This window comes from Thalassospira sp. CH_XMU1458 (assembly GCF_037027205.1).
Classification (GTDB): Bacteria; Pseudomonadota; Alphaproteobacteria; order Rhodospirillales; family Thalassospiraceae; genus Thalassospira; species Thalassospira tepidiphila.
On record NZ_JAYMDW010000001.1, the window covers coordinates 1,436,524 to 1,494,194 of the forward strand.

Sequence of the window (57,671 nt, forward strand, 5' to 3'; positions counted from 1 at the left end):
GCGGTGTCACCGTTGCCGGACGTGTCGATCTTTCAACGGATAATCCCGGTTTCGACGGCGAGATTGATGGCAATTTCGATGACCTGCGCGAAGCCGCCCTTCGGATTGCCGGCGACGATGCCGACATTCCCGATATAGCGGCCAAGCCGTTTGATCTTGGCGGGCACATCACGGCCAATGCCAAATCGGTAACGCTCAATGATCTTTCGATCCGGTTTGGTGAAACCCGCGGATCTGGCGCGATTGCCATCGATCAGGAACCGAGCCTCAATGCCGATGTTGCGCTTCGCTTCAATCAGCTTGATCTTGATAGCATCCTTGTTCTGGCCGATATGGGCAATACAGGCGCATCGCCTGCGTCCAGTGACGCCAACAGCGCGCCGGAAGCATCAAGCGACGCGGCAGGTGGCGCACAATCGATCCCGTCGCAAAGCTCGGTCAAGAAAAACGGTGCTGCCAATGCACCGGCGATCCCGGCGGATTTGAAGGCGTCGATCGATTTTGAAGTCGAAACCCTGATCTACAACCAGACGCCGGTCCATAATGCGCGGATCAACGCCGCAATTGCCAATAGCAAGATCACGCTGAACGAAGTCTCTGCCGGTCTTCCCGGCGGGACAGATGTATCTGTCTTTGGCAGCATTTCCGGTAATACGCCGGACTTGAGTGCCGCACTTAGCTATGAAGTGGCATCCGAAAACATTCGTGCGGTCATGCGTTGGCTGGGTGTTGATGTCGACGGCATTCGTGCCGACCGTCTGCGCCGGTTCTCCTTGACCGGCGGGATCAAGGGCACATCCGAACAACTCAATATTTCCGATCTTGATCTTCGCGTCGATGACACCGCCATTCGCGGGGCTGTTGTTGCCAATCTCGGCGGATCGGGCCTGCCTGCCTTGGGCATTGGTCTGAAGCTCGACCGGATCAACCTTGATCAGTATATCGCGGCTGCGCCGGATGCCGAAGTTTCCGTCTCTACGACTTCTGAGGCGGGCGGCAATGCATCGACCGGTGCGGCATCATCTTCATCGGATGCGGGCAATGCGTCTGCTGCCAAGCAGGATATGGTCAAGATCATCAAGGATGCGCTGGCACCCCTTGAAGGCATGGCCGCCAATTACCGATTGGCCGCTGATGAGATCATCTCTTCTGGTGTGTCGGTGCGTGGCATTTCAATTGATGGCAGCCTTAATGGTCCGAATATTACCCTGACCAATTTTGCGGTTGCCGATGCAGCTGGTCTTGCCGCCAGTGCAAAGGGCGCATTCAACGGTTCGGCCGATGTGCCGGCATTTGATAATTTGTCCGTGCGTATCACGGCCAAAACGCTGGAGCCGCTGGCGAAGCTGACGGGTATTACCCTCCCGGCACCGGCAAGCAGTTACAAGAGTGTTCAGGCAAATCTGGACCTGAATGGCCCGGTCACCGGGCCGACGGTTGCACTTGATGTGTCCAACCCGCTTTTGCAGGTTGCTCTTGATGGCGTTGTCTCGGAAATGCTCGGCAGCAATCCCGGCATTGATGGCAAGCTTGCCGTTCAGGCATCCAGCCTGAACCGTGCGCTGGAGCTTTTGGCACCAACCTACACGCCATCGGGCAATCTCGGCCGACTGGCAGTTTCCGGCACTGTGAAGGGCAATGCGCAGAATGTCGCGGTCGATGGGCTGAAGCTTATCCTCGGCGCATTTGAAACGTCGGGCAACGTGCGCTTTGATGCTTCACAGGCACAGCCCAAGCTTTCTGTCGCACTTTCCGGTGGCAAGCTTGTGGTGGATCCGTTCCTGCCAGCAGAAAAGCGTGCAAGCCTGATGCCCGGTATGGGCAGCGGCCCGCGCAAGGCAGCGTTCAATCTGCCGAAAACCACGATGGTTACGCGCGTTGATGCCCGCGACGGCACGCCGTGGGATGACACCGTGATTGATGTCTCGGCCCTTCGTTCGATTGATGCTGATATTGCGGTTGCCCTGGATCAGCTTGATTTCGATACCTACAGCCTGATCAATCCGGATCTGAAGGCAACGTTGGTTAACGGGCTTCTCAGCATTCCGAGCTTTACCGGGCTTCTGGGGCAGGGGGATCTTGCGATTAACGGCACCTTTGATGCGCGCAACACTGATGTGCCCAAACTGGCCCTTGCCGGTCGTTTGGACAGTGCGCGGATCGAAAGTCTGGTGCCGATCCGGGTGGCAAGTGACACCATCCTTGGCGGACTGGGACTGACATTTGATGCCAATGCGCAGGGCAATACATCCCGCCGTCTGGTGTCGGCCCTGAACGGTACAGCCAATCTGGTTTTGAATAATGTGCGGTTCAGTAATGCCGATAAACGGCCGCCGGATCCGCGCCTGAATATCGAAGCACTTCTGCGTCAGGGCCCGCAGGCCATGGTGGTTGAAGGTGTTGGCAACAACGATCTCATGCAATCGCTTGAAGCCGACATGACCATCACTAACGGCATTGCCAAAACCACCCGTGTCGAAGCACTGTCGCGGGTCGGCACAGCGGATGCGGATGCGACCCTTGATTTGCCGCGCTGGGTGATGGATACGCAGGCTGATTTCGATTTCTCCGAAAAGATCGAAGAATTGCCGCCGTTCAGCGTCTATGCCAAAGGCAAGATCGATGATCCGGTCATCACCGGACGCATGGACAAGGTTGCCGTTCGGGTTCTCGACAACCTGATCGACAAGGCACTGGGCGGCAGCGGATCAAGCAATGATTCATCGGGAACGGGTGGCTCTGGTGGCGGCTCTGCCGAGGATGCGGCCAAAGGCCTGCTGAAGGGGCTTTTGAACCAGTTCGGTCGCTGATATCAAATCCCTTGAAAATGTTGGAAAACGGCCCCGTTTTGTGGGGCCGTTTTTCTTTATCCTCAAAGACTTATCCGAAGGTCGTCATAAAACAGCAAAAAAACCTTAACAAAGAGGTCCGGCTTCGACATGATCCGCCCGTCGATTCCCTTTGATGGTAACGGTTGATTATGTCGGTAAAGAAAACTGCTCTGGATAAGGATCTCAAGTGGCAAAAACGCATGGATGCGGGGCTGGGTGAAACAGCATCGATCAGTGCGAAGCTTGGTCTGGCACTTGTCTTCCTGCTTGCCTGTAGTGCGTTTGTCGCCTTTCACATGGGCGGACTGCCGCAAAGTGGCTTCCTGATCGCCGCCGCCGTTATCGGTGGTTATATGGCGCTGAATATCGGGGCCAACGACGTTGCCAACAATGTTGGTCCGGCGGTGGGTTCCAAGGCGCTGACCATGGTTGGTGCCCTTTTGATTGCGGCCATATTCGAGGCCGCCGGTGCGATCATTGCCGGTGGCGATGTTGTCGGCACGATCAAGAACGGCATTATTGATCCCACCCAAATGCCCGATGCCCAAACCTTTGTCTGGGCGATGATGGCAGCCCTTCTGGCCGCGGCCCTTTGGCTGAACCTGGCGACCTGGTTTGGCGCGCCGGTCTCAACCACGCATTCGATTGTTGGTGGTGTCATGGGGGCTGGTATGGCCGCCGTTGGCATTGGGGCGGTAAACTGGCCGACCATGGGCACAATCGCCGCAAGTTGGGTGATCTCGCCGGTTCTGGGTGGTTTGATTGCTGCCGGGTTCCTGGCCTTTATCAAATTCCGCATTCTTTACACCGAAGACCGCGTGACCGCTGCACGCAAATGGGTTCCGATCTTGGTCGGCGTTATGGTCTCGGCCTTCACGATGTATCTGATGATGAAGGGTGTGAAGAAAATCTGGAAGGCCGAAACACCGGTTGTGATCGCCATTGGTGTTGCCGCGTTCTTCCTGACCGTGATCCCGGTTCGCAAGGCCGTCTTCCGTGCTTCGGCCAGCATGACCGGCCGTCGCAAGGAAATCGCATCGCTGTTTCGCATTCCGCTTGTCGTCTCAGCAGCCTTGCTGTCCTTTGCGCATGGCTCGAACGATGTTGCCAACGCGATTGGTCCGCTGGCCGCCATTGTTTCCGGTGTTGATAGCGGTCAGATCGTGACCTCGGCCCCGATCCCGATCTGGGTGATGGTCATCGGCGCGCTTGGTATTTCTGCCGGTCTGATCCTGTTTGGTCCGAAACTGATCAAGACGGTTGGATCAAAGATCACCAAGCTTGATCCGATCCGTGCCTATACCGTGGCATTGTCGGCGGCCCTTACGGTGATTGTCGCATCTGCACTGGGTCTTCCCGTCAGTTCGACCCACATTGCGGTTGGTGCTGTGTTCGGGGTTGGTTTCCTGCGTGAAAGCCTGTCGCATCGCCGTCGTAAGGTCGCATCGCCGATGTTGGTGGACCGTCCGGAAAACGAACAGGGCGATGAACATATCGAAGCGCTTCGTCAGATTGACCCGAGTGAGGCCGAAAAGGCCGAGAAGAAAATGCGCAAGCGTCTTCTGGTGCGTCGTCGCTATGCGGTGACGATTGCAACCGCGTGGGTGGTGACGGTTCCGGCCGGTGCCTTCCTCGGCGCGCTTCTGTTCTTCACCATTCGTGGCATCATGCTGTAACTTAAAACGAATATGGTTTCGCGGCGCGGCGCCCCATTTTCCCCGGGGCGACTTGCAGCGATCTGCAGCGGCGATCAGGTTTTCCTGATCGCCGTTTTTCCTTGACCGGACCTTGGTCTGCGCGTAAACAGCCGCACCAAAGTTACACAGAATCCGTTCGTGATCGTCGCCCAGTATGGTGGGCCGCGAGTTTTGTTATGCGTGGGTTCATTTGATGAGAAGGGCTAACAGATGAAAGCGATCATTTTCGGTGTCCTCGCCATGGCGGTGACCGTTGTTGCATCGAACATTCTGGTCGAATACCCGCTGCCCGGCGTTCTGGCGGACTGGCTGACCTATGGTGCCTTTACCTATCCGGTCGCTTTCCTTGTTACGGACCTGACCAACCGTGCCCGCGGTGCGGCGGCGGCACGGGTTGTCGTGCTGGCCGGTTTTGCGCTGGCGGTTGTTCTGTCCCTGATCGTTGCGGATACGCGCATTGCCATCGCATCGGGTTCGGCGTTTCTGATTGCCCAGATGCTTGATGTGACCGTGTTTGACAAACTGCGCCGTGCAAGCTGGTGGAAAGCACCGCTGGTGTCTTCCGGCATCGGGTCGGCGGTTGATACCGCCTTGTTCTTCTCGATCGCGTTTGCCGGTACGGGTCTTCCGTGGGATACCTGGGCGATGGGTGATTTCGCTGCCAAGATGATCATGGCGCTTACCTGTCTGGCGCCGTTCCGTCTTTTGATGACGGTGATTACACCGCGCACTGATGCGGAACCGGCCCGCGGCTGATATCGGTTTGGACCCTAAGGCGTATCAGATATGCCGTCCGTGACCTTGTGATTTCTTCTGAAGGGGCGCATAACACGCCCCTTCATTTGTTTTTTTAATTGAGCGGAATTTCCCTGATCCATGAAAGTCGATCTGTTCGATTTTGAATTGCCGCGCGAACGCATTGCCGAACATCCGGCCAATCCGCGTGATGCTGCCCGTATGCTTGATTTGTCAGGCGAAGGAATGCAGGACCGCATCGTGCGCGAATTGCCCGATATTTTGCGTTCCGGTGATCTGCTGATTTCAAATGATACGCGTGTGATCCCGGCCCGCCTGTTTGGCAAACGTGGGGATGCCAAGGTTGAGGTTACCCTGCATAAACAGGAAGGCCTTGGCACCTGGGTGGCCTTCGCCAAACCGGCCAAGAAGCTGCGCATCGGGGAAACCTTCAAGGTCAATGACGAATTCGAAGCCGAAGTTCTTGCCAAGAAGGACGGCGGCGAAGTGACCCTGCGCTTTAACAAATCCGGTGCTGACCTGATTGCGGCACTCGAAAAATACGGCGTGATGCCGCTGCCGCCCTATATCCGGCGTGACGCCGGTGGCGATGATCAGGATAAATCAGATTATCAGACCATCTTTGCCCAAAAGGATGGCGCGGTGGCAGCCCCGACGGCGGGTTTGCATTTTACCCCGGAACTTCTGGCCAATCTGGATGCGCGCGGGATCAATCGCCGGACGATTACGCTTCATGTCGGGGCGGGTACCTTCCTGCCGGTCAAGGTCGATGATACCGATGATCACAAGATGCATGCCGAATGGGGTTCGATCAGCAAGGAAATCGCCGATCTGATCAACGAAACCCGCGCCAATGGCGGGCGTGTGGTTGCGGTCGGGACCACGTCTCTGCGTCTGCTCGAAAGTGCGGCGCGCGAGGACGGGGTGGTTGAACCGTTCGAGGCAGAGACCGACATCTTTATCACGCCCGGTTATAAATTCCGCGCAGTGGATATGTTGCTGACCAATTTCCACCTGCCGCGTTCGACCCTGTTTATGCTGGTGTCGGCCTTTGCCGGGTTTGAGCGGATGAAGGCGGCCTATCAGCACGCTATCGACAACGAATACCGTTTTTATTCCTATGGCGATTGCAGCCTGCTTGAATGCGCCAACAAAATTGATGCACGGACATAAGAACCGATGACCGAATTTCGCTATGAATTGCTTGCCCAGGATGGCAAGGCCCGTCTGGGGCGCATCCACACCGCGCACGGCGTGATTGATACGCCGACTTTCATGCCGGTGGGGACGGCCGCCACGGTGAAGGGCATGCTGCCGGAAAACGTTGCCGACACGGGTGCGCAGATCCTTTTGGGCAATACGTACCACCTGATGCTGCGTCCGGGTGCAGAACGCATCGCACGTCTGGGGGGCCTGCACAAATTCATGAACTGGGACAAGCCGATCCTGACCGATAGCGGTGGGTATCAGGTGATGTCACTGGCGAAGCTGCGCAAGATCACCGAAGAAGGTGTGACGTTTAAAAGCCACATCGATGGTCGCAAGTTCAACCTGACACCCGAACGCTCGATGGAAATCCAGCATCTTTTGGGATCGACCATCACCATGGCGTTTGATGAATGCACCCCGTTCCCGGCAACCGAACAGCAAGCGCGCGAAAGCATGCAGATGTCGATGCGCTGGGCAAAGAGGTCGAAGGATGCGTTTGTTAACCGCGAGGGCTATGCGCTTTATGGCATTCAGCAGGGCAGCGTTTTTGAAAACCTGCGGCGTGAAAGCTCCGAAAAGCTGGCTGAGCTCGACCTGCCGGGCCACTCGGTTGGTGGTCTTGCGGTGGGCGAAGGCCAGCAGATCATGTTTGATACGCTTGATTTCTGCGTTGATATGCTGCCTGCCAACAAGCCGCGCTATCTGATGGGGGTTGGCAAGCCGTCCGATCTTGTCGGTGGGGTGATGCGCGGCATTGACCAGTTTGACTGCGTGCTGCCGACCCGGTCCGGGCGCAATGCACAGGCCTTTACCCATCGCGGGACGCTGAACCTTAAAAACGGCCGCCATCGCGATGATGATCGTCCGCTGGATGATCAGTGCGGCTGCCCGGCCTGCACGAAATATTCGCGTGCCTATCTGCATCACCTGATCAAGGCGGGGGAAATCCTCGGTGCGGTTCTGCTGACCTGGCATAACCTTGCTTATTATCAGGACTTGATGCGTGGCATGCGCGAAGCGATTGCCGACGGACGCATGGACGCCTTCGCGCGCGATTTCCATGCCGGACAGGAAGGCGGGGACATCGATCCCATGCCGATTATCGAGGACTAAGCCATGGCTGATCAAACCATCTACGACAACCTGACCATGCTGGGCGGTGACACCCAACAGCCGGCATCGCCAGACGAAGCGGTTCTGGAACGCGTACAAAACCCTCAGGCCGGAACCGATTATTGCGTGCGGTTTGTCGCACCTGAATTCACATCCCTTTGCCCGATCACCGGCCAGCCGGATTTCGCCCATCTGGTGATTGATTATGTGCCCGGTGACTGGCTGGTTGAAAGCAAGTCGCTGAAGCTTTTCCTGACGTCGTTCCGCAACCATGGATCTTTCCATGAAGATTGCACGATCAAGGTCGGCAAGCGGATTGTCGAAACCCTTGATCCGAAGTGGCTGCGTATCGGGGGGTATTGGTATCCGCGCGGCGGGATTCCGATCGACGTGTTCTACCAGACCGGACCGGCACCCGAAGGTGTCTGGATCCCCGAACAGGGCGTGGCCCCGTATCGCGGGCGGGGCTAGAGCCTGCGTTTATGAGTTTGTTAAAAAGGCCGCAGCATCATGTTGCGGCCTTTTGCGTTATGATTGGAAGGCGATATAACGCGCCAAAGAATAAACAGGCCGGATGATTGAACGGATGCCATGACCACCAGGACGCGCCAAAATATCACGTTTGAACTGCTTCAGGCCAAAGCCCGTGAAATCGGCTTTGATGTCTGTGGTGTGGCGCGTCCGAAGATTGATGCGCGCAATCAGCAACGTCTTGATGAATTTGTCGCGGGTGGTGAGTATGGCTCCATGGCGTGGATGAATGATCCGGAACGTTTGCCGCGCCGGCGCGATCCGGAAATGCTGTGGCCTGATGTCAAATCAGTGATTGTCCTTGGCAGCAATTATGGCCCGGCGGAAAACCCGATGGCACTGCTGGATCATCCCGACAGGGCGATGATTTCGGTTTATGCCAAGAACAAGGATTACCACGACCTGATCAAAAAGCGCCTGAAGCAATTGGCGCGCTGGGTTGTCGAGCAATCCGGTGGGGCGGAACAGGTCAAGGTTTTCGTCGATACCGCCCCGGTTCTGGAAAAGCCGTTGGGGCAGGCATCCGGGATCGGGTGGCAGGGAAAGCACACCAATCTTGTGTCGCGGGAATTTGGCAGTTGGTTGTTTCTGGGCGAGATTTTTACGACCCTTGATCTGCCGGAAGCCGAACCGGAAATCGATCATTGCGGGTCGTGCACCAAATGCCTGTCGGCCTGTCCGACTGATGCCTTTCCGGCGCCCTACAAGCTTGATGCGCGTAAATGCATTTCGTATCTGACGATTGAACATGACGGGCCGATCCCGCTGGAATTTCGCAAACCCATGGGCAATCGCATCTATGGCTGTGATGATTGTCTGGCCGTGTGCCCTTGGAACAAGTTTGCGACCCGGACCGAAGAACTGGCCTTTATTCCGCGCGTCGAACTGACGGCACCACGATTGGCCGATTTCCTTGATCTGGATGACGCAGGGTTTCGGGCTTTCTTTGCCGGATCGCCTATCAAGCGCATTGGGCGGGCGAAGTTCCTGCGCAACGTTCTGATTGCAGCCGGCAATAGCAAGGCACCGCGCCTGATCCCGCGCATTGAAAATCTGCTGTCAGATGAAAGTGCCCTGATCCGTGCCAGTGCGGTCTGGGCGCTGTCGCAACTGATGAGCGCTGCTGAATTTGCTAACCTCAAGGACATGCACGCGAAAATCGAGAGTGATCCGGTGGTTCTGGCGGAATGGGATCAGGCCAGTAACGCCGCCTGATCACAATTGCATATCGAACTTCACGAAATTGAAGTGATAACGAAGCCCGCCCTTGGCATCGGCAAAGGCAATGCCATAGCCCGGTCCAAGGGGGTTGGGATCCTGAAGTTCTTCTTCCGTTTCATGGCGGAAATCAAGTGGTTCGCCCGACTGGGTACTGTTGCCCAAAACGAACGGCACGCCCAGCCAGGTACCTGTCGCCGGGCGATGCAGATGGCCAAAGAACAGATGCTTGATCTGTGGGTTACTTGATACGATTTCACCAAGTGCGTCTTCGGCATCCAAGCGGATGGTATCCATGAACGGCAGGCCCATTGCAATTGGCGGATGATGCATGAACAGGAAGGTCGGCGTATCCCGATGCGCGGTCAATTCATCGCGCAGCCAGTCAAGGCGTTGCGCACAAAGCGTGCCGTGATGGTGGCCGGGAACGACGCTGTCCATCATGACAAAGCGCACGCCGTTGAAGGTTTGGCCGAAATTGACAAAGCCGTGGGTGTCGGTTTCGGTTGTCGGAAAGGCATCACAAAATGCTTCGCGGATGTCATGATTGCCCGGAATGATCAGATAGGGAATGGCAAGATCAGATAAAATATCGACAGCATTTTCATACTGTTCCGGCGTGCCGCGATGGGTGATGTCGCCGGTGATAATGCAGATTTCCGCGTCGCTGTGATAGGTATTTACCTCGTCAATGACCTTGCAGAGCGTCGCGGCCGCATCGGGCAGGCGCGACACATCATTTCGCGCCAGAATGTGGAGGTCGGAAAGATGTATGAATTTCATGTCGATGCCCTATCATGGCGGAAAGCTTTTGAAATCATGGTCGTTTTTACCATTCGTGAAAAGATATAAACGCCGATGGAAGATGCCGTTCGTAAAAGATCAGTGACAATTGCCGGGCACCGGACGAGTTTTTCGCTTGAAGATGCCTTCTGGGAAGAACTGGTCGGCATTGCACAACGTCGCGCCATGACACTTGCTGAACTGGTTGTCGAAATTGACACCGACCGCGAAGGCAACTTGTCGAGTGCCTTGCGGCTATTTGTCCTGCGCGACCTGCAAAATCGGTTGGCAGGGGGCGCGGACGAAGTTGAACCGTCCGATCCTGAAAGCCTCTGCGACCAGAATTAAGCAGGGCATCCATGTGTGGCATTGCGGGCTCTACCCAACCAGACGATCACAGTGCCGTGGATGCGATGCTCCAACGTCTTGTCCATCGGGGGCCGGACGGTTCGGGTGTCTGGTTTGACCCAAATGGAAAGATCGCCCTTGGCTGCGCACGTCTTGCCACCACCGATCTGACGGGGCAGGCCAACCAACCGATTGTGAGTGCGGACGGGCGATTTGTTCTGGTTTTCAACGGCTATATCGCGGGACATCGGCGCAAGATACAGGCGGTAACCCGCGACGGATTGACATTCCAAACCCGGAATGATGCGGAACTTGTTCTGCAATTGATGTCCGACGCAATCCGGCGGGGAAGTGATCCTGTACAGGTGCTCCAAACCTTGTCGGGGCAATATGCGCTTGCCTTGTGGGATGTGGCGCAATCCTGTCTGTGGCTGGCGCGTGATCCGCTGGGCATCAAACCGCTTTATGTTTTGAGCCGTCCAAGCGGTCACATTGCCTTTGCGTCAGAGATATCGGCGTTTTCTGCAATTTCTCCGCTGGGGCGTGATGAGAGAGTCAAATCGACATATCTTGCCCATCTGTTTGTGCCCGCACCCGACACCGGGAAAGAGGCCGTAAAACTTCTTCCGCCCGGTACGCTCATGCGCTGGCAGGCGGGTGAGGTTTCCACAGGCCACATCGCGCACCCGGCATATCGGGCCGACAAGGCTTCGCAGATACCGACGCCTAGCGACTTGCTGCCTGCTGTTCGTCAATCGGTTGCCGATGCGATGGATGCGGATTGCGAAGTGGGATGTCTGGTTTCGGGGGGGCTGGATAGTGCTGGCGTCTCGGCATTGGCGTGCGATATTGCGCGCGAACGCGGACAGAGTATTCCCAAGGCATTCGTGATGGGGTTTGATGATCCGGCCCTTGATGAAACGGAGGCTGCGCAAAAACTCTGTCGGCATCTCGGGCAAGAACTGCATGTCGTTGCAGCCCCGACGCAGCCAGAGGACATCTATCAGGAGCTTGTGGCGGCCTTGAAAAGTGTCGGCGGGCCCTTTGCCAATCCGTCGATCGTCCTGATGCGATGCCTTGCAAAAGTGGTGAGTGCCGATGTCAAAGTATGTCTGTCAGGTGATGGCGGGGATGAGCTGTTTGGCGGCTATCCGCGATATCGGGCCGCACAGCTTTACGAGACATACTGGTGCCATGTGCCAAGACCGGTTCGGCGACTGACGGCAAAGCTGTGTGGTGCGGGCAGTCGACGGGAAATCCATCGCTTTCTTGCTGGCGGATCAGGGGCGCGCAATCATGCCTTTGCCGTCTGGAACAACCGGTGTGTGATACCCGAATGCGATGCCAGAATTACACCGCATCCTGATTTGCGCGGCAGCCTGACAGACGCGATGATGGATTTTGATCGCGACGTGACGCTTCCAGGCAATCAACTTTTGATGTCGGATCGTTGCGGGATGGCCCATGGGCTTGAATATCGCTTGCCGCTTTTGGCGTATGATGTTGTGCGCATCGCGGCGTCAGTACCGGCGAAGCAACATCTTAAATACGGTCCCAAATCCCTGTGGCGTCAGGCAATCACCCGCTATCTGCCAGCGGGCCATATTCAGAACCACAAGATCGGCTTTAATCCGCCTGTCACAGAGTGGCTTCTGGGGCTTGGCCGATATGTTTGGGGGGATGAGAACCGAATTCTTGAGGCGATCTTCGCTGATGTCGCGATTACGCACGATCACAAGACGGCGTATTGGAAGCGCGCCGTTGCGGGCAAGGATCTGGATATGGCGCTTAGTGTCTGGGCGCTGATGGTCTGGCAAATCTGGCTTGGACTGGATGGATCAGATATGGGGTGCGCTGCTGATACTGCGTGATCTGCGATACAGATTGAGCGCGGTCAGGGCCGTCGGGGCCAGTTGTACCACTTGGCGCGAGAGTGAAAGCAGCCGGTCTTCATCCGGATCATTGTCTTCGAATACGGATTGGGTGGTTTCGCAAAGTTCGGAAAGCTGGCGCAGTCCAAAGGTGCCGGACGTGCTTTTAAGCGCATGAACTTCGTTGCGCACCGTGGTCATGTCATCCTCTGACAGGGCCTTGTCAATCTTGACCAGACGGGATTCCGTTTCATTGATGAAAATCTCGATACCGCATCCCGCACCTTCGTCCCCGGCATCGGTGTAAAGTTGTTCAAGAATACGCACATCAAGAACAGGACTGGTCAGGGATTCCGGACGGTACGGACGACCGATCCGTGCCCCCTTGCTGCGTTTTTGGGCTGCGTTCGGATCGCCTGTGGTGCCGCTGCGCCGGGTGATCAGTTCCTGCATGGTTTTGATCAGTTTTTGCCGCTGGATGGGTTTGTTGATGAAATCATCAACACCCGACTGGCGGGCAATAACATTCCAGTCACGCGACTGATGGGCGGATAATGCAATGATCGGTGTGCGCGAAACCGGCCCGCTCATATGGCGGATGCGGCGGGTGGTGTGCAGCCCGTCCATATCGGGCATTTCGACATCCATCAGGATCAGGTCGGCATTCACCCCGCGCTTGAGCATGTTCAACACCGTCTGGCCATTGCTGGCCTCGACAATGCCATATCCCTCGGCCTGCAGAATGCGGCGTGCCACCATGCGGTTGCTTTCGCTGTCATCGGCAATGATGACGGTGCCGATTTTGGCATCATTGGCAGAGCTGGCCGTTTCAAGACGTTCGGACTGCGGGACTTGCGGCTTGACGAAGCACACCGAAATCATGCCGCCATCGGCAAGTTCGGTCTCATTGAAGATCAGGTCTTCCTCGGCAATCCCGGAGATCAATTGTTCCCACGCCGGATTGGCAAAGACAATCCGTTCGTCTGCATCAAACAGCGCAATGCCTGTCTGTGCCTGATTAAGGGCCTCGATGATCTTCGTTTCCATTGGGCATCGACCGATTCGGCGCCCCGGTTTCCACCAAAGGGCACATTTGAATTTCCCGTATGAAACGCAGGGGTTTCATTTGTGAGTCCAGTTATTTTTACAGTTTTTTCTAATAAGTCCATGTTTTTTAGGCGTCACACCGGATCTTCCGGCCCCAGAGATGAAACATAGGCGCGAAACATCTGTTTCGCATGATGTTAATTTTGAAACATCTGTTGTGTGTCGCGGCAGCCTGTGGCGTAATCTTGGTCTTCCTGACAGGGCATGGATATTCGGGTGATGGGTTTGCAAACTGATCTGCGTGAAAAGCTTATTTCGGACTACGCAAAGCTTAGTCCGCAAATGCAAAAGGCTGCGCGCTATATCCTGGATCATCCAAATGATGTCGCCTTGCGTTCCATGCGGGCACTGGCCCGTGCGGCAAATGTGCCGCCAAGTACGGTCACCCGGTTGATGACTGCGATTGGCGTCGAAACCTGGCAGGACTTCCGGGATCATTATCAAAGCCGGTTGCTTGATCAGCCCGCAAGCTACACCCGGCGCGCGCGCGAAACGCAAAAGACCGACAATGATGTCGACCGGGACCAGCATCTTCTTGAAAGCATTTGCCGCACCGAAATCGACAATATCAGCGACGCTTACGCGCCGGATCTTGTGTCACGCATGATTGCCACCTGCGAGGCGATTGAAAACGCCCGGCAGGTCTTCATCGTCGGGCGGGGTGCGGCATACCCGGCTGCCTTCCAGTTTGCCTATGCCTACCGGCTGTTTTGCGACAATGGCGTCCTGGTCGATGGCCATTCCGGTACTTTTGGCGATGAACTGCGCGGCATTGGGCGACGTGACATCATGATTGCTGTCGGGGCAAAACCCTATATCCGCGATACGGTGCGTGCGGTTGAGTTTGCCCGCTCCCAACACTGCCCGGTCATCGCAGTGACAGACTCTGATGTTTCACCGATTGCGATGGATGCGCATTGCAAACTTGTGGTGCGCGACACCTCGCAGTCCTTCTTCCAAAGTTTTACCGCCGCCCTTTCCGTGATGCAGGCCCTTGTTGCCCTGCTGGTCGCGCGCGGCGGCCCCAAGGCCCTGCAACGGATTGCCGCTGCAGAAGAACAACTCGCTGTCTTTGACACATATCTCGAAGACTAATCACCTTACGGAACGTCCGATCATGACCAACGCGTCAAACTCTGCCCAATCCTCTGTCCCGGTCCCAAATGCCGGAACCCGTGTTCTACACCGCACGAGCACATCCACGCCCCCGCGCGCCGTCAGGGGGGAGGGGATCTATATTTTTGACCAGAACGGAAAGAGTTATCTCGATGCTTGCGGTGGGGCGGCTGTGTCATGCCTTGGGCATTCCGATCCGGATGTCCGTGCTGCCATGCATGCGCAGATTGATCAGATTGCCTATGCCCATTCCGGGTTCTTTTCATCCGATGCGATGGAAGAACTCGCCGATGAACTGGTCGCATCGGCGCCCGAAGGCATCGACAAAGTCTATTTTGTTTCCGGCGGGTCGGAGGCCACTGAGGCAGCGCTTAAAATGGCGCGCCAGTATTTTTTGGAAATCGGGCAGCCGGACCGTAAATACGTCATCGCGCGCCGCCAATCCTATCACGGCAATACCCTTGGCGCGCTGTCAGTTGGCGGCAATATGTGGCGGCGGAAACAGTTCGAACCGCTTCTGATCACCGCAAGTCACATCGCACCTGTTTATCAGTATCGCGATCAGCGTGATGACGAAACGCCAGAGGCCTATGGCCTTCGCGTTGCCAACGAACTGGAAACCACGATCCTCGAACTTGGATCTGAAAACGTGGCGGCATTCGTGGCTGAGCCGGTTGTTGGGGCAACGGCAGGGGCACTGGCACCGGTGCCGGGCTACTTCAAACGCGTGCGCGAGATTTGCGATCAGTACGGTGTGTTGCTGATCCTTGATGAAGTCATGTGCGGCATGGGGCGCACCGGCACCCTGCACGCGATTGAGCAGGAAGGCATTTCTGGCGATCTGCAAACCATCGCCAAGGGGCTTGGGGCAGGTTACCAGCCGATTGGTGCCGTGCTTGTGTCAAAGAAAATCAACGATGCCATTGCCAATGGATCGGGTTTCTTCCAGCACGGTCACACCTATCAGGGGCATGCAACGGCGTGTGCGGCTGCGCTTGCGACCCAACGCGCCATCAAGGAACGCAACCTTCTGGCAAATGTCGTTAAACAGGGCGAAAACCTTGTCGCGGCACTTGAGGCAAAGCTCGGCCAGCATCCGTTTGTTGGTGATATCCGTGGACGCGGCCTGTTTCGCGGGGTGGAGCTTGTTGCGGACCGGGAAACCAAGGACCCGTTTGACCCGGCCCTTAAAATCAATGCCAAGATCAAGAAGGCGGCCTTTGCACGCGGTCTGATGGCCTATCCGATGGGGGGCACTATTGATGGCGTTCGCGGTGACCATGTGTTGTTTGCCCCGGCCTTCATCATCGATGAAAACGATGTCGCAAAGATCGTCGATCTGTTTGCAGGTGCCCTTGATGATGTCTTTAAGGCCGAGGGACTGGCGTGATGGGATATGGTGACAAACCGTTTTTGATTGCGTCCGCCCCCAATGGTGCGCGCAAAACAAAGGCCGATTTGCCAAACATCCCGATCACGCCAGCCGAAGTCGCAAGGACGGCATTGGAATGCAAGGCCGCCGGCGCATCGATGATGCATCTGCATGTCCGCGATGAGGATCAAAAGCACAGTCTGGATGTTGGTCGTTATCGGGAAATGCTGACCGAGGTCAGATCATCGGTTGGTGACGATATGCTGTTGCAGGTCACGACCGAGGCGGTTGGCATCTATACAGCCCAGCAGCAGATGGAAATGATCAGAAACCTGTTGCCAGAGGCGGTATCAATCGCTGTGCGAGAAATTGCACCCGTTGATGCTGACCTCAATGCATTGAAATCGTTTTTCGAATTCATGCGCGAAGCCAAAATTGCACCGCAACTGATCTTGTATGCGCCTGAAGATGTAGCGCGCTTTAATCAGCTTGTTGAAATCGGCGTTCTGCCCGGCGACAAATTCCCGGTCTTGTTCGTGCTGGGCCGCTACACCGCAGGGCAGGTGTCGCAACCCTTCGAACTTTTGCCATTTATCGGGGCCAGTCCTTATGTCTCGGAATGGATGCTGTGTGCGTTTGGACCTTATGAAAACGCCTGCATTCTGACCGGCGCTGGACTGGGTGGTCATGCGCGTATCGGATTTGAAAATAATCACCTTAGGGTTGACGGATCGCCTGCTTCGAACAATGCTGATCTTATTGCCCAGGCACATGATGGTTCGATCCTGATGGGGCGGAAGATCGCGACAGGTGAACAGGCCCGCCAGATTATGCAACCCATGTGGTAGGAGGGGCAAAAACAACCGGACAATACGCACAAATACTGAATTTCGTCAGGAGGTTTCGGGGTTATAGGGTTTTATTCCGCCAAGTCGGACACTATAATCCCCATCGTCAAAACATCTGATTTTTCTGATGTTTCCGTTTGATTCAGTTGTTCGATGTCGAACATTTGAATGCCTGATAATAGGGTGTAAAAAGGGAGCGAATCCTAATGAAAAAACTTATCGCTGTAGCGGGTGCAGTCGCTGCGATTGCTGGCGCCTCGCTGTTTGCCGGTCAGGCCTCGGCACAGGAAAACCGTTTCATCACCATTGGTACCGGTGGTGTGACTGGTGTGTACTATCCGACCGGTGGCGCGATCTGCCGTCTGGTCAACAAGGATCGCAAAGAGCACGGTATTCGTTGCTCGGTCGAATCCACGGGTGGTTCGGTCTACAACATCAACACCATTCGTACCGGCGAGCTGGACATGGGTGTTGCCCAGTCTGACTGGCAGTACCATGCCTATAACGGGACTTCGAAATTCGAAGACCAGGGTCCGTTCGAAGACCTGCGCGCTGTATTCTCCGTCCATCCGGAGCCGTTCACCGTTGTTGCCCGTGCAGATGCCGGCATCAAGACCTTTGACGACCTCAAAGGCAAGCGCGTGAACATTGGTAACCCGGGTTCCGGTCAGCGCGGTACCATGGACATCGTTCTTGCTGCCAAAGGCTGGACCCTTGATGACTTCTCCCTGGCATCCGAACTGAAGCCGGCTGAGCAGTCCCAGGCGCTTTGCGACAACAAGATCGACGCGATGATCTACACCGTTGGTCACCCGTCCGGTTCGATCCAGGAAGCAACTACTGCCTGTGATTCGGTTCTGGTTGAAGTTGCTGGCCCGGAAATTGAAAAGCTGATCGCTGACAACCCTTATTACCGTGCAGCCACCATCCCGGGTGGTATGTATCGTGGTAACCCGGATGATGTTGTGACCTTTGGTGTCGGTGCGACCTTTGTGTCCTCGACCAACACCGATGCCGACATCGTCTACAACGTTGTCAAAGCAGTCTTTGAAAACTTCGACGACTTCAAAAAGCTGCATCCGGCATTTGAAGTCCTGAAAAAAGAAGAAATGATCAAGGACGGCCTGTCGGCTCCGCTGCATGACGGCGCAGCTCAGTACTACAAAGAAGCTGGCCTGATGTAATCAGGCTTGGGACGGAGGGCGTTTTATCGCCCTCCGTTTTTCTTTTGCGCCCGACGGGTTTGCTCACAAAAATTGAAGAAAATGAACACCGTCATTTAGGTGTTGGAGTACTCCGTAGGGGACCGGGTGTGTGTCGACGGAGGCTTTTTGTTTCTGGACCCCCAGTTCAAATGGCTTTCGTAGTGACCGGGAGTTTGTGATGACTGACGACAAGAATACGGAAAATGTGTCCGTCGATCAGGGGCTGCAGGACCTGATTGCGGAAAATGATACAGGGGCCCGTCAGCCAAGTGGTTTGACGGCGAAAATATTGCTGTGGCTTGCGGTCGCATGGTCACTGTTCCAGCTTTGGCTGGCCTCGCCATTGCCATTTATCTTTAATTTCGGCGTTTTGAACTCTACCGAGGCACGGTCGATCCATCTCGCTTTTGCAATTTTCCTGGCCTTTATGGCCTATCCGGCCTTCAAGAATTCGCCGCGCAGTTATATCCCGGTTATGGATTGGGTGCTGGCAGCGGTTGGCGCTTACTGCGCGGCCTATATTTACATTTTCTATCGTGAAATCTCGGATCGTCCCGGGCTTCCGACGACGGGCGACCTTGTTGCTGCGGGCGTTGGTCTCGTCATGCTGCTTGAGGCAACCCGTCGCGCACTTGGCCCGCCCTTGATGATCGTTGCGATGGTGTTCCTGGCATATGTCTTCTTTGGCAATGCACCGTGGGTGCCCGACGTTCTGCAATGGAGTGGGGCGAGCTTCTCCAAGGCGATGTCGCATCAGTGGATCACGACCGAAGGCGTGTTTGGTATCGCACTTGGCGTATCAACCAGCTTTGTGTTCCTGTTTGTCCTGTTTGGATCGCTTCTCGATAAGGCGGGTGCAGGCAACTATTTCATCAAGGTTGCCTTTGCCGCCCTTGGTCACATGCGTGGTGGCCCGGCAAAGGCCGCTGTTTTGTCATCGGCGATGACCGGCCTTATTTCAGGGTCCTCGATTGCCAACGTTGTGACGACTGGTACCTTTACCATTCCGCTGATGAAGCGCGTTGGTTTCTCGGGCGAGAAGGCCGGTGCGGTGGAAGTTGCATCCTCGGTCAATGGTCAGATCATGCCGCCTGTGATGGGGGCTGCGGCCTTCCTGATGGTGGAATATGTCGGCATTCCGTACCCGGAAGTCATCAAGCATGCGTTCCTGCCAGCAACGATTTCCTATATCGCGCTGATTTACATTGTTCACCTTGAGGCACTTAAGGCGAACATGAAGGGCCTGCCGAAACGTGTGACCTCGACCCTTGGTCAGACTCTGATCAGATCGCTTCTGTTCGTTCTGTCACTCGTCGTGCTTTCGGGGCTGGTTTACTACGCCATTGTCTTCCAGAAACAACTGTTCGGTGATGCCGTTGGTTGGATTGTCGCACTCGAGTGTGCAGCGATTTATCTGGCAGGGCTTTATTACGCGGCAAGATATCCGGATCTTGAAATGGATGATCCCAACCAGCCGGTGGTCGAATTGCCGGCTCTGGGGGAAACCGCCAAGGCTGGTTTGCATTATCTGCTGCCGGTTGTGGTTCTGGTCTGGTTCCTGATGATTGAATTGAAATCACCGGGACTTTCGGCCTTCTGGGCAACGGTTCTGATGATCTTCATCATGCTGACCCAGCATGCGGCCAAGGGCACCTTCCGTAAAAGCCGCAATGTTTCCAATGACCTCAAGCTTGGCTTGATCGACGTGATTGACGGTTTTGCCACCGGTGCCCGCAACATGATCGGGATTGGTGTGGCAACGGCCGCCGCCGGTATCATCGTTGGCACGGTGTCACTGACCGGTATCGGTCAGGTGATGGTTGAATTCGTCGAACTGATTTCGGGCGGCAATCTGATGCTGATCCTGATCTTTACCGCCGTGATTAGCCTGATCCTTGGCATGGGGCTTCCGACCACGGCAAACTACATCGTGGTTTCGAGCCTGATGGCACCGGTGATTGTCGAACTTGGCGCGGCAAACGGACTGATCGTGCCGTTAATCGCGGTTCACCTGTTCGTCTTCTATTTCGGTATTATGGCCGATGTGACCCCGCCGGTCGGTTTGGCATCCTTTGCTGCTGCCGCGGTATCGGGGGCTGATCCAATGAAGACGGGTCTGGTCGCATTCTTCTATTCAATGCGCACAGCCGTCCTGCCGTTCTTGTTCCTGTTCAACACGCAACTTCTGATGATCGGTCTGGATCATCCGCTGGATGTGGTGATGGTGATCATTGTTTCGACTATCGCCATGCTGGTCTTTGCCGCAGCGACACAGGGGTATTTCTTTGCCCGGTCCAAGCTTTGGGAAAGTGCGGCACTGCTGTTGATCGCATTCACCTTGTTCCGGCCGGGTTTCTGGCTCGACATGATTGCGCCGCCTTATGAAAACCTGCCGGCGACAACCATTGTCGAAGATGCCGCCAACATGCCGCCTGAATCAAACATCCTTCTGGATGTCGAAGGCATCAGCATCGAAGGGGATGAGGTTTCCAAATCCGTGATGCTGCCGCTTGGTCCGGCAGGTGCGGGGGAAGATCGCCTTTATCACGCCGGTATCGGTATCCGGAATGAAGATGGTCGTATCTATATCGACGATCTGGTTTTTGCCGGTCCGGCCGAGAAAGCCGGTCTTGATTTCGACTTTGAAATCACCGCGGTAAAGGTCGAGGCTGATCGTCCGGCCAAGGAAGTCTTCTTTATCCCGGCCTTCCTGTTGCTGGGTGGGATCATTGTTCTTCAACGCCGACGCAAGCGCAGTGAAGACGCGCTTGGTACGGCCTGACTGGGAGATTGAACATGTACAAGGATATTCTGGTCACAGTAGATCTTGATCATGAGTCTTCCTGGAAGAAGGCCGTACCGGTTGCGATCAAGCAGGCGCAAAGCTTTGGCGCGCGCCTTCATGTTCTGACCGTGGTGCCCACGGTTGGAATGTCGATGGTTGGTCAATTCTTCCCGAAAGGCTACGAAACCAAGGTTCTTGAAGCCTATAACGAACGTCTCCACCAATTTGTGGCTGAACATATTCCGTCAGACATCAAGGTGCAGCACATCGTGGGCCAGGGAACGGTTTACGAGGTCATCCTTCAGATCGCGAAGAAAACCAATTGCGACCTGATCGTGATCGGGTCTCACCGCCCGGAACTGAAGGATTACCTTCTGGGGCCGAATGCCGCGCGCGTTGTGCGCCATGCAGATTGTTCGGTCATGGTCGTTCGGGAGTAGGATTTGACGGCCTTTCTGCTTGAATAGAAAACGGGGGCGATGCAACTGCATCGCCCCCGTTGCCGTTGGGAAGGATCAAATCATCACTTGGCTGCGCATGGGTTAGCCGCGCACGGATTGGCCGCACACGGGTTTTTCGCAGCACATGGATTAGCTGCGCACGGGTTTGCCGCACACGGGCTGCACGGGTTAACCACTTTTTTGGCTGCACACGGGTTTGCAGCACACGGGTTTGCGGCACAAGGATTTGCTGCACATGGGCTGCACGGTGCGCAACTTGCCACTTCGGCGGTCGGTGCCGGAAGCGGGGCCGCCATCGCCATCGGTGTTGCCATGGCAAGGCTGGTGCCGATTGCCATCGCCGGGATGAGTGCCTTTTGTGCGAAAGTCATGGATTTCTTGGTCATGTCGTGCCTCTCTGAAGATCCGGTAAGTTCAATCCGGGGCGTTCCATCGCCCATCGGTAAGCGCACTATGATCCAATTCTTCACCGAAGCGGCGTCACATGGTTTCACTGTTGTGTGAGACCGTCGTGTTCAAAAAGGTGTTTGCCTACAATTGATTAGAAGCCCATTAGATAAAATGCATGTCAGAAATGCCGGTTGATAACTGTCAAACCGATTGAAAGTGCGGCAAAAGTTCAGCATCTTGGGGTCAGTTATAAAGGGGGCATAAGTTGGGGTTTCGTTTGAATAAAGCGTGAGCCGCACCGCCCATCAGGACGGAAGTTTGTATGATAGTCGGGGATCGTATCGCAGAAATCTGGAAGTTCTGCGCTGTTGCGTGCGTTGTTGGCCTTGCGGGAAACGCAGAGGCGGCAGGTAATGGAATCCCCGAGACGGTCGACATTCCGTCTGGCTGGTTCTGGCAGGGATCCGATTCAGTCGAACGGCAATATGCCTATCAGATTGACGAGCAGGTCTATGGCCACGATATCAGCCGCCGTAACCGTTGGTATGATCTCGAAGCCGATAAATGGCGCGTCCATCTTTTGGGTTATGATATCGGCAAAACGCCGGTAACCAATGACCAGTATGCGGTTTTTGTCGAAGAAACTGGCCATCCCGCACCGACGATCAGCCAGGAAGACTGGGAACGTCAGGGGCTGATTTATAACTATGACACCATCGTGCCGTTCCTTTGGAACGATGGTCGTCCGCCGCGCGGGCGTGGCAATCATCCGGTCGTTCTGGTGTCGTGGCAGGATGCCAACGCCTACACCCGTTGGCTGAGCGAAAAGACGGGTGAAAGCTGGCGCTTGCCCGATGAGCTTTATTGGGAAAAGGCGACGCGCGGCCCGGATGGTACGTTTTACCCTTGGGGAAATATTTTCGATGCAAGCCGCCTGAACAGTGCCGATAGCGGGCCGTTTGATACCATGCCGGTCGGCCAGTTCGAGGCCGGGCCATATGGTGTGCTTGATGGTGTCGGGCAGGTGTTTGAATGGACGTCTTCGTCTTCCCAGCCAGGCTATCGCACCGTTAAGGGCGGATCATGGGATGATCGCGGGTGCGGGGTTTGTCGCCCGGCCGCCCGTCACGCCCGCCCGGAATATCTCAAGCACATCCTGATTGGTTTCCGGGTGATGCGCGATCACTGATCGCCCGAGACGATTGTTGCAAACCGCCATCAAATCACTAACTGTTGAAAGGGGTTTATTGGCGTGATCGGTCGCAAACCGCCTTATTCTGTGCAAAAGGAATAGCGGGTGGATCGCAACGATGTTGGTAAAGAAATGACTGAAGACAAACTCGATTTGGCGTCTATCCCGACAGATCAGCTTGAAAAGATGTTGGCCGCGGGACGCGATGTTATGGAATGTCATCGCGTTTTGACAGCGACGGGCGATAACATCGTTGGTGAACTGATCAAGGGGTCGGGGACGTTCTATGAATGGAACCATTACCCCGAAGGCGATGTCTATGATCGCCAGTCACATGCACAGTTCTATTATCACGCCCATCCCAAGGAAGAGCGCCGTGATTGGGATGAGCACGGACATTTCCATACATTCATGCGCCCGCGCGGCATGCCCGATGGTTGCAAACCCAAACAGATCGACGGCTTCACCTATCCCGAGGGGCCGAACGATGCGCTTTCGCATTTGATCGCGTTTTCGATGGATGAGTTCGGCTTTTGCCAGCGATTGTTTACCACCAACCGTTGGGTCACCGGCGAAGTCTGGTATGACGCCGAAGACGTCATCGGCATGCTTGATGGTTTTGTCATCGACCATGCCCAGCCGTCCTGGCCGGTCAATCGCTGGGTGTCGGGCATGATGGTGCTTTTCCGGCCGCAGATTGAACAACTGATCCGCGAACGCGATCAGGCGGTGGGCGACTGGGCGCAAAAACACCCGGACCGTGACGTCTATGAAGATCGTGATCTTGAAGTCACTGCGACCCTGGATGTCGCAACGGTGGAGCAGATGCGTTCGGTCGGCGAAGAACTTCTGCGTCGGCGCGAGGCGGCATAGCGTGCCTGCGCAACTGGCATCTGAAATACCAAGGACGCATCGCCAGAGATTTCAAACAGAGTGCAAATAACAAAAATGGCCGGGGCATTTTGCTCCGGCCATTTCATATTCCGAGATCGTAAAAGTGTTACTGAGCTTTCAGGAACTCGATGATGTCGGCAACATCTTCATCTTTGTTGAGTTTGAACGCCATTTTGGAGCGTTCCTTGGAACCTGCGATTTCGCTCAGTTTCGCGGACGGATCCTTGAGGTAATCGGTCAGGAACGCTTCGTCAGCAACAAACCCTTTTTCGCAGGCTGCAAGATAACCCTTGCCGTATTTGAAGCCTTCAACCGTGCCGCATTCACGACCGAAAGCGCCAGCAAGACTTGGGCCGACCTTGTTCACACCAGCATCAAGGCTGTGGCAAGCAGCGCAGCGCTTGAAAAGTTTTTCACCTTTCTCCGCATCACCAGCAATCGCAGGGGCGGCAGACAGGAAGGCGATGGAGCTGGCAACGAGAACCAGTTTGCGCGAAAACGTCATTATTGAGCCTCTCTCTTAGTTCGATGTTCCCGGTGATCGGGATAATGCACCACTTTCTGGCGCATCTGTGGGTAAACGCAAGGTCAACGCGGGATATTGTTATGCGTCGAACAAGTACAAGATCGCTTGATCTTCAAAAACTGGTAACCAGATCTATCATAGTGTGATGGTGAAAAATTTGAGTTTAGTCAATTTTTGCACTGAGCTGTCGAAATTTGCCAGATTTCAGATGCTTCTGATTGCTGGTGTAAGGCCTACGACTGAAATAGTGTGTTTTTGCCATTGTGGCAGAAGGTTTGATGAAATCCATCAGGGACGGGGAATGTCCCGGTTCGACAATTGATCAACAGGATGGTTGAAAATCAGGACCTTGTGCCCCAACTAAGGAAAATATGTTTGTCGAATTCCTGCCAGAAGTATAATGTTGCGCAGAAATTTGGCAGCCATATGAGAAGCGTGCCAGGAGATATCTATTGCCACGTATCACCAAAGAAGATCTGAGCAAGCTGGTTCAGGACCCGTCAGGGGAAAATCGCGCGGACACGGCCGACAAGATCAGTCGTGAATTCACGACCGAGACCCTGACTGACAGCGAACGTGTTCTGGCCGAAGATATTTTCCGTCTGATGATCCGTGACGCGGAAGTCCGCGTGCGCAAGGCGCTTGCCAAAAACCTTGCCCAGACGCCTTTGGTGCCCCACGACGTTGCCGCGACGCTGGCCCGTGATGTGGACGAAGTTGCGCTTCCGGTTCTTGAGTTTTCCGAAGTTCTTAATGACGACGACCTTGTCGACATCATCGGTGATAATGCCGACAGTGTCGAAAAGCAGCGTGCGATCGCCTCACGGTCATATGTTTCCGAAGTCGTTTCGGCAACGCTGGTCGATATCGGCCATGAAGACGTGATGGTCGACCTGATGTCAAACCAGGGTGCCGAAATCAGCGAGGTTTCCCTGCAAAAGGTCGTTGATGATTTCGGCGACAATGAACGCATCCAGAAACCGATGATCGAACGCAATCATCTGCCGATCACGATTGCCGAACGCATGGTGACACTGGTGTCCGAACGGATGCGTTCGCAACTGATTTCACGCGGTCACATCCCGGAAGGGATCGTTAACGCAGTCATGACCCAGTCGCAGGAAAGCGCGACCATCGGGCTTCTTGGTGATGGTGTCGAAGAACGCGATGTCGAACTGCTTGTCGAACATCTTTATAACAACAAGCGTCTGACAAGCGGTTTGATCCTGCGCGCACTTTGCATGGGCGATGTATCCTTCTTCGAGGCCGCCTTGGCGAAACGTGCGGGTGTCTCGTTGATCAATACCCGTATTCTTATTCATGACAGTGGTCCGTTTGGCCTTGAAGCGATCTATAACAAGGCCTGCATGCCAGAGCATTTCTTCCCGGGTGTTCGTGCGGCGATCGAAGTTGCCCGCGAGACTTCCTTTGACGGTGAAGAACATGACAAGGAACGTTATTCACGCCGGATGATCGAACGGGTCCTGACCCAGTATGGTGATCTTGGGGTCGAGTTCGATTCAGATGACGTAGATTATCTGATGGGCCGTATGTTGCAGCTTCCGGGCGAACGGGCGTTGCATCACTGATCTCGCCTGTCAGCACGATGATCTTGAAGTCAAAACCGCCCGATGTGTAATCCGGGCGGTTTTCTTTTGGGCCTTCGTTGCCCAAACAAAAAGGGCGCTGCCATGCCGACAGCGCCCTTTGTCAGTTCTTATCCAAACGCCACACTATTCAAGCAGCGTGTTGGGCATCCAAAGTGCCAGTTCCGGGAAGTACATCACGAGGATAAGACCCAGAACCTGCAGAAGTACGAAGGGAATGATGCCTTTGTAGATCTGCTGGATGGTGATGGATTTCGGCGCCACACCCTTGAGATAGAATAGGGCAAACCCAAACGGTGGCGTTAAGAAGCTTGTTTGCAGGTTCACCGCCACAAGGACCGCAAACCAGGTCAGAACCTGTGCCTCGGTGGCTTCAAGGCCCCCGATATCAAGGTGATGCCCAAAATCAAGCTGGGCAATGACCGGTGCAAAGATCGGCAGCACAATCAGGGTGATCTCGACCCAGTCAAAGAAGAAGCCAAGGATAAAGACGATCAGCATCAGCAGAAGCAAGATGCCCCACGGACCAAGACCGGCACCTTCGACAAGGTCAATTACCAGATCATCGCCACCTAGCGAACGGAAGACATAGGAAAACACCGTCGCGCCGGCAAACAGGAAGAACAGCATTGCGCCGGTCAGTGCAGACCGTTCGCAGACATCCTTAAGAACCGGCCATTTCAGGCGCCCTTTGACCAGTGCCAGGAAGGTTGCACCAACCGCGCCAACGCCTGCGGCCTCGGTCGGGGTGGCAAAACCGGCAAAGATCGAACCCAGAACCAGAACAATCAGGAAGACCGGTGGCAGGAAGCTGCGCAGCATCATCATGACAAGGTCTTTGCCGTGTACTGCTTCGCCTTCTGGAAGCGGCGGGGCAAGCGACGGGTTCAGCTGACAGCGTACAAAGATATAAACCGTGTACAAGCTTGCAAGGAGCAGACCCGGAATGATCGCTGCCAGGAACAGGTTGCCAACCGATACCGACAAAAGGTCGGACATCAGAACCAGCATGATCGATGGCGGGATCAGAATGCCGAGCGTCCCGGATGCCGCAATGGTTCCGGTGGCCAGTGACGGATCATAATTCCGACGCATCATCACCGGCAGGGCAAGCAGGGTCATCATCACAACCGATGCGCCAATAATACCGGTGGTTGCCGCCATGATGGTGCCCATCAGAGTTACCGAGAGGGCAAGACCGCCCGGCACTTTACGCAGCAGCATGTTGAGGCATTCCAGAAGGTCTTCTGCAACACCACTTTTTTCAAGCATCGTGCCCATGTAAATGAACATCGGCACGGCAACCATCACCATGTTTTCGGAGATGCCGCCCCAGATACGTGAAACGATATTGAAAAATTCAATAAACGAGAAAACGTCATAGGCCATGCCCAGAAAGCCAAAGGCGATCCCGATGCCGGAAATGACGAAAGCAACCGGAAGTCCCGTGAAGACAAGAATGCCGAGCGAGGCAAACATGAACAGCGGAAACCAGTCTTCGATATAGAAGTTATCCATTTGGAATTATCCCCGTTCCGCTCAGTCTTCGATCTTGGCTTTGCCAAGGTCTTCAAGATGGTGGGTCCCGACGTAATAGCCTGCGCGCTTATGCAGGTTGGTCGGGCCAAAGACATAGACGAAGCATTTCAGGAAGATCGAAAGCCCCGCCATGGCGAGAAGGCCAAAGCCGATGGGAATGGTTGATTTGATGATCCAGCGATGGGTCAGACCCGTGGTTGAAGCCGAAACTTCGTGGCTTTCAAAGGAACGGGCAACAAAATCAAACCCGAAATACAGCACCAAAGCACAGAATGGCAGTACGCAAATGATGCCGCCGATCATCTCGACAATCGCGCGGGTGCGGGGGCGAAGGTTGTCGCGAATAAGTTCGATACGAACATGTGCATCGCGAATATAGGCGAAACCAAAGCACAGCATAAACAGGCCGGTATGCAGGTGCCATTCAAGCTCCTGGAGCTTGATGGATCCCTGACCGCCGAATTTACGTTGGATCACGTCGTACAGGATGACAATCATCAATGGTATCGCAAGCAGGCTTGCCCACTTTCCCACGCGGGTCACGATGGCATCGATGATGTCACTAAATTTCAGTAGCGCTTCCATAGAAGGTCTCCCGGGTCTTCTTATCGCGGTCAAGGCCGGGGCACGGAGCACCCGGCCTTGCCGAGAATTGTTTTTGTCGACTGACTTAACAGTCGTTCAGACCTGTTGGATTAATCGAGATAACCGATGTCTTTCCAGATCTTGTAGTTTTCGCGGAAGCTCTGGAGGCTTTCATAAGCCATTTTGAAGTTCGCATCTTCAGCTGAGAGCTCGGCTGCGACTTCTTCCCAGGCACCACGCATGGCATCGAGCATTTCCGGCGACCATTTCTTGATGTTCACGCCTTTTTCCTGAAGTTCTTTCAGGGCGTCGAACTGGATCGCTTCACCTTCTGCAAAGCCATATGCAAGGTTGTCGTTACAGACGGACTCGATCTGGGCACGCTGGGTATCGGAAAGCGCATCCCATTTTTCCTTGTTCATCATCAGATCGAACAGGGTCGACTGCTGGTGCCAACCCGGGAAGTAGTAGTACTTCGCGACCTGGTGGAAGCCGAGTTTCAAGTCAATCGCCGGCATGGAGAACTCGGTCGCGTCAATCGTGCCAAGTTCAAGTGCCGGATAGATGTCGCCACCTGCCAAAAGCTGGGTGGAAACACCAAGTTTTTCCATCACTTTCGCGCCAAGACCGAAGAAGCGCATTTTCAGACCCTTAAGGTCTTCCGGCGAATTGATCTCCTTGGAGAACCAACCAGATGCTTCCGGTGCGATCAGGCCGCAGAACAGCGATTTGATGCCATGTTCGGCATAAAGCTTGTCAAAGATTTCCTGGCCGCCGCCAAACTTGACCCATGCCAGATATTCACCCGCCTGCGGGCCGAACGGAACGGCACCGAAAAGCTGAAGGGCCGGAACCTTACCTGCCCAGTAACCCGGGGTGGAGAAGGCGGCATCAATCGAGCCGGTCGAAACCGCATCGAAAACTTCCAGTGCCGGCACAAGTGCGCCCGGCTCATAGAATTTGATGTTGATATTGCCGCCAGAAACTTGGTCGATCTTCTCGTCGACGCGTTTGCCAAGCGTACCAAGCTGGGTCAGGCTGCCCGGATAGGTCGAGCCCATTTTCCAGCGAACGCGATCCTGAGCATCCGCATCAGAAGGTACTGCCGCAACCGCGACCGCAGCAAGAACGGCCGCACAAGTTGCGGATTTAAGCATTTTAGAAAAAGTCATTCGTCTTCCTCCCTAAGAAGTCCGAAATTGGTAATACCACGTGAGGCCGACCACCACCTTTTGCTTTTATTATTGGGTGGTATTCTCCCCGATTTTTATGTTGCAGGGCGAAGCATAAGCGTATTTCGCAAGGATGAGCAAGTTTGTTTCACCGTTTGCGAAAGAAAATATCCTTTTGCAGTGCGAAAAGAAAACTTCGTGTCAGGCGTGGAAAGCAGGAATTCCGCACGGGAATGCGCATTTGGCGTTCATTCATGCCGTTTGAAAATTCCGGGTCAAAAAGCTGCATGATCGCCGCGGCTTAGGGGATTTTGGTTTTATCACCCTAATTACTGTGGGGGGATTCGTGCCCGGGATTCTGTGTGACGCCAGGGTGATGTCTGGGCGATTGTTGCCGCAATCCCGGCGAACGATGCTGTCTTGCGATATTGCAAATGCAGCAGATGGCGTCATTTTCGTCGTGAGACAGGGGAAGAAATCGTTTGAAAACGAAAACGGGCGGCCTTTCAATGAAAGACCGCCCGACTGATGGTCGGAGCGAGAGGATTCGAACCTCCGACCCCTGCCTCCCGAAGACAGTGCTCTACCAGGCTGAGCTACGCTCCGTCAGTGGGCGGAGGTTTATCCCTTCTTTTGGCGTGGATCAAGCATAAACCGGTCGTTTTGGCGGAAAAAATGTCAGTGTAGGCGTGCGCGGGACGGGCAGTTTAACAAGCGATTGAAAATCCTGCCTCTGCAGGTGATGAGGGCGCGACGCATCTTTGACTGAAACGCAAAAGGCCCCGAAACGCATAAACGTTTCAGGGCCTTTGAATGATGGTCGGAGCGAGAGGATTCGAACCTCCGACCCCTGCCTCCCGAAGACAGTGCTCTACCAGGCTGAGCTACGCTCCGTCATTCTGCGAAGCCGGGTGATAATAGTTTATCGCAGGCGACGCAAGATATTTTTGCGCCGTCCGGGTGTGACCCCGGCATGCGCAACGGGAATATCGATTAGTATGGGCGCGAAATGCAGAATTCGACCGCCTCGATCATTGCATCCTTGATCGCGCCATCGTCAAAACGTGACAGGGTGGCAATCGCCTTTTCGCCGAATTCGCGGGCGCGATCCATTGATGCATCGAGTGCATCATACTTGCGGATCAGCGTTTGCGCACGATCCAGATCGCCATCCTGGAAGTCCTGATCTTCCATGCAGCGACGCCAGAAGGCCTTTTCGTCTTTATCGCCATTGGCATAGGCAATGATCACCGGAAGCGTCACCTTGCCGTCGCGGAAATCATCGCCAACGGTCTTGCCAAGGGTTGCCTGATGGGCGGAATAATCCAGAACATCGTCAATCAACTGGAACGCGGTGCCAAGGTAAATGCCATACAGACGAAGTGCTTCTTCATCCTCGGCCGAACGTTCGGCAATGACCGCACCAATCTGGGATGCCGCGCCAAACAGCGCTGCGGTCTTGGCGGTGATGACTTCGAGATAGGCCTCTTCGGAGGTGCCCATGTCATTGGCGGTCGAAAGTTGAAGAACTTCGCCCTCGGCAATGACGGCAGATGCCTGTGCCAGAATATCAAGAACCCTCAGCGACCCGGTTTTGACCATCACGACAAAGGCGCGCGCAAACAGGAAATCACCCACAAGAACGCTGGCTTCGTTGCCAAACAGCGCATTTGCCGATGCCTGACCACGGCGCAGCTGGCTTTCATCGACGACATCGTCGTGCAGAAGGGTCGCGGTATGAATGAATTCAACGCAGGCCGCAAGGTCCACAGCATGCGGTCCATCGCCATATCCGCAAAGCCGTGCCGATGCCAGTGTCAGCATCGGGCGCATGCGTTTGCCTCCCGCCGCGACAAGATGGGTGGCCAATTGCGGAATCAGGGCGACTTCGCTGTGCATGTTGTCGATGATCACCTGATTGACGCGCTTCATGTCGCCATCAACGAGGTTGACCAGTGAATCAAGGCTCGGCTGAGTCTTTGGCTGCGGTGCGGTATTGGTCACGCTGTATTCCGACTTCTCAAATGGCATCTTCGCTGCCTGCGTGGGCGAAGATTGCAAATAACAGCAGGCGGCCTCAACATAGATAGGCCAAGCTGTTGTGGTCAAGTGGACAAATGCGGTGCAGACACACGCCTGATCGTTGGCAATTCACAGTTTTATCGCACAGGTTTTGAAAACCATCACCGCAAACGCCTACATTATAGAGATATTATCGTTTTTTGGACTTCTTCTTATTTCAGAACGTATGCAAGACCAGATCACAGTTTGAAGGAAAATGCAGATGATCGAACTTTTTCGCAGTAACGATCCCATCGAACTGAGCTGGGCACAGGCTGTGTTGGCCGATGAGGGCATCGACAGCCATATCTTTGACTACCACGCCAGCATCATCGAAGGATCGATCGGTGCCTTGCCACGGCGTCTGATGGTGGATGGTGATGCGGAAAGTCGTGCGAAATACGTTCTTGATGTTGCCAGACGCGAACTGGATGAGCATAACGCAAAGCGTGATGCGTCGGACGCGATGCCGTCCGAGTAACAGGTCAATCAGATCAGAACGACAGATCAGGAAAATCGATGGTGAATGCAGCCACACGCATTGAAGTGCCCGACTTCCCAGAAGAACGCATCAGCCATGATTTTCTTCTTGGCGGATCGGTGGTGCTTAAGCAGCCTGTCGACGGCTATCGGGCGGCGGTGGATGCTGTGTTGCTGGCCGCATCGGTTTCGATCAATTCCCGTCGTGATGAAAAGATCCTTGATGTCGGTGCGGCTGTCGGCACAGCCGGGCTTTGCGTTGCCCGTCGTCTGGAAACGGCGAAGGTGACTGGTGTCGAGCTGCAAGACGATCTGTATGCGCTGTTTTGCCGCAACGTGATGGAAAATGATCTGGCGGGGCGTGTGACCCCAATTCATGGCGACATCAATGATGGTCGCCTGCCGCTGGTGGCTGAAAGCTTTGATCAGGTCATTTCCAACCCGCCCTATTATGCTGGAGGCACGCGGCCGAGTAATGAAAGCCGTGCGAAGGCCCATCAGGAAGGCACCGCAGACCTCAAGGACTGGATTGCCTTTTGTCTTAAGATGGTGCGGCAAAAGGGACGGATTACGCTTGTACATCGTGCCGATCATTTGGACCGGATCATTGGTCTGTTGCATGGACGGGCCGGTGACATGACAGTTTATCCGATCTGGAGCAAAGCGGATGCCGAGGCGCCCCTGCGTGTGATCGTCTCGGCGCGTAAAGGCGTTGCGTCGCCATTAACCATGCGGCGCGGGATCGTTTTGCACGACGAAGGCGGGGCCTATTTGCCGCAAACCGATACCCTTTTGCGCAACCCTATGGCATTGCCCGGTTTCTAATTCGATCAAACTTCAATATAAGAACGACATGCCTGCGACAGATCTCGCAGATAAATCCGTGCTTTGGGACCTGATATGCTGAGTTTTTCGAAAATCCTCTTCACCGCGCTGATCATCGTTGTCGTCTGGCAAGGCTTCAAGCTGTTTAATCGCGGCAAACAGGTTTCAAGCAACGAACAGCCCAAGCAAACCGGCCAGGAAAAGAAAAAGCAAACCAAGCCGATTGCCCATGAACTGGAAAAATGCCCGCATTGCGGCGTGTACCATGCCGAAGGCAATGCGCATCGCTGTGATACGTAAGCCGTTTCAGCGATAAAAGCCGGGTTCTGATCAAAGCGCCTGTGCTGCATTCGACTTTGGGGCAATCCGCGCGAATTTGACTTGGATTTTTCCCGATAATCGATGATCAATGTTGCTGCAATGCGGCATGATCGCGAAGGGCGGGATACAAGGGTTGCAAATTCAGCGCGTCTCAGGGCTTTTGCCTTCTTGACCGCGCGGGGGCAGGGCGGTAGCTTGCCGCACTAAATTTACAGACAACAGAAATAGAGAGTTCGCGCCATGGCGCTCGACGGGTCGCAACGTCCCCCTTCATTCCAGGAAATCATTCTTCGACTGCAAAGCTATTGGGCTGATCAGGGATGTGTCATCCTGCAGCCTTATGACTTGGAAGTCGGTGCCGGTACCTTCCACACCGCGACAACCCTGCGCGCGCTTGGTCCGGAAACCTGGAATGCAGCCTATGTGCAGCCGTCGCGGCGCCCGACCGATGGTCGTTACGGCGAGAACCCCAACCGTCTGCAGCACTATTACCAGTTCCAGGTGCTGATGAAGCCGTCACCGGCCAATTCGCAGGATCTGTATCTTGGCTCGCTGAAACATCTGGGCATTGACCCGATGGCCCACGACATCCGCTTTGTCGAGGATGACTGGGAAAGCCCGACATTGGGCGCATGGGGCCTTGGCTGGGAAGTGTGGCTTGATGGTATGGAAGTCACCCAGTTCACCTATTTCCAGCAAGTCGGTGGTTTTGAATGTAATCCGGTCCCGGTCGAGCTGACCTATGGTCTGGAACGTCTGGCGATGTACATTCAGGGCGTCGAAAACGTTTACGACCTCGATTACAACGGCGCTGGCGTGACCTATGGCGACGTGTTCCTTCAGAATGAAAAAGAACAGTCGACCTATAACTTTGAAGTCGCAAACACCGAAATGTTGTTCCAGCACTTCAAGGATGCACAGGCCGAGTGTGCGGTGAATATCGAACGCGGTCTGGCCCTGCCGGCCTATGAGCAGGCCATGAAGGCATCCCATCTGTTTAACCTCCTTGATGCGCGCGGTGTGATTTCCGTGACCGAACGTGCGGCCTATATCGGCCGTGTTCGTGACATGTCGAAATCCTGCTGCGAGGCGTGGCTGCGGTCGCGTGGCCATCTGAACGAGGAGGCATAAGTCATGGCCGAATTACTTCTTGAACTGTTCTCCGAAGAAATCCCGGCCCGCATGCAGGCGCGTGCAGCCGAAGACCTGACCAAACTGGTCACCGATGGTCTGAAGGCCGCCGACCTTGGGTTCGATAAGGTCGAAGCACTGGTAACCCCGCGTCGCCTGACCCTGATTGTCGATGGTCTGCCGGAAAAGCAGCCTGACCTGCGCGAAGAACGCCGTGGCCCGCGTGCCGATGCACCGGAAAAGGCCATTAATGGCTTCCTTGCGGGCAATGGTGTGACCCTTGATCAGTGTGAAAAGCGCGAAACGCCCAAGGGCGTCTTCCTGTTTGCCATTGTCGAACAGAAAGGCCGTGCTGCGTCCGAAGTCATCAAGGACATCATCGAAGATGCGATGAACAAACTGCCTTGGCCGAAATCCATGCGCTGGGCAGATCAGAAAATCCGTTGGGTGCGCCAGCTTGACCGCATTCTTTGCCTGTTTGATGGCAAGATCATTCCGGTCACCTATGGTCCGGTCACCGCAGGCGATACCACCCGCGGCCATCGTTTCCTTGCCCCGGCTGAATTCAGCGTATCGAACGCGGCCGAATACAAGGAAAAGCTCCGCGCGGCCAAGGTCATGCTTGACCGTGAAGAGCGCAAGCAGGTCATCCTTGAGGGTGCGAAGAAACTTGCCGCTTCCGAGGGCTTTGAACTTCTGGAAGACAATGGTCTTCTGGAAGAAGTCTGCGGTCTGGTCGAATGGCCAGTTCCGGTCATGGGCAAGGTCGATGACCAGTTCATGGATATCCCGCGCGAGGTTCTTGAAACCTCCATGCGTGAACATCAGAAATATTTCGTGGTCGAAGACAAGGCTGGCAAGCTTGCCGCGCGCTTCATCACGGTTTCAAACATGATCACCGCAGACAACAACGCAAAAATCATCGCCGGGAACGAGCGTGTTTTGCGTGCCCGTTTGCATGATGCCAAGTTCTTCTGGGATCAGGATCGAAAAGTGACGCTGCAATCGCGTCTGCCGAAACTTGATAACATTGTCTTCCATGCCAAGCTTGGGTCGCTGGCAGAGCGCGTTCTGCGCCTGCGCGGTCTTGCGCGTGAAGTATCTGCGGAAATTCCGGGCTGTGATGTCAAACTGGCCGACCGCGCAGCAGAAATCGGCAAGGCCGATCTGGTGTCGCAGATGGTGTTTGAATTCACCGAACTGCAAGGACTGATGGGGAAATACTACGCCGAAAATGACGGCGAAGCCCCGGAAGTCGCCAACGCCATTGCCGAGCATTATGCACCGGCCGGCCCGTCGGACATGTGCCCGACGGCACCGGTTTCGGTCGCGCTCGCCTTGGCTGAGAAACTTGATACCCTTGCCGGGTTCTTTGCGATTGATGAAAAGCCGACCGGTTCAAAAGACCCGTTTGCTTTGCGTCGTGCGGCACTGGGTGTCATTCGTCTGGTTCTGGAAAACGGATTGCGCTTGCCGCTGCGGCGTCTGTTTGCATTCGCGGTTTCCCAGTACCCGGCAACCATTCGTCGTGACGAGGCGGTTGAAGACCTTCTGGCCTTCTTTGCAGACCGCCTGAAAGTCCATCTGCGTGAACAGGGTGTGCGCCATGATCTGGTGTCGGCCGTGTTTGCACTGGATGGCGAGGACGATCTTGTCCGCCTGTTGGCCCGTGTTGAAGCGCTTTCCGATTTTGTCTCTGGCGAAAGCGGCGTCAACCTGATGGCCGGATACAAGCGTGCGTCAAACATCCTGCGCATCGAAGAGAAAAAGGACAATACGTCCTATAAAGCGGACGTTTCCGCCGACCTTCTGAGCCTGGAAGAAGAACGCAAGCTGTATGAGGCGCTCATTGATGTCCGGCACAAGGCCTTGCCACTTCTGCGTGACGAGGACTATGCCGCGGCAATGACCGAATTTGCGCGGTTGCGTGAACCGGTCGATGCATTCTTCGAAAAGGTTACGGTCAATAGCGACAATGCTGACGAACGTGCCAACCGCTTGAAGCTGTTGGCACAAATTCGCACAGCGTTGCACGATATTGCCGACTTCTCGAAAATCGAATCATAAAACAGGTCAAGGTTGCGGGGCTTTCCCCATCCGGGGAGGCCCATCGGGGCCTCGACCAGATGAGGAAAAGGCAAGATGACCAAATGGGTTTACGGTTTCGGTGGCGGTAGCGCCGAGGGCCGTTCGGATATGCGTGAACTTCTGGGCGGCAAGGGGGCCAACCTTGCCGAGATGTGCAATCTCGGACTTCCTGTCCCGCCCGGCTTTACCATTACAACCGAAGTCTGCACGGCGTTTTATGACAATGACCGCGCCTATCCCGATGGTCTGAATGCCGAGGTCGAAACCGCACTGGCATCTGTCGAAAAAGTTGTTGGTCGCAAGTTTGGCGATGCCAAGGACCCGCTTTTAGTTTCCGTCCGATCCGGTGCCCGGGCATCCATGCCCGGCATGATGGACACGGTGCTGAACCTTGGCCTCAATGACGAGACGGTCGAAGGCTTGGCAACAGTGTCAGGCGATCGTCGGTTTGCCTATGACAGCTACCGCCGTTTCATTCAGATGTATGGCGATGTCGTGCTGGGCGTTGATCACTATCACTTCGAAGACATCCTTGAGACCGTCAAGGAAGACAAGGGTGTCAGCCTTGATACCGATATGGGCGCAGATGACTGGGCCGAAGTCGTCGAGGCGTTCAAGAAAAAAGTCAAAACCGAACTGGGTGAACCCTTCCCGCAAGATCCGCGCGAACAGCTGTGGGGCGCGATTGGTGCGGTGTTTGGCAGCTGGATGAATGCGCGTGCCAATACCTATCGCCGTTTGCACAACATCCCGGCGAGCTGGGGCACGGCGGTCAACGTGCAGGCGATGGTCTTTGGCAATATGGGCGATGACTGCGCGACTGGCGTTTGCTTCTCGCGCAACCCGTCGACCGGCGAAGACCGTTTCTATGGCGAGTACCTGATCAATGCGCAGGGCGAAGACGTGGTTGCCGGTATCCGCACACCAGCCCCGCTGACGGAAATCGAAAAACAGGAATCCGGTTCGGACCTGATTTCGATGGAAGCGGCCATGCCGGTTGTCTTCAAGGAACTTTGCGATATCCGCGAAAAACTTGAATCCCATTACCGCGACATGCAGGACATGGAATTCACCGTTGAGTCCGGTAAGCTATACATGCTCCAGACCCGTGCAGGTAAACGCACGGCAAAGGCCGCATTGCGGATCGCAGTTGAAATGTGCCGCGATGGCGTGATTTCCCAGGAAGATGCGATCAGACGCGTCGATCCCGCACAGCTTGATCAGCTGCTGCACCCGACCCTTGACCCCGAAGCAGATCGCAAGGTCGTTGGTATGGGCCTTCCGGCGTCGCCGGGGGCGGCATCGGGCCAGATCGTCTTTTCTGCCGAGGCCGCTGAAGAATGGGCGGGCAAGGGCCGCAAGGTTGTACTGGTGCGTATCGAAACCAGCCCCGAAGATATCGCCGGCATGCATGCCGCCCAAGGTATTCTGACATCACGCGGTGGCATGACCAGCCACGCAGCCGTGGTTGCACGTGGCATGGGTACGCCATGTGTTTGCGGTGCAGGTGCGGTTAAGATCGATTATGCCAACAAAACCATGATGTCTGGCGGCGTGACCCTGAAAGAAGGGGACGTCATCACCCTTGACGGTGCCACGGGCGAAGTCATGCTGGGTGAAGTTGCGACCCTGAAGCCCGATCTTTCGGGTGATTTCTCGCAGCTGATGGAATGGGCCGATGCCTTGCGTCGCCTTAAAATCCGCACCAACGCCGAAACCCCGGAAGAAGCCGAAACCGCACGTGGTTTCGGGGCAGAGGGCATTGGTCTTTGCCGTACAGAACACATGTTCTTTGATCCGGAACGCATTGTCTCGATGCGCGAAATGATCCTGGCCGAAACCGAGAAGGGCCGTCGTGCCGCACTGGCAAAGCTTCTGCCCTATCAGCGTCAGGACTTTATCGACCTGTTCCGCATCATGAAGGGGCTTCCGGTTACCATTCGTTTGCTCGATCCGCCGCTTCATGAATTCCTGCCGCATGGCGATGCCGAAATCGCCGACGTGGCCAAGGCCGCCGGTGTGTCAGAAGCCATCGTCAAGCGCCGCTTGCTTGATCTTGCCGAAGCCAACCCGATGCTGGGCCATCGCGGGTGCCGTTTGGGCATCAGCTATCCGGAAATCTATGAAATGCAGGCCCGCGCCATCTTCGAAGCCGCGATCGAGGTTTCCAAGGATGGTGGCGATCCGGTCATTCCGGAAATCATGATCCCGCTGATTGTCGGCAAGAAGGAACTCGAAATCCTCAAAGCTGCGATCATCAAGGTTGCCGCCCAGGTCGAAGACGAAAAGGATGCCAAACTGAAATACCTGGTTGGCACCATGATCGAACTGCCGCGTGCAGCACTTCGGGCGGGTGAAATCGCCGAAGAAGCCGAATTCTTCAGCTTCGGCACCAACGACCTCACCCAGACGACCTTTGGTCTGTCACGTGATGACGCATCGCGCTTCCTTGATACTTATATCTCCAAGGATATCTTTGCCGGTGATCCGTTCGTATCGCTTGATCAGGAAGGGGTTGGCGAACTTGTCAGTATTGCCGCCGAACGTGGTCGTGCGACCCGCGCGGACATCAAGCTTGGCATTTGTGGTGAACATGGTGGCGACCCGGCATCCATCGCCTTTTGCGAGGCACAGGGACTGGATTACGTGTCATGTTCCCCGTACCGCGTGCCGATTGCGCGCCTTGCCGCTGCCCAGGCAGTGCTTGGCAAGTAATCGCCGCATGTGAACTCGATTTCTGAATGAAGACAAATACGGCAACGGGCATCCCGTTGCCGTTATTTTTTGCCTGATGGTGATGATGGATCGTTGCGCTGGGCATGGTGTTTCATCACCAGCATCCCGCCAACTGATAGACCCAGAAGCAGCAAGATGATGCCGCCGATCTTGAAAAGCTTCTCGTAAAGAAGGCGATTGTGATATTCCGCCTCGCGCATCTCTGTCAGATGGGTAATCACGGCATCAAGCTGAAGACGATAACGTTCTTCGGGCGCAAGCGTACTTTCATAGCGCACGGCACGCAGCAACATGTTCAACCGTTCAACCGCATCGAGGTAGTTTTCCTCGGTCATGCGGGCCTGTTCGATTGTGGGCCTCAGTGCCGGTTTTTCATTCGGCCCAAGAAAGTGCCCAGGATAGTCTTTAAGATCAGGCCAGTGATTGTCCAGACAGTCGCGAACATTGGTGACGATGGCGCCACACGGCACAATCTTCTGCGGATAAAATCGAAGCAGCGTACCAAGCGCCATCTGTTTGATCTGATGACCCTTGCGGTTATAGGCCTCGGTGATTGTGGCCATTTCCTTTTCGGCCTCGGCAATCGACATATCTGAAACAGGCACGTCACTTAGGCCCGGTGCAGCTTGCTGTGCCACGGCCATAGCAGGCACCATGGCAAGCGCGCAAAGCGCGGCCATCAAGCCCCGGACAGAAAGGACCCTATTCCACAGTTTCATCGCAGTTCCCGATTTTGCTTTTCTTTTAACATAGGGGCTTTTGCGGCGTTGCAACAGGTTTTAACGAAAACGGGCCCCGCAAGGCGGGACCCGTTCGAAACGTAAATTTGACTTCGGGCGCCGAGATCAGGCTGCGTTTTCCGGCAACTGAACCCAATCGGGAACAGAAACCGTGATCTTTGCATCGCCTGCGGTGAGCTCTGCATCGCCCTCAACCCGCTCAAGCCGGATCATTGCCAGCCCATGGTCACCGTGGACAGATCGAATGATCCCCGCTTCCTTGTCGCCATTCATAATCGGCGTGCCGGCATCCGGCGCCGGGCCGTCGATTTTGACGGGCAACAGACGTTTGCGCACAAGACCGCGATATTTGGTCCGGGCGGTAAGCTCCTGACCCATATAGCAGCCCTTCTTGAAATCGACACCGCCAAGCTCTTCAAAGCCATTTTCAAGCAGGATTGATTTCTCGATTTCCAGTTCCTCGCTGCCATTGGGAATGCCAAGTGAAACGCGCATTTCATGGTAGGTTTCGATATCGCTTTCCTCGGCACCAATTGCGGCCATTTCGATCAGCGCATTTTTCGGCAGAAGAACACGTGCGCCCATTTCGGCAAGACGCGGATCAACCGCCTTGATGCCATCGGCCATATGTGCGGTCGTACCGGGTGTTGCATCCAGCGACAGGGCGGAAAGCGCATCCTTGCCAAAGACGGCAATGACGTCGTAGCTGTCGGTGACATCAGATAGTTCTGCCTTGGCGCGGAGTTTATACATGCGAAGCTTTTTGAACAGTTCGGCCGCACGCTCGCCATTCTCGCCGCGCTCGCATTCGATCAGCAGACTGTCCTCATCCTGATGATAGACAAAGAAATCAAACAGGAATTTGCCCTGCGGCGTTAAAAGCGCGCCATAGCCGGATTTCTCGGCCGAAATGGTTTCGATATTGTTTGATACCAGCCCTTGCAGAAAGCTGACCCGATCCGGGCCGCTGACACGGATCACCGCGCGATCCGGCAAAAGGGCGTAAAAAGTCTCACTCATGATATTTATGGCTCCGGTAAATCGGAATTGTTTGGGCGAAATGTGGGGCAATCACACAAATTTCGCAAGACCTGTCTGTGCGGAGGCAGGGTGGGTAAGCTATAAGAAAACCCTTCATAAAACGCCGTCGAACGGATAGAACCAAACTTATGAAAATCTTGATGCTTGATCACTCCATCGGCTTTGATCCCAAGGATCGCGAAGCCCGTCCGCTCGGAACATGCCAGCGCGCTTTCATTGCCTTGGCTGAGTCCCTTGTTGCCCGTGGTCACAAGGTCGAAGCACGCCGCAATGGCGGCATCGACAAGGACATGCACGGCGTTGCCTGGCGACAGATTGATGCCGAACTGCCGCCCTTTGGCGGTGATGCGGTCAATACCGTGATTGTCTGGCGTGATCCGGCATTGCTCAGCCACGCTTCGGTGCCCGAGGGTGCGACTGTCGCACTTTGGTTCGATGGCGATCCGGCACGACTGAATGCCGATGATGTGCGTCTGGTGCTGCAGGAAAAGAAAGTTCAGGTCATCTTTACCGATGATGCGCAGGCAAAGGCCTTTGATGCCGACCTTGCCAAAAAGCCGATCGTGGTCAAACCGGGTGCGACAACATCCTTTGTCATGGCATCGAACATGCACTGGGCGTTTGAATCGCGCGACGAACTGGCGGTGACGGTTGCCAACAGTTCGACCGGGATCGCCCAGATCATTCGCATTTGGGAAACCTATGTCGCGCCCAAGGCGCCGAACGCGATCCTCGAAGTCTATGCCTATGACCTGTTTAGCGCCATGGCAGGCGAGAATGACAGTGTATCTGAAGACCTGCTTGATATGGTGCGATCCGCCATCGACAAGGGGGTTCGGGTCCATCATCCGAAACCAGAGGCCGACATGGCCGAAACCGTTGCCAATGCGCGTGCGTTCCTGCATCACGGCAAGTACGGGACGGATCATGTCGGGCAGTGGATTGTCGATGCGCTGGGGGCTGCAACGCCGGTTGTGTCCTATGGCGGGATTGCCAAAAGCCGGGTTGAGGATGGCAAGACGGGCTACATCGTTCCGGACGAGGCCGCGTTTGGAAATATCACGTCTCAGCTTCTGACCGACCGGTCCTTCTTTGCCAGCCAATCCGAAGCCGCACGCAATGATCGCCGCGAATGGATCCATGTCGCTGGCGAGTTGGAGAAACTGTAAGCCGTGCGCCTGCTGTTCATTACCTCAAATCGCCTCGGCGATGCGGTGCTTTCGACATCGGTTTTGCGCCACTATGTCGAAACCTATCCCGGTATCCGTGTGACGGTCGCCTGCGGCCCGGTTGCTGCACCGATTTTCGAGGGCGTTCCAAACCTCGAACGCATCATCAAAATGCCAAAGCAAAAACGCGGCGGCCATTGGTGGAAGCTCTGGAAATCGGTTGTCCTGAACTGGTGGGACATCATCGTCGACCTGCGCGGAAGTGCAACGGCTTATGTGTTGCCGGGCAAGACGCGGGTGGTGTTGCCGGGTAACGACGATGATTTGCATCGTGTTGAACAGCTCGGAAAATTGATTGGTGTTGAACCTGCATCGTTACCAGTTCTCTGGACCCGTCCTGAGGATGAGGCGCGCGCGAAAGAGCTCATCCCTGACGATGGCAAGCCGTTGTTGGCTGTCGGGCCATCTGCAAACTGGATTGGTAAGACTTGGCATCCCGAACGGTTTGAAGAAACAATTGCCGAACTGACCAAGCCCGGTGCTGTGCTTGAGAATGCGCGTGTGCTTCTGGTCGGGGCGCCGAGTGAGCGTGATTCGTCCTTGCCTGTTATTGAGAGTATTCCGCCCAATAGACGCGTAGAAATATTTGGAACAGAGCATCTTTTGACTGTGATGGCCTGTCTGAAAAAAGCCGATCTATATATTGGCAATGACTCCGGCCTTATGCACATGGCAGCTGCCTCTACGCGACCGACACTCGGGCTTTTTGGCCCGTCGCGTGAGGAACATTATGGCCCTTGTTCGAAATGGGGACGGGCGGTGCGCACGGAATGGTCATTCGACAAAATCATGGCCAACCGTGAAAGTTACCTATCGAAAGAAAATTTGATGGAAACCTTGCCGGTTGCCAAAGTTGTCGCGGCGGCAATTCAATTAGTTAAAGACTATCGCAATCAGGAAATCGGCGATGAGTGATAAAAAACCGCGTATTTCAGTCGTGATCTGTGCTCATAACGAGGAGGAAAGACTTCCTTCCTGCCTTGAAAAAGTGACTTTTGCAGACGAGATCGTCGTAATTTGCGATAAATGTACTGACAAAACCGAAGACATCGCCAAGGGCTTTGGGGCCAAAACTGTCGTCGGTAGCTGGAACATTGAAGGCGACCGCCGCAACCGCGCAATAGCCGAAGCAAGTGGCGACTGGATATTCGAACTTGATGCCGACGAGCATATAAATGCAGAGCTGGCAGCGGCCATTCCTGAAGCGGTTCTTTCGGACAAGTTCGACTCATTCTTGATTCCGGTCGACAATTATGTCGGGAAGCGCCTTGTGCGTTACGGTTGGGGGGCATCCTTCGGGACGTCTGCTGTTTGGCGGCTTTATCGCAAGGGTTGCAAGAACTGGGGGGACGAGCGGGTTCATCCCTCGTTTGAGCTGACCGGTAAAAAAGGCCCTCGGCTTGATGGTGCGTTGGTTCATTTTGTTGATCGCAACATCTCAGACATGATTCGTCGATTTGACAGTTATACATCTGCACGCGCTGCCGACCTGCGGGCCACCGGAAAGATTGGCAGTTTCGCCCACAACTTCCGCCGCATCATCTCGCGCTTCTGGCGCTGTTTTGTGTCGCGCAAGGGATATAAGGAAGGTGGGTTGGGCTTCCTGATCGCGTTGCTGGCCGCCTTGTTCCCGATGGTGTCCTATCTCAAGGCGCGCTATGACGATGAGTAAGAAAGGCGCATCGGAGAACTGCCAATGACCATGCTCCTGCAAACCATGGCCGGAAGCCCATTTGGCGGCGCGGAGGAGTTCTTTGTGCGTCTTGCCTGCGGTTTTCAGCGGGCTGGCATCGATCAACATTGTATCGTGAGGCCGAATGAAGGCCGGAACACCGTTCTCGCCGAAAATAGTGTTTCATTTGATGAACTGCCTTTTGGCGGGCGTCTTGATTTGCGAACTCCGTGGGCGTTGCGCCAGCAGATCAAAAAGCACAAGCCAAAGATCGTTCTGAGCTGGATGAACCGTGCCAGCCGGATGACGCCGTCAGGCAATTTCACCAAGGTCGCCCGGCTTGGCGGTTATTACAAGCTCAAGAACTTCAGTGATTGCGATCATCTGATTGGCAACACGCGCGATATTTGTGACTATCTGGTGCGTGAAGGGTGGCCTGCTGAGCGGACCCATTATCTACCGAACTTTGTAGACGCAAAACCAGGCACACAGCTTGACCGGTTGGAATTCAACACTCCAAACGACGCACCGCTAATTCTTGGGCTGGGCCGCCTTCACGAAAACAAGGGCTTCGATACATTGATCAGGGCCTTGGTTGATGTCCCCGGCGCGTATCTCTGGATCGCAGGGGCAGGCGATCTCAAGGACGGGCTGCTGAAACTGTCCGCCGAATGTGGTGTGGCGGATCGTGTCCGGTTTTTGGGATGGCGTCGCGATGTGGCCAATCTCTTTGCGACCTGTGATGTCTTTTGCGCCTCTTCGCGACATGAACCGCTCGGCAACATGGTGATTGAGGCATGGGCTCACGGCAAACCGGTTGTCGCACAGGCCAGTCAGGGACCAATGCAATTGATCAAAGCGGGCGAGAGCGGATTGCTGTCTCCACTTGAAGATGTTTCTGCGTTGGCGTCTGATTTACGCGCAGTCCTTGACGATAAGGCGCTTTCAGACACATTGTCGGCAAATGGGCGTGCGGCTTTTGATGCCAACTTTACCGAGGATGTCGTGGTCGCGCGATATAAGGCTTTCTTTGACGAGGTTGCACCTTAATGTGCGGAATTGCCGGTTATATCGCCAAGGACAAGCAATCCCTTGATCCTGAAATCCTTGATCGTTTACGTGATGCATTGGGGCATCGCGGACCAGATGGTGACGGGCGCTATATCAAAGGCCCCGTCGGTTTCATCCAGACACGCTTGGCAATTATCGATCTCAATACTGGTGACCAGCCGCTTTACCACGAAAATGGTAGTGCTTTGATCGCCAACGGTGAGATTTATAACTATCTGGAGCTCAGAAAAAATCTGGGTGAAGAGGGCTTTAAAACCCATTCAGACAGCGAGACTGCGCTTCGCAAATTCGTGCGCGATGGTATTGGCGGGTTTGATCAGTTGCGTGGCATGTATGCCTTTGCCATTCATGATGTGGTCGATAATCAGGTCGTTCTGTGTCGCGACCCGTTTGGTATCAAGCAGATATATTACGTTGAAACCCCTGAATATTTCGCATTCGCGTCCGAAGCGCAGGCATTGGTCGCTGCCGGCCTTGTTGGTCGGGAAGTACGCGAGGATGCCCGGTACGAGTTGCTTCAGGTGCAATTCACCACAGGCGCGGACATGATCCTTGATGGGATCAAACGACTGCAGCCCGGTGAAACCATCGTTTTGAAAAACGGACGGATTGTCGAGCGCCGGCGTCGTCAGGTTCTCAGTGATGCAGGTGCGACCGGGAATAATCTGGAAAGTGCGCTTTATGAGTGGGACCGGGTGTTCGAGGAATCGGTTCGGCTACACCAAAGATCTGATGTCGATTATGCCATGTTCCTGTCGGGCGGGGTCGATAGTGCGTCCTTGCTTGGTATGATGCACCGGCTTAATGAGAGACCGGTAACGGCCTATACTGCAGCGTTTGAAGCCAGCAGTGTGCATGACGAACGCGAACTCGCCCGAGAGGTCGCCAAGGCATGCAACGCCAACCATATCGAAGTGATGTTTTCCGAAAATGACTTCTGGACGCTATTGCCGGAGGTGGCTGCGCGAATGGATGATCCGGCAGCGGATTATGCCATTCTTCCGACCTACAAGCTAGCCAAGGAAGCCGCGCGCGATTTCAAGGTTGTGCTGTCGGGCGAGGGTGGTGACGAGCTGTTTGGCGGCTACGGTCGGTACCGGTCGGTCATGCGCCCCTTTTTACTGGGCGGTCGTGTGATGCGCTCCAAGGGGACGTTCGATAAGATCGATGTCTTGCGGCCCGGTGTTCTGGAGGGGTGGCGCGATGGCATTGCAGCGTCCGAAAGTCGTGAAAGCCGGGGGAAACGGTCGCGTCTGGCGATTGCTCAGGCCGTGGATTGCGCCGACTGGTTGCCCAATGATTTGTTGCTCAAGCTTGATCGCATGCTGATGGCGCACGGTCTTGAAGGGCGCACACCGTTCCTTGATCCGGTTGTCGCCGAGTTCGCCTACCAACTTCCCGACCGCCTCAAGGTCAGAAAGGGCGTTGGCAAATTCCTGTTGCGCAGTTGGCTGGAACGCTGTCTGCCGATGGCAAAGCCGTTTGCCAAGAAGCGCGGCTTCACGGTTCCGGTTTCAGAATGGATTGCAGCGCGTGGCAAGGAGTTGGGACCGCTGGTCGCCCGGCAGGCAGGCATTATCGAGATCGCAGATGCCGACAGGGTGGAAAAACTTTTCGACACTCCGGGCAAACGTGAAGGTGCGGCTTGTTGGCATTTGCTGTTCTATGCGCTTTGGCATCAGGCGAATGTTCTCGGGCATGCGCCTTGCCCGGACGTTTTCGAAACACTCGCCAGTTTTCAAAAAAGTTAAGACGTCTTAACTTTTACGGGAACAAATCACTCGCTCCGGCATTTCTTAATTGCAAATAACAATTAACAGATATGCTGTTGGGACATGAGTGATGCTGTATCTTGATAAACTGGCGATGTTGGCGGTTCTTGGTTTTGCATTGTTGCTGGCATGGATGACTGTACCGCCGAATGATTTACACGCGAAATCGATTAAGGCGCTGCCCTTGAAAGAAAGTGCGACACTGGGCGCGACATATGAATTCAAGCTCCCGACCACTGTCTATGCCAAATGTACGATTGATTGCGGATCAATTGGGGTTGATGTGACTGAGCAGGCGACCAGTGCTGAGCAGCGTGAAAAGTTTGCGCGCGCAATGCGGATTGCTTACTCTGCCTATGTCACGCCACTGCATCGTTGAAACGGTTAACTGCCTTTGAGAAAAGCTTCGGTCTGGATGATCGTACCCAACCTGTTGCGCACTTTGATGCGCAAAGATGTGGCACTGAAATCCAAGCTTCTATTACTGACCGGTCTGGTTTATCTGGTCAGTCCTGTTGATTTCCTGCCCGATGTTTTGGTCGGGATTGGCTGGTTGGATGATCTTGTGATCGTGCCTTTGTTGGGATGGCTGTCCTATCGAAGCCTGCCTGACTATGTGCAATGTGAAGTGGTCCGGGACGACTTGCAAAAACAGCCCACGTCGCGTCGCTTGTTGGTCTATCTCGGCATTCTGGCGATTGTGGTCATCGCTGTTGCGGTTTTGGGGGGTACGGATACCTCGCTTGAACCTGCAAGCGTTCCCGCGGCTGATTGATCAATCCCTCTTGTCGGATGTAACCTGCGTGTTTGACGCACGGTGGTGGGCACCATACTCTTGATCGATCATCCGAACAGATCGGGAGGATCCCATGGCTGAATCATTTCGCGCACTGGTTCTGGACCAGAAAGAAAAAAGCGTTACAGCAGAATTCAAGAACCTGACGACAGATGACCTGCCCGCAGGAGAAGTGCTGGTTCGGGTCAAATGGTCAACTCTCAATTATAAGGACGGCATGGTCCTGAACGGATTAGGACGGCTTGTGCGCACGTATCCCCATGTGCCCGGCGTTGATTTTTCTGGCGAAGTCGTTTCATCAGCCGATGATCGTTATAAGCCCGGCGATGAAGTTGTGCTGACTGGCTGGCGGGTTGGTGAAGCCCATTGGGGCGGTTATGCCCAGCTTGCACGGGTGAAGGCCGATTGGCTTGTTCCGTTGCCCGCCGGAATTGATGCATCACAGGCAATGGCAATCGGCACGGCGGGCTTCACCGCAATGCTGGCAGTCATGGCACTGGAAGATCAGGGTGTGTCGACAAAGCAGGATGGCGAAGTCCTTGTGACCGGGGCTGCCGGGGGCGTTGGTTCTGTTGCTGTTTCAATACTTTCTGCGCTTGGCTATCGGGTTGCCGCATCGACGGGACGCGCCGAAACGCATCAGTATCTCCGTGATCTCGGTGCCAGTACGATCATTGATCGCAATGAACTGACCGATACCAGCAAACCTCTGCTGACGGAACGATGGGTGGGGGCAATCGACAGTGTCGGTAGCACGACGCTTGCCCACGTTCTTTCCGAGATGAAATATCATGGTGTCGTTGCCGCCTGCGGTCTTGCCGGTGGTCCGGATTTGCCCGGAACTGTTATCCCGTTCCTGTTGCGCGGTGTGAAGCTGATCGGGATTGATTCGGTCATGTGTCCCTACGAGACACGCGTGCGTGCCTGGCAGCGCCTCGCGCGCGAATTGCCGAAGGATCAACTGCAAGCTGCAACAACGAAAGTTGCACTGTCCGATATTCTGCCATGGGGGGAGAAGATTCTCAAAGGGCAGGTGCAGGGACGTCTGCTTGTTGATGTTCAGGATTGCTAGCACCCGCAAAACCATGCAGACTCAACGGGTTTTCGATCCGTGCGATGCGGCACGAAAACCCGTGTCTCTGAAAGCTGGAAATGAACGTGATGCCTGAACAACGGTTCCGAATTCTTCTTGTTGAAGATAATCCCGGGGATGCGTTTCTTGTGCGTACCCTGCTGGAAGAAACCGGCGAGCCGTTTGATATCGAGCATCGAAGCGATCTAGCATCCGCGATGGCGGTGCTGAATGGTGACGGCCCAGATGCACTGTTTGATGTTGTTTTGCTGGATCTGACCTTGCCGGACTCGTCTGGCGTGCAGACCATCAGCCGTGTACGCAGTTGTGCCAATGCCGCACCGGTCGTCGTCCTGACTGGCCACAAGGACGAGGAACTTGCGTTCGAAGCCCTTCAACATGGCGCCGAAGACTATCTGACCAAGGAATTTCCCGATGGTCGTACAATCCGGCGTTCCATCAGGTATGCGATCGAACGGTCGCGCGCCGAACGCGCGTTGAAGGAAAGTGAAGAGCGTTATCGTAAACTGGTCGAGCTGGCACCAGAACTGATCTCTGTCCTGAGTGGCGAAGAGATCGTCTATATGAACCAGCAGGGCGTCAGCATTTTGGGTGCGCGCGACAGTGATAAGCTGGTCGGGCGATCCTTCATGGAAATGGTGCATCCCTCAAGCCGCGAAACGCTTGAAGAGTATATTTCGCGCTATCGAAACGGGTATCCGGGGCGTGCGGACTTCACAATCATCTGCCAACGCCCGGAAGGCGAAAATGTCGAGCTGGAAGTCTCGGCCATTGCCTTCACCCACGAGGGGGCACCAGCCATGCTGATGCTTGCAGAAGACGTTACGGATAAACGCAAAGTTGAACGTCAACTGATTCAAACGTCCAAACTGGCAACGCTTGGCGAAATGGCAGCATCCGTTGCCCACGAAATGAATCAGCCGCTGAACGTCATCCGGATGGCTGCAGATACCTGCGCATTGCAATATGATCTGGATGCCGTGAAACCAGCCTTTCAGCGCGAAAGACTGGCGCTCATCAGTTCCCAAACAGAGCGCATGTCAGAGATCATCAAGCATCTTCAGATATATAGCCGTCCGGACGACGATGATTTTGCGCCGTTCGACGTCATGAAAGCCGTTGAGCGCGCCGTGGACATGGTCGAACATGATTGCAGATTGTCGGGCATTGCAATTGATGTCGTCGCCCCCCGGCAGCGCTGTTTCGTCAATGGCCGACAGGTTCAGTTGGAACAGGTTTTGGTCAATATGCTGAGCAACGCGCGCGATGCCATCAACGAAAGCGGTGATGATGCCGGCAGTATCGGTGGTTTGATCCGTGTCAGCGCAATGGTTGACGAAGCGCGGAAGTCATTGAAACTGGCTGTCAACGACAATGGTGGCGGTGTTCCGGAAGCCGCCATTGACTTGCTGTTTCATCCGTTCTTTACGACCAAGGATGTTGGCAAGGGAACCGGACTTGGGCTGTCGGTCAGTTTTGGCATTGTCGAGGCCATGGGCGGCCGAATTGATGTGCGAAATGAGGGTGACGGGGCCTGCTTTGAAATCACTCTGCCGCTTGCGGATGCCGATACCACGAAGGTGGATCATCATTCCGACGCTGGTCAGGAGGACGGCTGGCTGACCAAGGTGCCGCCGAATGCCGCAGCACGCGGCAAAATTCGCGTGCTTGTCGTCGATGACGAACTTGATGCCATGGAAATCATCTCAGGATATCTTGAAGCACAGGGCTTTAACGTTTCCGCCGCAAGTAACGGTGAAGATGCGTTGGCGATTGCGGGTGTTGTGCAGCCTGACATCCTGATTACCGACATTCGCATGCCACATATGGATGGCAACGCCTTGGTCAAGGAACTTCGGGAACGCAATCCCGCACTGCCGGTAATTGTTATGACCGGGCACCCGGGCGACGCTGACCGACCGGTTGAGGATGAAGACGGACCAGATGCACCGGTGACGGTGATGTCAAAGCCGCTGAACCTAAAGGAACTTCTGGCAACACTTGATGAGCTTTGTGAAGTGTTCGCGGCTTAAGTTTGGCCCGCAGGCATCCGCAATAGACTTTTGGCTGCCAGTGGAGTTATGATTTAAATTGATAAAGAAAAAGCCCGGCATTGTGCCGGGCTTTTTCTGATTTTTTTGCCTGGATTTGGCAGCGATCAGGCTTCCCAGCCCAATTGCATGGCAATCTTCACCGCTTGTGTACGGTTGGCAGCACCGAGCTTCTTGAAAATACCGGTCAAATGGACCTTCACGGTAATTTCGCGAACGGTTAGCTGTTTGGCGATTTCCTTGTTGGAAAGGCCCTTGGTCAGAAGACCCAGCACTTCGCGCTCGCGGTTGGTCAACTGCCGCAAGGGGTTGTCTGGTGCAAGGCCGTCAAGGTCGATCTCACCCGGGCGCATCTGCGTGCCATCGTCTTCGAGCAATGCAGACGGGATGTATTTTTCGCCAGACAGAATCAAACGCAGGGCGTTGATCAGGGATTTACCTGACAGCGTCTTGGGCAGATATCCCGACGCACCATGTTCCAGTGCGTTCAGAACGTCGCTGCGTTTAACCGAGCCTGAAAGAATAACCACCGGAATTTCAGGATGTTTCTGGCGCATGACGGTCAAACCGGACAATCCATTCATGCCAGGCATGTTCAGATCGAGGATGGTCAGTTCGACGTTGGTTTCTCCGTCAACGACGGCAAGTGCTTCTGCGAAGTCTTTCGCCTGCGCGACTTCAACTTCCGGCGCTGCGAGTTTTAGGAAGGAAGTGATCCCGTCTCTGACGAGATCGTGATCGTCTGCTAGCAGGATGTTCATTTTTATGCCGTACCTGTTCTTGTCCAAAGCTCACTGAAATAAATTGGGACAGCGACCTCGGAAACGCGATCCACAATTGCAATAATATGGTTTCGCGCGATTCTGATATTTTCAATCCAAGCGTCCCCCCCGGACGCGAGCGCAGCATTCAACAAAACGGTGTCCCTGTCAAACGGCAGGATAGTTTTTGATAGTAGCATCTATCCAAGTGAATAGGTATCCGAACTCAAGGATAAGTATTTCATCGCGCATCGAATAGTATATCAGGGGATCAGAAGGAACCGCGATAGGAAAAGTTATACAGAAATTGATATATTCTGATGCGCGCCGTTTTTAGACAACGCCTCGTTACGTGCGGATTCTTTGGTAGTATTGTTTGTATCAATACCATCACTGGTTGCTCTTTGCAGGCTTGCCTGGCGGAAGGCTGCCATATCGGCACCTGATGGTGCGTTTGGTGCCAGTGCTGCATTTTGCAAGGTGGCCAGCGCACGATCACGATCTTCCGCACTGCCAGACAGTGATACGCTTACATCAACGTGACCACCAATGGCATAAGCGTTACCGTCCGGACCAATCTGATATGTGTATTGCGGCGCAGAGCCATAAGGCCCGGCAGCAGCGGCATGGGCCTCTTCCTCTTGGCGTACAGCTGAATCTCGGGCGCGCAACTGATTGACGACAGCTTCTTCAGCCGGGTCGAGATCCTGACTGGACAAAGTACCATTTGTGGTGTTGCCGTTTTCCGAATTGGTTTCGCGTGCCTCGCGGTATTCCGCACGGCTGACACCGCCAGCAACTGCTTGTGCCTCGGTCAGGGTACGTGGATCAACAATCCGTGTGCGTGCGCCGTCTGAGCCGGCGCCAGCAATGGCATATGGCGAAACAGATGACGCATTTCCGCCCTGACGCTGGACTTCAATGGCCTCATATTCGGCCAAAACACGCCCATCAGCAGTTTGCGCGATTTCCCGAACATTCAGGATAACGCCCAAGCCGCCCCCATTCGGGTTGGCTATGGTTTGACCAGCTGAAATCATCTGTCTTTACGTCGCTCGTAATCTTAAGACGAAACCTATACGAAAAGACACCATAGCAGAAAAATGACCGGGAGTCTCGGCTCGCAATAAACGGCCTTTGGTGTAAGGCTCTTGAGGCGCATTGTCACGGTTGATGGCTTGCGCATCCGTACCCTTGCTGGTATCAAAAATCCCGAATTTCCAACCGGCGCCTGGCGCGCTTCATGCTGTACTTCAATCAGGAATTCCAACGCGCATGTCCAACTTCATCATTCCGGCCAATGAAAAGGTACTTGTCACGGGTGCCGCCGGTTTTATCGGTTCCCATCTTTGCCTGAAACTGCTGGAACAGGGGGCCACTGTTGTCGGACTTGATAACGTCAATGACTATTATGACGTCAACCTCAAAGAGGCGCGTCTCGCACGGTTGGAAGGCAAGCCGGGTTACAAGTTCGTCCGAATGGACCTCGAAAATCGCGAAGGCATCGCTGATCTGTTCGCCACCGAAAAACCAACCTATGTAGTCAATCTGGCGGCTCAGGCCGGGGTGCGCTATTCGATTGAAAACCCGCATGCCTACATCGATGCCAACCTGGTTGGTTTCACCAATATCCTCGAAGGCTGCCGCCACAACAATGTGAAGCATCTGGTCTATGCATCAAGCAGTTCGGTTTACGGCATGAATACCGAAATGCCATTTTCCGTTCATCACAATGTTGATCACCCGATCAGCCTTTATGCTGCGTCAAAAAAGGCCAATGAACTGATGGCCCACACTTACAGCCATCTGTATCGTCTGCCAACGACCGGTCTTCGTTTCTTTACCGTCTACGGCCCGTGGGGGCGCCCGGACATGGCGCTGTTCCTGTTTACCAAGGCGATCCTCGAAGGGCGCCCTATCAACGTCTTTAACGAAGGCAAGATGCGTCGCGACTTTACCTATATCGATGACATCGTCGAAGGTGTTTATCGCTGCATCTCGACTGTTGCCCAGCCGAACCCCGACTGGAATTCGGCCAAGCCCGATCCCGCAACCAGTTCGGCACCCTATCGGGTGTTTAATATCGGCAATAACAGCCCGGTCGAGCTGATGTATATGATCGAGACGATCGAAAAGGCACTGGGCAAGACGGCAGAGAAAAACATGCTGCCGATGCAGGATGGCGATGTTCCGGCGACTTACGCCGATGTTGATGCGTTGACCGATGCCGTTGGCTTCAAGCCGGCTACCTCGATTGAAACCGGTATCGGCAATTTTGTTGAGTGGTATCGCGCTTTCTACGGCTAGAGCGCGCGACTTTCCTTAATATCCAGACAAATAAACACCATGTAGGCTCGCATCACTTTGATGCGGGCTTGCCAACGTTATTTTTGAATGTATTCGGAAAATGGTGCTGCTGGGGAGATTTGAACTCCCGGCCTCTCCCTTACCAAGGGAGTGCTCTACCCCTGAGCTACAGCAGCCCGATAAACAGGCTGACCGGTGGGCAATGGTGCTGCTGGGGAGATTTGAACTCCCGGCCTCTCCCTTACCAAGGGAGTGCTCTACCCCTGAGCTACAGCAGCATGAGCCCTTGCGGTGCGGGCGGGTTATAGGCCACGTATCTGTAATTGGTCAAGCCTGAATTATGCGAAGTTTTTCGATTGTTCCCATGTCAGGCCTTTTCGCCCTGTTTTCGTCAAGATCGGCTGTAATTTTTCGCGCGCTGTTTTATAACAGGCCAATCGCTCAAACCCGCATAAATCTGACGGAACTTTGATTGCACCATGACAGCCAAAAAATCTGATATGCGTCCGGCCGTAAACGAGGAACGCTTAAAACGCGAAGCCGAAGCCCTGCGTGCCAATCTGGCCAAGCGCAAGCAACAGCAACGCTCACGCAAAAGCGATCCACAAGGTCCAGTTACAGACGAAAAACCTGAGGACTGATCACGCGCGTCATTTTTCACCTTCGCTTTGATTGGCGCGTGCATCGTTTGGTTGATCTTGAGGCCCGCGGGCGGGTAAAACCGTGGGTGCTGAACGTGGTTGGGATTTTCGCAAAAACAGGGGTGGCACAATGTCGGTAAGACCGGATCACTGGATACGCCAGATGGCGCTGGAAAAGGGCATGATCGAACCGTTTGTCGACGGTTTCAAACGCGATGGTGTGATTTCCTACGGTGTCAGCTCGTACGGCTATGACGCCCGTGTCGCCGACGAGTTCAAGATTTTCACCAATGTCGACTCGGCCATCGTCGATCCCAAGGAATTTTCCGATGACGGGTTCGTTAACCGCCAGACCGACGTCTGCGTGATCCCGCCCAACAGTTTCGCGCTCGCGCGCACGGTGGAATATTTCCGCATCCCGCGCGACACGCTGGTGATCTGTCTGGGGAAATCGACCTATGCCCGGTGCGGCATCATCGTCAATGTCACACCGCTTGAACCCGAATGGGAAGGGCATGTGACCCTTGAATTTTCCAACACCACACCGCTTCCGGCGCGCATTTATGCCAATGAAGGGGCGTGTCAGTTCATTTTCCTCAAGGCGGAAAGTGAATGCGATACCTCCTATGCGGATCGCGCAGGCAAATATATGGGCCAAAAAGGTGTCACATTGCCGCGCCTGTGATAAAGGGGTGGCAACAATCTGGTGGTGTATACGCCAAGACACGCGTTCGCTGCGCCATCGCGCGCAGTACAAAGAGGACTGAATGGACAAGATCAAGATTTCCGGTGGTCGCCGGCTGCAGGGCAAAATTGCAATCGGCGGTGCCAAAAACGCGGCTTTGCCGTTGATGGCAGCAGCCCTTCTGACAGATGAAACCCTGACCCTTTCGAACCTGCCGCATCTGGCAGATATCACATCGATGGCCAATCTTCTGGCCCAGCATGGTGTCGCGTTGCATCTGAACGGGCATGCCCCCAATGGTGGCCATACCGGTCGCGTTCTTGAAATGACTGCCAAGGAAATCACCTCGACCACGGCACCCTATGATCTGGTGCGCAAGATGCGTGCATCTGTCTTGGTGCTTGGTCCGATTGTCGCGCGCTGTGGTGTTGCCCGTGTGTCGCTTCCTGGTGGGTGTGCAATTGGCAACCGCCCGGTTGACCTGCACCTTAAGGCGCTTGAAGCCATGGGTGCTGAAATCCACCTGGCCGAGGGCTACATCGAAGCCCGCGCACCCGACGGCCTGAAAGGCGGCCATGTCCTGTTCCCGCAGGTTTCGGTGGGCGCGACGGAAAATGCGCTGATGGCCGCATCGCTGGCGGACGGTGTTGTGACCATTGCCAACGCCGCGCGTGAGCCGGAAGTATCCGATCTTGCGCATTGCCTTGTTGCCATGGGGGCCGAGATCGAAGGCATCGGAACCGATACCCTTAAAGTTACTGGCAAGCCGCGCCTGCATGGTGCGGAATATTCGGTTGTGCCAGATCGTATCGAAACCGGGACCTATGCAATTGCAGCTGCCATAACCGGCGGCGAGATCGAGCTGACCGGAACCCGTATGGAACTGATCGACAGCCTTGTTGATGCGATGCGCGCAGCCGGGGTCGAAGTTGAAGAAACCGAAGATGGCCTTAAGGTGCGCGGCAACCGTGCGACGCTTAAGGGTGTTGATGTGATGACCGAGCCCTATCCGGGCTTCCCGACCGATATGCAGGCCCAGTTCATGGCGCTGATGTCGGTGGCCAATGGTGCGTCGATGATCACCGAAACCATTTTCGAAAACCGTTTCATGCACGTACCGGAACTCAGCCGCATGGGTGCTGATGTCAACGTGCATGGCCGTTCGGCGATTGTACGCGGCAGTGCAAAGCTTTCGGGGGCTGAAGTCATGGCAACCGATCTGCGTGCATCTGTCTCCATGGTGCTTGCAGGCTTGGCAGCCGAGGGCGAGACGGTTATTAACCGTGTCTACCATCTGGACCGCGGTTACGAGCGGCTTGAAGAAAAACTGAGCTCCTGCGGGGCGCAGATCGAACGTGTCCGGGTTCCGGCCTGATATCAGGTCTACCGGATAACTGAAAACGCGTAAGGCGACTGATTGATGAGTGACGAAAAGCTGGTGCTTGCCCTGCCAAAGGGGCGCATTCTTGACGAGGTGATGCCACTGGTACGATCCGCCGGGATCGAACCGGAAGCGGCATTTGATGATCCGAAATCCCGTGCGCTTCGTTTCGCCACCAACCATCCGCATATCGATATCATCCGTGTGCGCAGCTTTGACGTCGCAACCTTCGTCGCCTTTGGCGCGGCCCACATCGGTGTCTGCGGCAATGACGTCCTGATGGAATTTGACTATCCGGATATCTATGCGCCGCTGGATCTTAACATCGGGCATTGCCGGATCGCCGTTGCCGAACCCGAAGAAATGATTGAGGGCGATGACCCGTCGCGCTGGTCCCACGTTCGGGTCGCGACCAAATATCCCAACATCACGCGCACCCATTTTGCCAAACGGGGCGTGCAGGCCGAATGCATCAAGCTGAATGGCGCGATGGAACTGGCACCAACACTTGGTCTGTGCCGCCGTATCGTTGACCTTGTCTCGACCGGCAACACGCTTAAGGCCAATGGCCTGCGTGAAATCGAACATGTTGCCGATGTGACGTCGCGTCTGATCGTCAACCGTGCCGCGCTGAAAACCCGCCCGACCGATATCCAGCCCTGGATCGACCGTTTCTCCGAGGTGCTCAATGCCGCTTAAGCTTTCGATTACTGACGCCAGCTTCGAAGAAGATTTCGTCAAGCTTCTGGGCATGAAACGCGAATCGGATGCCGATGTTGATGCGGCTGTTGCCGATATCATCGCCGATGTCCGCAATCGCGGTGACGAAGCTGTTTGCGACTACACCAACCGCTTTGATCGCCTTGGTATCGACGCATCCGGCATGGCGGTGAGCGCGGCCGAGGTCGATGCAGCGGTTGCCGACATTGACGCAGACCTTCTCAAATCGCTGGAATTGGCGGCAAAGCGCATTCGTGCCTACCACGAAAAGCAGATGCCGGCCGATGAACGCTATACCGATGAAAGCGGTGTTGAGCTTGGCTGGCGCTGGCGTGCGGTGTCCGCAGCCGGGCTTTATGTTCCAGGCGGTCTGGCATCCTATCCGTCATCGGTTCTGATGAATGCCATTCCGGCCAAGGTTGCCGGTGTCGAACGCCTTGTTATGGTGGTGCCTACCCCGGATAATAAAATGAACCCGCTGGTTCTGGCTGCGGCCCGAATTGCCGGTGTGGACGAGATTTACCGCATTGGCGGGGCGCAGGCGATTGCGGCCCTTGCCTATGGCACCGAAACGATTGCGCCTGTCGACAAGATCGTCGGTCCGGGCAATGCGTTTGTTGCCGCGGCCAAACGCCGTGTCTTTGGTCAGGTCGGCATTGATATGATTGCGGGCCCGTCGGAAATTCTGGTGGTTGCCGATGGCAGCAATGACCCAAGCTGGGTGGCAGCAGATCTGTTGTCGCAGGCCGAACATGACCCGGTCGCGCAATCGATCCTGATCACTGACGACGCGGAATTTGCCGATCGCGTGCAGGTCGCAATCGACAAGCATCTTGAAAAACTGCCGCGTGCAGAAATCGCCGGAGCAAGCTGGCGCGACTTTGGTGCAATTGTTTTGGTCGAAAATCTGTCG

51 protein-coding genes and 4 tRNA genes (2 of these 55 only partly in view) are annotated in these 57,671 nt (G+C 55.0%); 40 read left to right on the forward strand and 15 right to left on the reverse strand.

What is annotated here, in order from left to right; genetic code table 11:
* The 7 genes from WBY09_RS06395 to queG form a co-directional block, all read left to right on the forward strand.
* A protein-coding gene (locus WBY09_RS06395; protein WP_197145576.1) for an AsmA family protein crosses the window boundary here: on the forward strand, positions 1-2,810 show its 3' portion. Its footprint begins 769 nt before the window's first position; 2,810 of the gene's 3,579 nt are visible here — the last part of the coding sequence; its start codon lies off the left edge, out of view; it ends in the stop codon at positions 2,808-2,810.
* Positions 2,811-2,980: 170 nt separating this feature from the next.
* Positions 2,981-4,507, forward strand: coding sequence for an inorganic phosphate transporter (locus WBY09_RS06400; protein ID WP_040822812.1), 1,527 nt, complete (start codon positions 2,981-2,983; stop codon positions 4,505-4,507).
* Between the two features lie 231 nt (positions 4,508-4,738).
* Complete coding sequence (locus tag WBY09_RS06405) at positions 4,739-5,284, forward strand: VUT family protein (protein ID WP_064779569.1); 546 nt, start codon at positions 4,739-4,741, stop codon at positions 5,282-5,284.
* Positions 5,285-5,404: 120 nt separating this feature from the next.
* Positions 5,405-6,457, forward strand: a complete 1,053-nt coding sequence (gene queA, locus WBY09_RS06410; RefSeq protein ID WP_197145575.1) for a tRNA preQ1(34) S-adenosylmethionine ribosyltransferase-isomerase QueA — start codon at positions 5,405-5,407, stop codon at positions 6,455-6,457.
* A 6-nt stretch (positions 6,458-6,463) separates the two neighbouring features.
* Entirely contained in the window at positions 6,464-7,606 is a 1,143-nt protein-coding gene (tgt, locus tag WBY09_RS06415) for a tRNA guanosine(34) transglycosylase Tgt (protein WP_197145574.1), read from the forward strand.
* Between the two features lie 3 nt (positions 7,607-7,609).
* Complete coding sequence (gene queF / locus WBY09_RS06420) at positions 7,610-8,077, forward strand: preQ(1) synthase (protein WP_120224514.1); 468 nt, start codon at positions 7,610-7,612, stop codon at positions 8,075-8,077.
* 120 nt (positions 8,078-8,197) lie between these two features.
* Entirely contained in the window at positions 8,198-9,352 is a 1,155-nt protein-coding gene (queG, locus tag WBY09_RS06425) for a tRNA epoxyqueuosine(34) reductase QueG (protein WP_336232280.1), read from the forward strand.
* Here queG and WBY09_RS06430 read toward each other — a convergent pair whose 3' ends face one another.
* Complete coding sequence (locus tag WBY09_RS06430) at positions 9,353-10,138, reverse strand: phosphodiesterase (protein WP_336232283.1); 786 nt, start codon at positions 10,136-10,138, stop codon at positions 9,353-9,355.
* Positions 10,139-10,213: 75 nt separating this feature from the next.
* Between WBY09_RS06430 and WBY09_RS06435 the strand changes: the two genes are divergently transcribed.
* Together WBY09_RS06435 and asnB (WBY09_RS06440) are read left to right on the forward strand one after the other, a co-directional pair.
* A complete protein-coding gene (locus tag WBY09_RS06435; protein WP_336232284.1) occupies positions 10,214-10,486 on the forward strand; it encodes a ribbon-helix-helix domain-containing protein in 273 nt (90 codons plus the stop codon).
* Positions 10,487-10,497: 11 nt separating this feature from the next.
* Positions 10,498-12,357 carry an asparagine synthase (glutamine-hydrolyzing) gene (gene asnB, locus WBY09_RS06440; RefSeq protein ID WP_336232285.1) on the forward strand — a complete coding sequence of 620 codons (1,860 nt, stop codon included), beginning with the start codon at positions 10,498-10,500 and terminating at the stop codon, positions 12,355-12,357.
* Here asnB (WBY09_RS06440) and WBY09_RS06445 read toward each other — a convergent pair.
* The gene (locus WBY09_RS06445; RefSeq protein WP_063088877.1) at positions 12,325-13,404 is read right to left on the reverse strand and encodes a response regulator; all 1,080 of its coding nucleotides are present in this window, start codon (positions 13,402-13,404) and stop codon (positions 12,325-12,327) included. The two genes, asnB (WBY09_RS06440) and WBY09_RS06445, sit on opposite strands and share 33 nt — an antisense overlap.
* Positions 13,405-13,683: 279 nt before the next feature.
* On the opposite strand from WBY09_RS06445, the gene WBY09_RS06450 reads away from it, so the two are divergent.
* The 9 genes from WBY09_RS06450 to WBY09_RS06490 all read left to right on the forward strand — a co-directional run bounded on the left by WBY09_RS06450 (position 13,684) and on the right by WBY09_RS06490 (position 23,706).
* Positions 13,684-14,559: a MurR/RpiR family transcriptional regulator gene (locus WBY09_RS06450; protein WP_336232286.1), complete on the forward strand. Its 876-nt coding sequence runs from the start codon at positions 13,684-13,686 to the stop codon at positions 14,557-14,559.
* 22 nt (positions 14,560-14,581) lie between these two features.
* Positions 14,582-15,970 carry an aspartate aminotransferase family protein gene (locus WBY09_RS06455; RefSeq protein WP_336232287.1) on the forward strand — a complete coding sequence of 463 codons (1,389 nt, stop codon included), beginning with the start codon at positions 14,582-14,584 and terminating at the stop codon, positions 15,968-15,970.
* Positions 15,970-16,800, forward strand: a complete 831-nt coding sequence (locus tag WBY09_RS06460; protein ID WP_336232288.1) for a 3-keto-5-aminohexanoate cleavage protein — start codon at positions 15,970-15,972, stop codon at positions 16,798-16,800. Before WBY09_RS06455 ends, WBY09_RS06460 begins: the two co-directional genes overlap by 1 nt.
* A 206-nt stretch (positions 16,801-17,006) precedes the next feature.
* Positions 17,007-17,984 (forward strand): TAXI family TRAP transporter solute-binding subunit, encoded by a 978-nt coding sequence (locus WBY09_RS06465; RefSeq protein WP_008889649.1) that lies wholly within the window; start codon positions 17,007-17,009, stop codon positions 17,982-17,984.
* Positions 17,985-18,183: 199 nt separating this feature from the next.
* Positions 18,184-20,787 (forward strand): TRAP transporter permease, encoded by a 2,604-nt coding sequence (locus tag WBY09_RS06470; protein ID WP_336232289.1) that lies wholly within the window; start codon positions 18,184-18,186, stop codon positions 20,785-20,787.
* Positions 20,788-20,801: 14 nt separating this feature from the next.
* Positions 20,802-21,230 (forward strand): universal stress protein, encoded by a 429-nt coding sequence (locus WBY09_RS06475; protein ID WP_063088881.1) that lies wholly within the window; start codon positions 20,802-20,804, stop codon positions 21,228-21,230.
* Positions 21,231-21,317: 87 nt separating this feature from the next.
* Complete coding sequence (locus WBY09_RS06480) at positions 21,318-21,755, forward strand: hypothetical protein (protein WP_336232290.1); 438 nt, start codon at positions 21,318-21,320, stop codon at positions 21,753-21,755.
* Positions 21,756-21,963: 208 nt separating this feature from the next.
* Positions 21,964-22,830, forward strand: coding sequence for a formylglycine-generating enzyme family protein (locus tag WBY09_RS06485; protein WP_197145566.1), 867 nt, complete (start codon positions 21,964-21,966; stop codon positions 22,828-22,830).
* A 108-nt stretch (positions 22,831-22,938) separates the two neighbouring features.
* A complete protein-coding gene (locus WBY09_RS06490) occupies positions 22,939-23,706 on the forward strand; it encodes a DUF6969 family protein (protein WP_336232291.1) in 768 nt (255 codons plus the stop codon).
* Positions 23,707-23,833: 127 nt separating this feature from the next.
* Here the strand turns inward: WBY09_RS06490 and WBY09_RS06495 are convergent, their stop codons facing one another.
* Positions 23,834-24,232, reverse strand: a complete 399-nt coding sequence (locus tag WBY09_RS06495) for a c-type cytochrome (RefSeq protein WP_120224526.1) — start codon at positions 24,230-24,232, stop codon at positions 23,834-23,836.
* 473 nt (positions 24,233-24,705) lie between these two features.
* Between WBY09_RS06495 and WBY09_RS06500 the strand changes: the two genes are divergently transcribed.
* Positions 24,706-25,842 (forward strand): DUF2336 domain-containing protein, encoded by a 1,137-nt coding sequence (locus WBY09_RS06500; RefSeq protein WP_197145564.1) that lies wholly within the window; start codon positions 24,706-24,708, stop codon positions 25,840-25,842.
* Between the two features lie 144 nt (positions 25,843-25,986).
* Here WBY09_RS06500 and WBY09_RS06505 read toward each other — a convergent pair whose 3' ends face one another.
* From WBY09_RS06505 to WBY09_RS06530, 6 genes are all read right to left on the reverse strand, one after another.
* Complete coding sequence (locus WBY09_RS06505; protein ID WP_064779556.1) at positions 25,987-27,378, reverse strand: TRAP transporter large permease; 1,392 nt, start codon at positions 27,376-27,378, stop codon at positions 25,987-25,989.
* A gap of 21 nt (positions 27,379-27,399) precedes the next feature.
* Positions 27,400-27,984, reverse strand: coding sequence for a TRAP transporter small permease subunit (locus WBY09_RS06510; RefSeq protein ID WP_197145563.1), 585 nt, complete (start codon positions 27,982-27,984; stop codon positions 27,400-27,402).
* A gap of 110 nt (positions 27,985-28,094) precedes the next feature.
* Entirely contained in the window at positions 28,095-29,156 is a 1,062-nt protein-coding gene (locus WBY09_RS06515; protein WP_174713873.1) for a TRAP transporter substrate-binding protein, read from the reverse strand.
* Positions 29,157-29,685: 529 nt separating this feature from the next.
* A tRNA-Pro gene (locus tag WBY09_RS06520) sits at positions 29,686-29,762 on the reverse strand.
* 211 nt (positions 29,763-29,973) lie between these two features.
* A tRNA-Pro gene (locus tag WBY09_RS06525) sits at positions 29,974-30,050 on the reverse strand.
* 99 nt (positions 30,051-30,149) lie between these two features.
* Positions 30,150-31,187 (reverse strand): polyprenyl synthetase family protein, encoded by a 1,038-nt coding sequence (locus tag WBY09_RS06530; RefSeq protein ID WP_197145562.1) that lies wholly within the window; start codon positions 31,185-31,187, stop codon positions 30,150-30,152.
* Between the two features lie 253 nt (positions 31,188-31,440).
* Between WBY09_RS06530 and WBY09_RS06535 the strand changes: the two genes are divergently transcribed.
* The 6 genes from WBY09_RS06535 to ppdK all read left to right on the forward strand — a co-directional run bounded on the left by WBY09_RS06535 (position 31,441) and on the right by ppdK (position 38,777).
* Positions 31,441-31,698, forward strand: a complete 258-nt coding sequence (locus WBY09_RS06535; RefSeq protein WP_197145561.1) for a putative signal transducing protein — start codon at positions 31,441-31,443, stop codon at positions 31,696-31,698.
* A 38-nt stretch (positions 31,699-31,736) separates the two neighbouring features.
* Positions 31,737-32,522 (forward strand): tRNA1(Val) (adenine(37)-N6)-methyltransferase, encoded by a 786-nt coding sequence (locus WBY09_RS06540; protein ID WP_197145560.1) that lies wholly within the window; start codon positions 31,737-31,739, stop codon positions 32,520-32,522.
* Positions 32,523-32,597: 75 nt separating this feature from the next.
* On the forward strand, positions 32,598-32,822 hold the full coding sequence (locus tag WBY09_RS06545; protein ID WP_064779554.1) for a hypothetical protein: 225 nt from the start codon (positions 32,598-32,600) through the stop codon (positions 32,820-32,822).
* Between the two features lie 261 nt (positions 32,823-33,083).
* Positions 33,084-33,974 carry a glycine--tRNA ligase subunit alpha gene (locus tag WBY09_RS06550; protein WP_008891808.1) on the forward strand — a complete coding sequence of 297 codons (891 nt, stop codon included), beginning with the start codon at positions 33,084-33,086 and terminating at the stop codon, positions 33,972-33,974.
* A 3-nt stretch (positions 33,975-33,977) separates the two neighbouring features.
* Positions 33,978-36,041, forward strand: a complete 2,064-nt coding sequence (gene glyS / locus WBY09_RS06555; RefSeq protein WP_197145559.1) for a glycine--tRNA ligase subunit beta — start codon at positions 33,978-33,980, stop codon at positions 36,039-36,041.
* Positions 36,042-36,116: 75 nt separating this feature from the next.
* Positions 36,117-38,777 (forward strand): pyruvate, phosphate dikinase, encoded by a 2,661-nt coding sequence (gene ppdK / locus WBY09_RS06560; RefSeq protein ID WP_197145558.1) that lies wholly within the window; start codon positions 36,117-36,119, stop codon positions 38,775-38,777.
* A gap of 62 nt (positions 38,778-38,839) precedes the next feature.
* Here ppdK and WBY09_RS06565 read toward each other — a convergent pair whose 3' ends face one another.
* Together WBY09_RS06565 and ygfZ are read right to left on the reverse strand one after the other, a co-directional pair.
* Positions 38,840-39,517, reverse strand: a complete 678-nt coding sequence (locus WBY09_RS06565; protein ID WP_286791614.1) for a hypothetical protein — start codon at positions 39,515-39,517, stop codon at positions 38,840-38,842.
* A 126-nt stretch (positions 39,518-39,643) separates the two neighbouring features.
* Positions 39,644-40,558: a CAF17-like 4Fe-4S cluster assembly/insertion protein YgfZ gene (ygfZ, locus tag WBY09_RS06570; protein WP_197145556.1), complete on the reverse strand. Its 915-nt coding sequence runs from the start codon at positions 40,556-40,558 to the stop codon at positions 39,644-39,646.
* Positions 40,559-40,719: 161 nt separating this feature from the next.
* Here ygfZ and WBY09_RS06575 point away from each other — a divergent pair, with 161 nt between their 5' ends.
* The 9 genes from WBY09_RS06575 to WBY09_RS06615 all read left to right on the forward strand — a co-directional run bounded on the left by WBY09_RS06575 (position 40,720) and on the right by WBY09_RS06615 (position 50,245).
* A complete protein-coding gene (locus tag WBY09_RS06575) occupies positions 40,720-41,748 on the forward strand; it encodes a glycosyltransferase (RefSeq protein ID WP_286791613.1) in 1,029 nt (342 codons plus the stop codon).
* 171 nt (positions 41,749-41,919) lie between these two features.
* On the forward strand, positions 41,920-42,723 hold the full coding sequence (locus WBY09_RS06580; protein WP_252723962.1) for a glycosyltransferase family 9 protein: 804 nt from the start codon (positions 41,920-41,922) through the stop codon (positions 42,721-42,723).
* Positions 42,716-43,480 (forward strand): glycosyltransferase family 2 protein, encoded by a 765-nt coding sequence (locus WBY09_RS06585; protein WP_197145553.1) that lies wholly within the window; start codon positions 42,716-42,718, stop codon positions 43,478-43,480. The genes WBY09_RS06580 and WBY09_RS06585 overlap by 8 nt, the downstream gene beginning before the upstream one ends.
* 24 nt (positions 43,481-43,504) lie before the next feature.
* Positions 43,505-44,530: a glycosyltransferase gene (locus WBY09_RS06590; RefSeq protein WP_197145552.1), complete on the forward strand. Its 1,026-nt coding sequence runs from the start codon at positions 43,505-43,507 to the stop codon at positions 44,528-44,530.
* Positions 44,530-46,302 (forward strand): asparagine synthase (glutamine-hydrolyzing), encoded by a 1,773-nt coding sequence (asnB, locus tag WBY09_RS06595; protein ID WP_197145551.1) that lies wholly within the window; start codon positions 44,530-44,532, stop codon positions 46,300-46,302. Before WBY09_RS06590 ends, asnB (WBY09_RS06595) begins: the two co-directional genes overlap by 1 nt.
* Positions 46,303-46,393: 91 nt before the next feature.
* Entirely contained in the window at positions 46,394-46,702 is a 309-nt protein-coding gene (locus WBY09_RS06600) for a hypothetical protein (protein WP_197145550.1), read from the forward strand.
* A 36-nt stretch (positions 46,703-46,738) separates the two neighbouring features.
* The gene (locus tag WBY09_RS06605; protein WP_197145549.1) at positions 46,739-47,098 is read left to right on the forward strand and encodes a YkvA family protein; all 360 of its coding nucleotides are present in this window, start codon (positions 46,739-46,741) and stop codon (positions 47,096-47,098) included.
* A gap of 94 nt (positions 47,099-47,192) precedes the next feature.
* Positions 47,193-48,191, forward strand: coding sequence for an acrylyl-CoA reductase (NADPH) (acuI, locus tag WBY09_RS06610; protein WP_336232293.1), 999 nt, complete (start codon positions 47,193-47,195; stop codon positions 48,189-48,191).
* Between the two features lie 89 nt (positions 48,192-48,280).
* Positions 48,281-50,245, forward strand: coding sequence for a hybrid sensor histidine kinase/response regulator (locus WBY09_RS06615; protein ID WP_336232294.1), 1,965 nt, complete (start codon positions 48,281-48,283; stop codon positions 50,243-50,245).
* Positions 50,246-50,370: 125 nt separating this feature from the next.
* Here WBY09_RS06615 and WBY09_RS06620 read toward each other — a convergent pair whose 3' ends face one another.
* Positions 50,371-51,024: a response regulator gene (locus WBY09_RS06620; RefSeq protein WP_008891795.1), complete on the reverse strand. Its 654-nt coding sequence runs from the start codon at positions 51,022-51,024 to the stop codon at positions 50,371-50,373.
* A 296-nt stretch (positions 51,025-51,320) separates the two neighbouring features.
* A complete protein-coding gene (locus tag WBY09_RS06625) occupies positions 51,321-52,064 on the reverse strand; it encodes a putative metalloprotease CJM1_0395 family protein (protein ID WP_336232295.1) in 744 nt (247 codons plus the stop codon).
* 235 nt (positions 52,065-52,299) lie between these two features.
* Here WBY09_RS06625 and WBY09_RS06630 point away from each other — a divergent pair, with 235 nt between their 5' ends.
* Positions 52,300-53,331 carry an NAD-dependent epimerase gene (locus WBY09_RS06630; RefSeq protein ID WP_197145545.1) on the forward strand — a complete coding sequence of 344 codons (1,032 nt, stop codon included), beginning with the start codon at positions 52,300-52,302 and terminating at the stop codon, positions 53,329-53,331.
* Between the two features lie 101 nt (positions 53,332-53,432).
* On the opposite strand, the gene WBY09_RS06635 is transcribed toward WBY09_RS06630, so the two are convergent.
* Together WBY09_RS06635 and WBY09_RS06640 are read right to left on the reverse strand one after the other, a co-directional pair.
* A tRNA-Thr gene (locus WBY09_RS06635) sits at positions 53,433-53,507 on the reverse strand.
* Positions 53,508-53,534: 27 nt separating this feature from the next.
* Positions 53,535-53,609, reverse strand: a tRNA-Thr gene (locus tag WBY09_RS06640).
* Between the two features lie 201 nt (positions 53,610-53,810).
* Here WBY09_RS06640 and WBY09_RS06645 point away from each other — a divergent pair.
* The 5 genes from WBY09_RS06645 to hisD form a co-directional block, all read left to right on the forward strand.
* A complete protein-coding gene (locus WBY09_RS06645) occupies positions 53,811-53,972 on the forward strand; it encodes a hypothetical protein (RefSeq protein WP_336232296.1) in 162 nt (53 codons plus the stop codon).
* 130 nt (positions 53,973-54,102) lie between these two features.
* Positions 54,103-54,657 (forward strand): dCTP deaminase, encoded by a 555-nt coding sequence (gene dcd, locus WBY09_RS06650; RefSeq protein WP_336232297.1) that lies wholly within the window; start codon positions 54,103-54,105, stop codon positions 54,655-54,657.
* Positions 54,658-54,739: 82 nt separating this feature from the next.
* Positions 54,740-56,032 carry a UDP-N-acetylglucosamine 1-carboxyvinyltransferase gene (gene murA / locus WBY09_RS06655; protein ID WP_336232298.1) on the forward strand — a complete coding sequence of 431 codons (1,293 nt, stop codon included), beginning with the start codon at positions 54,740-54,742 and terminating at the stop codon, positions 56,030-56,032.
* Between the two features lie 45 nt (positions 56,033-56,077).
* Positions 56,078-56,737 carry an ATP phosphoribosyltransferase gene (hisG, locus tag WBY09_RS06660; protein ID WP_008891763.1) on the forward strand — a complete coding sequence of 220 codons (660 nt, stop codon included), beginning with the start codon at positions 56,078-56,080 and terminating at the stop codon, positions 56,735-56,737.
* Positions 56,727-57,671, forward strand: partial view of a histidinol dehydrogenase gene (gene hisD / locus WBY09_RS06665; protein WP_336232299.1) — the 5' portion only. The gene runs 351 nt beyond the window's last position; 945 of the gene's 1,296 nt are visible here — the first part of the coding sequence; its start codon is at positions 56,727-56,729; the stop codon falls past the right edge of the window. The genes hisG and hisD overlap by 11 nt, the downstream gene beginning before the upstream one ends.

Bases quoted from the DNA above. Each gene is read 5' to 3' on its own strand.
- WBY09_RS06535 (WP_197145561.1), top strand. From the start codon at position 31,441: ATGATCGAACTTTTTCGCAGTAACGATCCCATCGAACTGAGCTGGGCA.
- WBY09_RS06565 (WP_286791614.1), bottom strand. From the start codon at position 39,517: ATGAAACTGTGGAATAGGGTCCTTTCTGTCCGGGGCTTGATGGCCGCG.
- WBY09_RS06435 (WP_336232284.1), top strand. From the start codon at position 10,214: ATGGAAGATGCCGTTCGTAAAAGATCAGTGACAATTGCCGGGCACCGG.
- WBY09_RS06545 (WP_064779554.1), top strand. From the start codon at position 32,598: ATGCTGAGTTTTTCGAAAATCCTCTTCACCGCGCTGATCATCGTTGTC.
- WBY09_RS06605 (WP_197145549.1), top strand. From the start codon at position 46,739: ATGATCGTACCCAACCTGTTGCGCACTTTGATGCGCAAAGATGTGGCA.
- WBY09_RS06455 (WP_336232287.1), top strand. From the start codon at position 14,582: ATGACCAACGCGTCAAACTCTGCCCAATCCTCTGTCCCGGTCCCAAAT.
- WBY09_RS06485 (WP_197145566.1), top strand. From the start codon at position 21,964: ATGATAGTCGGGGATCGTATCGCAGAAATCTGGAAGTTCTGCGCTGTT.
- tgt (WP_197145574.1), top strand. From the start codon at position 6,464: ATGACCGAATTTCGCTATGAATTGCTTGCCCAGGATGGCAAGGCCCGT.
- queA (WP_197145575.1), top strand. From the start codon at position 5,405: ATGAAAGTCGATCTGTTCGATTTTGAATTGCCGCGCGAACGCATTGCC.
- WBY09_RS06505 (WP_064779556.1), bottom strand. From the start codon at position 27,378: ATGGATAACTTCTATATCGAAGACTGGTTTCCGCTGTTCATGTTTGCC.
- murA (WP_336232298.1), top strand. From the start codon at position 54,740: ATGGACAAGATCAAGATTTCCGGTGGTCGCCGGCTGCAGGGCAAAATT.
- WBY09_RS06465 (WP_008889649.1), top strand. From the start codon at position 17,007: ATGAAAAAACTTATCGCTGTAGCGGGTGCAGTCGCTGCGATTGCTGGC.
- WBY09_RS06550 (WP_008891808.1), top strand. From the start codon at position 33,084: ATGGCGCTCGACGGGTCGCAACGTCCCCCTTCATTCCAGGAAATCATT.
- asnB (WP_336232285.1), top strand. From the start codon at position 10,498: ATGTGTGGCATTGCGGGCTCTACCCAACCAGACGATCACAGTGCCGTG.
- WBY09_RS06580 (WP_252723962.1), top strand. From the start codon at position 41,920: ATGCCAAAGCAAAAACGCGGCGGCCATTGGTGGAAGCTCTGGAAATCG.
- WBY09_RS06615 (WP_336232294.1), top strand. From the start codon at position 48,281: ATGCCTGAACAACGGTTCCGAATTCTTCTTGTTGAAGATAATCCCGGG.
- WBY09_RS06475 (WP_063088881.1), top strand. From the start codon at position 20,802: ATGTACAAGGATATTCTGGTCACAGTAGATCTTGATCATGAGTCTTCC.
- WBY09_RS06585 (WP_197145553.1), top strand. From the start codon at position 42,716: ATGAGTGATAAAAAACCGCGTATTTCAGTCGTGATCTGTGCTCATAAC.
- WBY09_RS06445 (WP_063088877.1), bottom strand. From the start codon at position 13,404: ATGGAAACGAAGATCATCGAGGCCCTTAATCAGGCACAGACAGGCATT.
- queF (WP_120224514.1), top strand. From the start codon at position 7,610: ATGGCTGATCAAACCATCTACGACAACCTGACCATGCTGGGCGGTGAC.
- WBY09_RS06510 (WP_197145563.1), bottom strand. From the start codon at position 27,984: ATGGAAGCGCTACTGAAATTTAGTGACATCATCGATGCCATCGTGACC.
- WBY09_RS06470 (WP_336232289.1), top strand. From the start codon at position 18,184: ATGACTGACGACAAGAATACGGAAAATGTGTCCGTCGATCAGGGGCTG.
- acuI (WP_336232293.1), top strand. From the start codon at position 47,193: ATGGCTGAATCATTTCGCGCACTGGTTCTGGACCAGAAAGAAAAAAGC.
- WBY09_RS06575 (WP_286791613.1), top strand. From the start codon at position 40,720: ATGCTTGATCACTCCATCGGCTTTGATCCCAAGGATCGCGAAGCCCGT.
- hisG (WP_008891763.1), top strand. From the start codon at position 56,078: ATGAGTGACGAAAAGCTGGTGCTTGCCCTGCCAAAGGGGCGCATTCTT.
- WBY09_RS06430 (WP_336232283.1), bottom strand. From the start codon at position 10,138: ATGAAATTCATACATCTTTCCGACCTCCACATTCTGGCGCGAAATGAT.
- WBY09_RS06530 (WP_197145562.1), bottom strand. From the start codon at position 31,187: ATGCCATTTGAGAAGTCGGAATACAGCGTGACCAATACCGCACCGCAG.
- ppdK (WP_197145558.1), top strand. From the start codon at position 36,117: ATGACCAAATGGGTTTACGGTTTCGGTGGCGGTAGCGCCGAGGGCCGT.
- WBY09_RS06625 (WP_336232295.1), bottom strand. From the start codon at position 52,064: ATGATTTCAGCTGGTCAAACCATAGCCAACCCGAATGGGGGCGGCTTG.
- WBY09_RS06590 (WP_197145552.1), top strand. From the start codon at position 43,505: ATGACCATGCTCCTGCAAACCATGGCCGGAAGCCCATTTGGCGGCGCG.
- WBY09_RS06495 (WP_120224526.1), bottom strand. From the start codon at position 24,232: ATGACGTTTTCGCGCAAACTGGTTCTCGTTGCCAGCTCCATCGCCTTC.
- WBY09_RS06645 (WP_336232296.1), top strand. From the start codon at position 53,811: ATGACAGCCAAAAAATCTGATATGCGTCCGGCCGTAAACGAGGAACGC.
- asnB (WP_197145551.1), top strand. From the start codon at position 44,530: ATGTGCGGAATTGCCGGTTATATCGCCAAGGACAAGCAATCCCTTGAT.
- WBY09_RS06630 (WP_197145545.1), top strand. From the start codon at position 52,300: ATGTCCAACTTCATCATTCCGGCCAATGAAAAGGTACTTGTCACGGGT.
- ygfZ (WP_197145556.1), bottom strand. From the start codon at position 40,558: ATGAGTGAGACTTTTTACGCCCTTTTGCCGGATCGCGCGGTGATCCGT.
- WBY09_RS06450 (WP_336232286.1), top strand. From the start codon at position 13,684: ATGGGTTTGCAAACTGATCTGCGTGAAAAGCTTATTTCGGACTACGCA.
- WBY09_RS06540 (WP_197145560.1), top strand. From the start codon at position 31,737: ATGGTGAATGCAGCCACACGCATTGAAGTGCCCGACTTCCCAGAAGAA.
- dcd (WP_336232297.1), top strand. From the start codon at position 54,103: ATGTCGGTAAGACCGGATCACTGGATACGCCAGATGGCGCTGGAAAAG.
- WBY09_RS06600 (WP_197145550.1), top strand. From the start codon at position 46,394: ATGCTGTATCTTGATAAACTGGCGATGTTGGCGGTTCTTGGTTTTGCA.
- WBY09_RS06515 (WP_174713873.1), bottom strand. From the start codon at position 29,156: ATGACTTTTTCTAAAATGCTTAAATCCGCAACTTGTGCGGCCGTTCTT.
- WBY09_RS06620 (WP_008891795.1), bottom strand. From the start codon at position 51,024: ATGAACATCCTGCTAGCAGACGATCACGATCTCGTCAGAGACGGGATC.
- WBY09_RS06400 (WP_040822812.1), top strand. From the start codon at position 2,981: ATGTCGGTAAAGAAAACTGCTCTGGATAAGGATCTCAAGTGGCAAAAA.
- queG (WP_336232280.1), top strand. From the start codon at position 8,198: ATGACCACCAGGACGCGCCAAAATATCACGTTTGAACTGCTTCAGGCC.
- glyS (WP_197145559.1), top strand. From the start codon at position 33,978: ATGGCCGAATTACTTCTTGAACTGTTCTCCGAAGAAATCCCGGCCCGC.
- WBY09_RS06460 (WP_336232288.1), top strand. From the start codon at position 15,970: ATGGGATATGGTGACAAACCGTTTTTGATTGCGTCCGCCCCCAATGGT.
- WBY09_RS06405 (WP_064779569.1), top strand. From the start codon at position 4,739: ATGAAAGCGATCATTTTCGGTGTCCTCGCCATGGCGGTGACCGTTGTT.